The following is a 56,915-nucleotide window of genomic DNA, read 5'->3' on the forward strand; positions in this document are numbered from 1 at the left end:
CGATCTACTTGAGCGGCGCCGCGCCGGCACCCTGGACATCCTCTTCGCCGGAGAGCTGCACCTCGGCCTGCCGTTCATGGACGGCCCCGCCGCCCTGCCGGCGTCGGAGCCCGACATCCTCCTCGACCCGGCGGAGCCGTTTGAGCTTTTCTCCGCGGTCAACCAGCCGGTGAGCGACGCCGCGCATGCCATCGGCCTGCACGTCGCCCGGACGGTTCCCGACGGCGGCACGCTGCAAATCGGGATCGGAGAGATCGGCGACGCCGTCGCCAACGCGCTCCTCCTGCGGGATCGCGGCGAGATCGCGCCCGCCCTGGCTGCGTCCCCGTTCCCGGCGGACGGCTTCGACGAGACCGGGCGATTCGAGACCGGCCTATACGCGGTGACGGAGATGCTGGTGGATGGGCTCCTGCAGCTTTTCGAGGCCGGCATCCTGCGGCGCGAGGTGGACGGCGCCGCGATCCATGCCGGGTTCTTCGTGGAGAGCCGCGACTTCTACGCCCGCCTGAACGACATGCCGCCCGAGCGGCGCGCCAAGATCGCAATGGTGCCGGTGAGCTACACCAACACGCTCCTCGGCGACGAGACCGGCAAGCGAAACGCGCGGCAGGGCGCGCGCTTCGTCAATTCCGCGATGAAGGTCACCGCGCTCGGCGCGGTCGTGTCGGACACGCTCGAGGACGGGCGCGTGGTCAGCGGCGTCGGCGGGCAGCACGACTTCGTCACCCAGGCGCATGCGCTGGAAGGCGGGCGGTCGATCATCACTTTGCCCGCCGTGCGCACGTCGAAGGGCAAGACCGAAAGCAACATCGTCTGGTCGCAGGCCAATGCAACGGTGCCGCGCCATCTGCGCGACATCGTGGTCACGGAATACGGCATCGCCGACCTCTGGGGCCGCTCCGACGCGGAGGTGATCGCGGCGCTCATCGGCATCGCCGACAGCCGGTTCCAGGACGACCTGGTGCGGCAGGCGAAGGACGCGGGCAAGCTGCCGGCCGATTTCGAGGTTCCGCCGGAGCGCCGCGACAACCGGCCAGAGACGGTCAGACGCTGGCTCGCGCCATTCGGGGACGCGCTGCCCGACTTTCCCTTCGGCACGGATTTCGACGAGGTCGAGCGGCAGCTCCTGCCCGCGCTCGACCGGATGCGCGCCGCCGGTGCGTCGCGGCGGGCGCTGCTCTGGCTCGCATGGCGGGGATTGCGCACCCGTGGCGATTATTCCGCCGCCCTGCATCGCATGAACCTCGCCGCGCCGCGGACCTGGCGCGACCGCCTTCAGGCGTTTGCGCTGAAAGGCGCGCTGGACGGGGGCGCGCGGGACTAGACCGGCGCGGGGCCACCGGACCCCTGTCCCGCTTGGCCGGGGCGACGGCCTGACCTCCGCTCAACCGGCCGTGTCGCGGCGCACGAGATCGGCGTAAAGCGCCCGGATGCGCTTCGTGACCGGGCGCGATCCGTCTCCGATGGCCTTGCCGTCGATCGACGCGACCGGCGTCTGCGCACCGAAGGTGCCGGTCAGGAACGCCTCGTCGGCGCCATAGGCCTCGTAGAGCGAATAGTTCTTCTCGAAGACCGGGATGCCGTTTTCGCGGCAGAGATCGATCACCTTTGCCCGCGTCACGCCGTTCATGCAGTAATCGCCGGTCGAGGTCCAAACCTCGCCACGCCGGACGATGAAGAAGTTGCAGGCGTTGGTGGTGTTCACGAAGCCATGCGGGTCGAGCATCAGCCCCTCGTCGGCGCCCGCGGCCTCTGCCTGCAGGCAGGCGATGATGCAGTTGAGCTTCGAATGCGAGTTGAACTTGGCGTCCTGGCTGTGCGGCAGGCCGCGCACCTGCGGCACGGTGGCCAAGCGGATGCCCGCCGCCAGTGCTTCGGCCGGTTTCGAATGCTCCATGATGATGACGAGCGTCGGACCGGTGGTCGACAGCTTGGGATGCTGGAACGGCTTGTCCTTGATCCCGCGCGTCAGCATCAGCCGGCAATGCACGTCCGTCGTCATGCCATTCGCCTCGGCCGTGCGGGTCAGCGCGTCGAGGATGCCGGCGCGGTCCATGCCGACGTCGAGCCCGACCGCGTGGCAACTGTCGAAAAACCGGTCCATGTGGTCGTCGAAGAAGGCCCAGCGCCCGTTATAGAGGCGCATCCCCTCCCACATGCCGTCGCCCAGCATGAAGCCGGCATCGTAGACCGACACCTTGGCCTCATCGCGGTGGACGATGTCGCCGTTGACGTAGATCCGGATGTCGCGGTTGCGCGCATCCTCTTCGGCGTCGTGGGTGCTGGGGCGGTCCTCGGTCATTCCGGTTCAGCCCTCCGAGGCACCCGACAGCGCCTCCAGCCCCTCGCCCGCGCCGGCAAAGGAGAAGCGGAAGAAGAACGGCTCGGCCTGCACCGAGGGGCGGAACGCGGCGGTGACGCCACCCTCGGCCTCCTCGAGCGCAGCGACCTCCTCGGCACTGAGGGAAATCAGCGCCTCGCACATGTCCTGACCGCAGACCTGCCAGGTGAAGTCGTGCTGCGCCTCGCCCTCCGCGCCGCGCATCACGAACCCCGACGGCAGATGCGCGCCGGTCGGCACGCGCGCGATGATGGCCGCGCCGCCGTCTTCCGAACCTTGCGGCAGCGCGAGGATGTCGGCGACGAAGGCATTGTCGGCACTGCGGCGGATGCGCTGGCTGAGCGTGCAGGCGGTGCGGTTCACCGTCAGCGCCTGACAGGCCACCCTCCAGGCGCCGAAGCTCTGACCGTTGGCGACATCGTCCGGCGGCTCGGGCAGGACGTCCGGGGACATCGCACCGTCCGCCTCCGTCGTGGCGTCGGGCGCCGGTTCCGCCGGGCTGTCCTGGGCGGTCCCGCGCACCGGCCCGACAACCACGAGCGCGGCCACGAGGAGCAGAATTGCGGTCGACAGCGCGGTCGGCTTGAACATGGCGTCTCGTCCCCTGGGGCGTCGCCGGGCGGTCCCGCCGGCCCGCGCAGAAACCCACCGAAACCGGTTGCTGTCAAGGAGAGCGCCGGGCAGAATGTCACACGTCACAGATGTACGGTGCGGGCTCCGCGCCGGGGCGGACGGCAGGGGGGAGCAGACGAAAATGACCGATGGCGGCGGCAACCTCCCGGCGTCCGTGCTTCCGGAGCCGCCCGACCGGACAGATGCCGCCGAACTGCCCGAGGCCGACAGGACCCGCCCGCCGCGGCGGACATTGCGCCACGACGGCCCGGCCGAGCTCTTCGAAAGCCTGCCCGAGATCGCCCGGCTGACCCAGCACCGCCCGCGGCCCGGAGACACGACGCGGAGCTATCTCACCCGCCTGCGTCAAAGCGCGACGCCGGAGGAGGCGATCACCTTCGCCGCTTTCGCCGCCGAACCCCGCACGGCGATCTGGTGGGGCCACGCCTGCCTGTCGCCGGGTGCCGGTCAGGCGGTGCCCGACGCGGATCGCGCGATGATGGGCCTGGTTCGGGACTGGCTGCTCCACCCGGACGAGTCCCACCGCTGGGCGACGATGCAGGCCGCCCTGTTCGCGACCCGGCGATCGCCGGCGGTGCTGCTCGGACTCGCCGTGGGCTGGTCTGGCGGCCCGCCCGCACCCAACGATCCCGCGCCGGCGCCGCGCTGGCGCCAGCCGCAGGCGCTCAACGCCGCGGTGCTGTCGCAACTGGCCGAGACGCCGAGCGATGTACGGCGCGGCCGCCTGCAGGACTATGTCGACGCGGCCGCGGCTCTTTTCGGTGTGCGCTGACGAGGCGCGGAGATGACGCTGACCCTGCGGATAGAAGGCCACGACGAGTTGGACAACGGCAGCCCGGCCAGTGTGGTGGTGAGCCGTTCCGGGCTCAGCGCCGGGCGGCGGCGCACGATGGACTGGGTCCTGCCGGATCCCGAACGGCACATCTCCGGGCATCATTTCGACATCGGCTTCGCCGAGGGGGCGTACTGGCTGACCGATCTGTCGACCAACGGCACATTCCTGGCCGGGCAGGCGCAGCGCATAGACGGCGCGCACCGGCTTTGCGACGGCGACCGGCTGATCGTCGGACGCTACGCGATCGCGGTGTCGGTGGTCGGCGCCGCCCGCGAGAAGGCCGCGCTGCGCCCCTCCGATATCGGTCCGACGCCCTGGCCCGGAGAGGAGGAGGCCGACTGGGCCAGCCGCGCCGCGGCCCGCCCGGCCCGGCCCGACCCCACGCCCCCCGAACCGGCGCCGTCCATGGCGGCAAGACCCGACCCCCTCGACCTGGATGCGGGCCAACCGACCCAGGAGACGACAAGCGAGCCGCAGACCGACCGGCCCGCCGGCGACGATGCGGTGATGCGGGCATTCTGCGAAGGCGCCGGGCTCTGCCACGGCGGCATCGACGCGGTCGATGCCGAGACGCTGGCGCGGCTGCTCGGCCGCACGGTGCGCATCATGACGGAAGCGACAATGCGCCAGTTGAGCGACCGCGCGGAGGAGCCGCTCTTTGTCCGCGGCGGCGAGCGGGCGCAGCCCCACGCGCGCGCCAACAACCCGCTGCGGGTGCTGCCCGACGCGGACCAGGCGATCGCGGCGATGTTCGTCGCACCGCGCGACGGTTTCCTGCTGGGCCCGGAGAGTTTCGACGCCGCGACGGCCGATCTTGCCGCACATCAGCGCGCGGCGGCGGCGGCACTGCGACCGGCCCTCGCCGAAACCCTGTCGGGGCTTGCACCCGATATGATCGAGGAGGAGGTGCGGACCGGGCTGCCCTTCTCGCCCGCGCGGAGGTCGCGGGCCTGGGATGCCTATGTCGCCGCCTGGTACGCGCGCGCCAAACCGGGGGAGGCGGGCATGATCGAGGCGGTGCTCGAGGCTTATGCCACCGCCTATGGCGCGCTAGCCGCAGACGCGCCCCCCTCTCAGTCCACACCAAGGGAGGATTGACGCGAGGTCAGCGGAATACGCCGATGCCGAGCGCGCTCGGATCAATCCGTGGCGACGCAGCCGGAGCGGGCGCGGACCGGCGCGCCGGTGCGGCCTGGCGGGCCGGCGCCGCGCCGTGCACCCGGTCACCGCCCCGGGCCGCCGCCGCTTTGCGCGATGGGGCCGCCGGGGCCGCGACAACCGGCGGGCAGGTCACGCCGGGATTGAGCAACACGGCGCGGTACAGCGCCGCCGTCGGCTGGCTGTCGCCGGGCACCCCGGCCGCGCCGCGGAACGCCGCAGCCCCGCGTCGCGATTGCGGCCCCCAGGCGCCGTCGATGGCGCCGCCATAGCAGCCGAGACGCCGCAGCGCCCGCTGCAATGTCACCACGAGCGTGTCCGGCGACGGATCCAGAACACCGCGCGCGGCCAGCGCCCCGAAGCGTGCCGGATCCGCGAGCCGCAGCGCGTCGACCTCCGCCGCGACGGCCCCAGCGTCCGGGCTCGGCGCCGGTTCGCGCTGCGCGGCGGCCTCGGGCAACAGACCGACAATCAACGCGGGTTCCGGCAGCCCCTCCGGCACCGGCAGCGCCGCGCGGCCCGCCTCTGGCGTGAAAAGCAGGATGTCGGGCTCGGCCGCCACCGCGGCGGCAACGGGGGCTGGATCGACATGTGGCAGGATGATCAGATCATCCTCCACGACCGCCACCGGCGCGGCCGGATCGACCTGCGGAAAGACGCGGGCCGAGACGAACGCACCCTTGCCGGAACCGCCCTCGGCGAGGGCGGTTCCGGCCCCCAACAGGCCGGCGAGAAAGAGTGGCAGCGCGCGGAACAGCATATCCGGCATATTCGACCGGTTCGCCGTGTCGGGCAAGCGGAAGCCGCACGTCACCCGGAGCCGACGCAGGCGATGGCAAACCGTCCGTCGGACCGGCCTGCACATCCGCGAAACAACCGATTTCGAGGGTTGGCGAGGTTACGGCAAAGGCCCGTGGTTGACTTGATCGAAGGTTTCCGCACCAATCGTGCAGGATCGCAACGAAACGTGCCGATAGGGGAATGCCATGGCTCGCACGTCCTTGCTCGGGGGCGCGTTCTTTGCCTGCCTGGCCACCGTCGCCACAGCGCAGGAGACCGAAGACCCAAATGCCTCCGGCCCGTTCGAGCTTGAACTGAACGCGGCCGAGCAGGTGGAGGCCGGGGGGTGCCGGATGACCTACCTCGTGCGCAACCCCAGCGCCACCGACCTCGCGGAGGTCGCTTACGAGATGGTGATGTTCGACGGCGGCGGGGTCGTCTCACAGATCCTGACGGTGGATTTCGGCGCGCTGGAGGCCGGCCGGACGCGGGTGCGCCGCTTCGTGCTGCCAGATACGCGGTGCGAGGCGATTTCGCGCGTGCTGGTGAATTCGGCATGGACCTGCCGCCGCGCCGCGGACGGCGAGGACTCTGCCCTCTGCATCGACGATCTGAAGACCCGCAGCCGCGCGCCGATCCCCTTCGGCCTCTGACCCGCGCGCCCTGCCCTGACCGACGGAGCCCCGGCCATGTTCTCGGCCATCGCGTTCGACATGCTCGACCCTGTCACGCTGATCGTGTTCGCGGCGCTCGGCGGGCTGTCCTTCATCGCCGTCACCGTCGCGGTGTTCAAGGCGGTCCAGTTCGCCCGCCTCGGTGTCGGCCAGCGCAAGGCGGCCGAGGCGGTGCTCGACGCCTGGCTCTCGGACCGGCAGGATGAGGCGCTGCGCCTTGTCGCGCCGCGCCGGTCGGTGCTGGCACGGACCCTGCAGGCGGTGTTCTCGGCTCTGCACGCCCGACCGGACCAGCCCGCCTTCGCGGAGGAACTCGGCCGCCAGACCGCTTTGGTGGAGCTCGCCGCGATGGAAGAGCGGATGCGCCTTCTGGAAATGGTCGTGCAGGCGGCTCCGATGCTGGGCCTTCTCGGCACCGTGGTCGGCATGATCGAGGCGTTCTCGGTCCTATCGGCCGCCGGCGGCGCGGTAGACTCCGCCGCCCTCGCGGGAGGCATCTGGGTGGCTCTGACCACCACAGCGGCGGGGCTGACTATCGCGCTGGTCACCTATTTTGCGGCAAGCTGGTTCGAGGCACGGATCGACACCGAACGCACGCTGATCGAGGCGGCGATCTCGGCCGCGATCCACGGCCGGGTCGACGCATCGGCGCGGTTGGGTTGATCGCGTGGCCGTGCGGCTCGATCCTCCGGTTCGGGTGCGGCGCTACCGCTTTGCGCTGACGCCGCTGGCCGACGCGATGTTCCAACTGCTGATCTTCTTCCTGCTGACCGCCAACCTGTCGCCCTTCTCGGCCCTGACCTTGCAGAGCCTTTCGCAGGCGCCGGAGCGCGCCGGCAGCGGCGGGGACGTCGGGGCGACGCCGCTGGCCACAGCCGGCACGCTTCTCTGGACGCTCGAGGCCGGGGCGATCGTGGTGCGCGGGCAGCGCTTCGAGCTTTCGGCGCTGACCCGGCTGATCGGCGCGCTCGGCCCGGACCGCGGCGCGGCCCGGATCGTCGTGATCGTGCGCGACGGCGCCAGCGTGCAGGACCTGGCCACGCTGCTCGCGCGGTTGCGGGCGGCGGGCGTGGGGACGGTCGAGGTCGCGGACGGGGGGCGCTGAGATGCCGTTGCGGCTTCCCCGGCGGGCGCCGATCCGCCCAGACGTGTCGCTGGCCATCGTCAATATCGTGCTGCTGCTGATCCTGTTCTTCCTGGCGACCGGAACGCTCGGGACGACGCAGCGACCGGGGGTCGCGCCGCCCGTCACCGCCGAACTGCCGGTCGAGACGGCGCTCCGGCCGATCCTGGTGGTGCCGGGTGACGGCCCGCCCCGACTGGACGGAGAGCCGGTGACCCCCGGTATACTCGGGCCGCGCCTGGCCGGGGCCGAGGTGCTGCACGTGCTGGTCCCGGGCGAGGCGCCGGCCTCGGACCTGCTGGCGCTGCTGGGTGAACCGGGGCTCGGACATCTGGAGATCCGGCTGTTGACGGTCCGGGGGAGCGACGGTCCATGAGCCTGCTATCTGCCACGCAGGCGGGCGCCGGCACCTGGCTTCTCGCCGGTGCGGTCTCGCTCGCACTGCATGCGGGCGCTCTTGCCGCTCTCGTCCTGCCGCGAACCGGTGATGGCACCCAGGCGCCCGGCCGCCCGATTGTGCAGAGCATCGTGACGCTGGAGCGCCTCGACAGCAACGTCATCGCCCGTAGCAGTTCCGGTGTGGCCGCCGAAGGAGACGCGCCGGACCCGGCCCCGCCGCAGGACCGCGACCCTGCTCCGCCCGCCGCGCCGGACACAGCCGCCGTGCTTCCGGCGCCTCCGGCAAGGCTGTCCCCCAATAATACGCCGGCGGCCGCGACGACGCGGCCGCTCCCGCCCCTGTCCGGGCCGGGGCCGATCGCCCGGCGCTCGGGGGCGACGGCGCCCGATCCCGCGTCCCGGGCCTTGCCGCAGCGCGCGGAGGATGCACCGCCATCCACCCGCGATGACGGCACGGACCGGGCCGCGGAAATGCAGGCGTCTCCGACTCCGCAGCGCGACGCCCCGGACCGCCTTGCCCTGGTCCCGACGCCGGCGCCCCGGGCACCGCCCGACAGGCCGGAGCCCCCCGCGGAGGGGCGGCGCAGCATCGCTGCCGGCGGAGCGCCTTCCCCGCAGGATCTAGCGCTCGGCGACCTTCTCAAGCGGATCCGGGCCACCCCCGCCGATCCCTGCCTCGTGGCGCTGCCGCGCCGCGACGGGGCGGAACGGACAGCACTGGCGCTGATCGCCGCGGGCCAGCGGGCGATGGCGGACTTCTCCGCACGCCTCCTGACCCCGGCCGACGCGGATATGAAGCAGAACCGCACCCTGGTCGATCGGCGTCAATGCGCCGCGCTGGAATACCTCCGCAGCGCGTTGGACTATCCCGCACTGCGCCTCGGCCTTGCGCTCGACCGCGCCATCGTGCCGAGCGGCGGGCGCCTCACCGGGCGCATCCGGGGGCTCGGAGATCGGGCACTCACACTCCTGCTGGTGGACACCAACGGCGTGGTGCACGACCTGGCCCGCTTTACCGCGCGGCGCGGCGACATTGCGGAATTCGACGTGCCGCTGACCCGGACGGGGCCACGCCGGGACACCGAGCACCTGTTGCTCGCCCTGGCCACCGAGGCGCCGCCCGAGGCGCTTCTGGACCGGGCAGGGCAGCGGGCGGAAGAGGTTTTCGCCGGCTCCGGCTCGCGCGGCGCACGACTCGCCTCCGCGACATTCTCGGTGCGCTAGGTGCCTGGGGTCAGCAACACGTGGCCCAGCGTAGCTGACGCGGCCTCGTCGCCGATCTCCGCTCGGATGCGGGGCAGCAACTCCGCGGCCCGTGCCCCGTCGGGCGCGGCGGCGGCGGTGGCCAGCGGCGCCTCGGTCGCCACCGCCAGCAGCAATTGCGGCGCCGGCCCGGCTCCGTCCCCGAGCGTCAGCCCGATCGAGAAAGCCTGCCCCTCCGCCGCCGGCTCCAACCGGTCGGTGAGTGTGTAGACCCCACCCCCGGCGCTCACCAGCGCAAGCCAGAGCGCGCGCTCCCCGAGCTCTTCGATCTGTCCGCTGAGGGTGCCGCCGGTCTCCAGACGCTCCGAACCAAGGGCCATTCGCAGCGGCTGCGCCCCTCGCCCACGCAGCGCCCCGACGAACTCGAGCGCGGCGCATTGCGGCGCCGTGACGGTTCGCGACAGGATACCGGGCCGCGCGCCGAAGGCTTCCTCGTAGGCCGCGGGCAGTCCGGGAAAACGTGCGCCGGTCTCGGAATAGCCGGCGATCATGCCCGCCCTCGGCCCGCTCGCGACGCGCGCCACGAGCGTGCAGGGGCCGCCGTCGAAGGCGGCCAGGAACCCGTCGCGGGTGGAGACGTCAGGCCCCGCCGCTTCCGGCGCTGGCGCGGGAGGCGCCGGCGCCTGCGGGCGCTGCGCCCAGAACCCGATGCCGAGCCCGATAAGCGCCAAAAGCGCCGCCGATAGCAGCAGCCCGCGCCCGCCGCGCCCCACGAACTCGTCCCTCGAAGCGTCAGCCCCGGCCGGTGCGGGCGGCACGATCCTGGACGGTGCCGAAGGCCGCGGCGTGGCGACGGGGTCTTCGGCCGGTTCGCTCAAGAGGCGGCGCACCGCCTGCATGCCGGACGGCCGGTCCCCCGGATCGGGCGCCAGCAACTTTGCCAAGACCGGCCGCATCGCTTCGGGCAGATGCGACAGATCGGGTACGGTGCGCCGCGCGGCCACCGCTTCCACCACGGTGCCGCCCATCTCGAGCGGCCGGCCTGCGAGGGCCGCGGCGATCAGCAGGCCGAGCCCGTAGATATCCGTCCACGGCCCGATCGCGCCGTCGAAATGCCCCAGCTGCTCGGGCGCGACGAAACGGAACTTGCCGGCGAACTGTCCATGCATCGTGCCCTCGGTCATGGCCGATTTGGCGATGCCGAAATCGATCAGTACGGCGTCGGCGACACGGCCGCCGGGCAGCATCACGTTGTCCGGCGACAGGTCCCGGTGGACGATGCCGCGGGCATGCGCCTCTGCCAGCCCGCGGGCCAGCCGGCGCAGCAATTGCCGCGCGTCCGGCTCGGCGATCGCGCCATGACTCAGGAGGTGATCCGACAGCGTGGTGCCGTCGATGTATTCCATCACCAGGAAGAACCGGTCGAGCGCGGTGTCGTGGACGTAGTTGTAATACCGCACGATGGCCGCGTCCTGCAGCTGGCGCAGTGTCCGGGCCTCGCGCTTGAAGAGAAGCTCCGCGGCCTCGTCCTCGGCCAGCGCGGGCAGGATGGCCTTGATCGCCACCGCCTCGCCGGTGCCGATCTCGATGCCGCGATAGACCTCGCCCATGCCGCCGGCCTTGAGCACGGCGGTCACCTCGTAATTATTGTTGATGAGAGTTCCGAGCGGCACCGCCCCGGCGCTCTCCTGCCCGGTGCGGCCGGTGCCCTTCGGCACCGCACGGTCGGAAAGCGGAACGACGCGCGTCGCCTCGTCGTCCTCGTTCATCCGCGTCGGCTCGTCCTCGCGGTCGCGGCGTCGGGGGGTCACGGAAAGAGGTCCTTCGTCATCGGAGGATGTGGCGTGCCCGGCATCCGGCCGACGCAGCGCGTGACCACCACCGTCACGTTATCGCGCGCTCCACGCTCAAGCGTGTCGGCGATCAGCGCCTCGCAAATCGCCTGCACCGCTATGGGCCGGGCCAGGTGCCAGGCGATTTCGCTGTCGTCGAGATGTTCGGTAAGCCCGTCCGAGCACAGCAGGAACACGTCGCCGACCGCGATCTCGCCCTCCATCCGGTCGCAATCGGGCGTCTCGGTCACGCCGATGGCGCGGGTGATTATGTTACGGCCGGGCCAGGCGCGGGCCTCCTCCTCAGTGATCGTGCCGGTGTCGATGAGTTCGCGCGCCTCGGTGTGATCGCGCGTCAGCGGCCTGAGCGCGGAGCCGCGCAGCCGGTAGGCCCGGCTGTCGCCGGCCCACAGGCAGGTGAATTCCGGGCCGTGGACCAGGAGCGCGACGATGGTCGAGCCGATGACGCCGCAGCTCAGCCTGTCGGACTGGTCCAGGATACGCGTATTCGCGCGGGCCAGCCTCTCCAGCACACGGGCCCGCAGATCGGCCATGCCAGCCGGGCGGCCGATGGAGGCCAGCTCCCGCACGATGGCCTGGCTGGCGAAATCGCCTGCGGCGTGCCCGCCCATGCCGTCCGCGACCGCCCAGAACCCGCTTTCCGGGCTCGACAGGAAACCGTCCTCGTTCACCGACCGGCAGCGGCCCACATCCGAAGCCTGCCCGGTCTCGAACCGGAACATTGGGGTCAGCATGTCCGTGCCTTTGCCGATCGTCGGGCCCGCCTTGGGCGGAGAGTGCGGGCCGGGGGTAGCGCAGTCAAGCGCCGTGCTGTCCCTAGAATTGCAGACGCATCTGCGCCGTCACGCCCCAGCTATCGAGAGACTCGCTGAACCGGGTATCCAGCCGGACCGACCCGTTGAACTGGCTGGCCGGCAGCGCGGAGCCGTCGGACAGCAGCCGGGTGTAGTTCAGCCCCAGGCTCACCTCGCCGTAATCGCCGAGGCTCCCGGATGTCGAGGAAAGCGGATCGCCCACCTTGTCGCCGTCCTTGTCGACGCGGAAGTAGTTCGCCTCCACCCCGTCAGAGAAGTCGCGGTAATAGGTGCCGGTGGCGAAGAGGTTGAGCGCGCTCTGGCCGTCCGGCAGCACGCGGGTATGCGACACGGTGGCGCCGAGGAAGCCGACCTTCGTCGTGAAATCCTCGAATTCCAGCACCGCGTCGTCGGTCCCCAGATCGCCGAGCACATCGGCGTCTTCGAGGTTCGAGAAGGCCAGCGAGTCGGTGCTCACCCGCGAGATCGAGAACCCCGCCGTCGGCACGAGGCTGAGCCCGCCCACCCCCTTCATCGGCACCGCGTAGCTGACCGAGCCGGAGAGTGTATTGGCGCGGCTCTCGTAGTCCTGATCGTCGACGCCGAGTCCGGTCCCGGGCGCGGTCGGGTCGTTCTCCAGGCTGAAGCGGGTCAGCTCGTGGCGGTATTGCAGGTCCCCGGCCAGGCCTTCTCGCGTCGCAGCGAGGTAGACACCGCCATAGGTCTGGGTGAAATCGGTCTCGTTGACGCTGGTCACCCGGCCGGTATCGAGCCGCCCGGTCAGCGGATCGAAGGCGAAGACCGGCTGTTCGGTGCGCCCCTGATTGACGCCGAGAAGCCCGCCGAAGGTCAGGTTCCAGCCGTTGAAGCGCCCATCGAAGCAGCTGAAGTCGCCGCCCACCTGCAGTCCGCCATAGCTGGCCTCGATCTCGCTGTCGAACGCGCCGAGCTCGGTGCTGCTGGTGCCCTCGGCCTCCGCCCGTCCACCGGTCGCCCGCGCCCAGGACCCGTGGCCGCACGGATCCGCAGCGTCGCCGGCCAATCCCGCGACGAAGGGGCTGGACGGTCGGTTGATCACCGAGCCGATCAACGACTGGGTCAGCGCGATGCCGCTGGCCAAGCCGCCGACTGCGGGGTTGGCACCGGCCTCGAGTTCCACCGCCTGCGAGTCCGGATCGTTCCGAACGCTGTAGAGGACAGCCGTGCTCGTGGGCAGGCCGCGGGTTTCGAAGCTGAGCGAGTAATCGGCGACCCCGGCATAGTCGATCAGCGCGACCGGCTCACCGAAGAGGCTCACGTCGGGGCTCACCGGCGCGAATTCCAGCACCACCTCGCCCGCAAGCGACGCGCCCCGGACCTCGATCCGGTCGGCCACGGCGTTGGCATCCGACGGGCCCGACAGGTCGACATCGTAGACAATGGTGCCGTTCAGCTCCGCGTTGCCGTCGATCCGCAGCACGTCGGCGGTGAAGGGCGCACCGATGTCCAGCGCGCTGCCCGGTGTCGCGCCGAGCCGCAGGACCGATCCCGAGGTGCTGGTAAGGCCGCCCGTCGAGACCTCGCCGAAACTCAGCACCGTGCCCGAGTTGCGCAGCAGATCGCCCGCGCGCGCCCCGTCACGCAGGATCGCGCGGCCGACATTGCGGATCTCGCCCGTCGCCGTCGCCCCGTCCTGCAGGCGCAACTCTCCACGGTTGAGCAAGGTGCCGCCGCCGAGCGTGCTGCCTGTGCGGACAACCACCGTCCCGTCGTTCTCGGCCGCGACGAAGTCGAGCCGTCCCTCGGTGACGATCTGCCCGGCATTGGCCAGCGTGCCGCCGACCGAGGCACCGGGCCCCGGCCGCACTGTCAGTACCGCGCCCTCGGCGTTGACCAGATCACCGCCCACCTCGCCGGTCAGGCTCAGCAGGTCGAGATTGGCGAAGTCGCCCGAGACAAGGCCGCCAAGCGTCGCCGCACTGCGGTTCTCCACCCTCCCCTCGACGGAGCCGTCGATCCGCGCGGTGCCCTCGTTCAGAAGATCCATGCCCAGCGTGCCGTCCGGCGCGATGCGCAGCACTCCGCCCGCGCGATTGGCCAGCGCCGCATCCTCGGCCGCGAGCGTCGCGCCGGCCTCGACGGTGGCATCGCCGGCGTTCAGCACCGGCGCGCCGGCATCGAGTGTTACGTCCCCGGCGACCCGGAGCGTGCCGCCGGCCGCCTGGGTGAGCGCGTCGAGTCCCGTCGTCATGTCCGTGAAGGTCAGCAGCGCCGCGCCGCCGGTCTCGACCGTGCCGTCGACGACACCCGACAGCACTGCCTCGGCAACGCCGGCCTCGGCGCTGCCGACATTGCTGAGATTCCCGCCGATAGTGCCGGTGGAGGTCAGCCTCCCCCCGCCGGCATTGCCGACGCCGCCCCGTATCGTGCCGGTATTCGCGAAGCTGCCGGAATTGCCGAGCGCCGCCAACGTGCCGGCGCTCGCCCCGGTGCCGGAATTGATCACCGCCCCGGCGGTGCCATCCACGGCGATGGTCAGCCTTCCGATATTGGTCACCTCCGCCAGCGTGCCGGAGGAGACCAGCGTGCCATCCTCACCCACCGTGGTTGCGCCGCTCACCCTGCCGCCATTGGTCACGGTTCCACCGGCCACATCCAGCGTCCCGGTCACGATGCCGGTCGTCTCGAAACGGCCCGCACTCTGCGTCAGGGCGGCAAGGGTCCCCGTGTTTCGTCCCGTGCCGGTGTTCGCGACCGTGCCGGTGATCGTGCCCGCGTTGTCGAGTGCGCCCTCGTTGTCGAGCCCCGATGCGATGGTGCCGGTCGACGTCACCGTCCCGTCGGTCCGGTTGACGAGCGTGGCCGACCGCACGTCGATGGTGCCGGCATTGACGACCGTGCCGAAGGCGCCGTTTTCGAATTCCGCCACGCGGAGAGTTCCGCCCGCGCCGACCTCGACCAGGCCCTCGTCGTCCGCCGTGCCGCCATTGGTCAGCATGATTGCCGGTCCCGCGACGGTGTCCGTCTCGCCGACGCTGAGCGTGCCCGAGACGTTGCGGACAAGATCCGGCGCCGCCCCGTCGCCTAGCGCGACCAGGTCGGCGCCGCCATCGGTCGTCTCGATCACGCCGGCATTGAGAAGCACGTCGCCGTCATTGTCGGTATCCGCCGCAAGCGTGCCTCCCGCGCCGAAGGTGATGCGGCCGGCGGCGGTGTTGTCGATGCCGCCCGCATCGGTGAGCGAGCCGCCGTCGGCGAGCGCAATGGCGGCATCGTTCCTGGTGGTGTTGCCCGTGCCGACAACCGTCGCGTCCCTGCCGAGGAAGATCGTGCCCGAGAGGTTCGAGATGGTATCAGCCACCAGCGTTGCGCCGTCGCCGATCCGCGTGATGCCGTCGTTGACGAAGGCGCCGCTGACCGCGACGTCGCCGTAGTTGCCGATATCCAGGCCCTCGGCGGAGGAGCTGTTGGTCAGCGCGCCGATGTTGCCCAGGCGCGTGCCCTCCGCGGGCGTGCCGTCCGGAATCCGCAGCGTGGCGCCCGCGGCGATGGAAATGTCGAATCCGTTCGCGTCGATATCCGCCCCGATGGTGACGTCGGCACCGGGTGCGACGTTGAGATCGCCGCCGAAGTCGTTAGTCAGGGTCAGCGGGCCACCGACCGAGATGGTCCCGAGAAGGGTCACGTCGCCTTGCACGACAGAGGTGCCGGTCAGCACGATGTCGGCCGCGGTGATGCTCAATGCACCGTCCGAGCCGTCGAGAAGGCCGGCATTGGAGAATACCTGCGACAGACCGCCGGTCAGGGTGATAGCGGCCGCGTCCGCGCCGGCCGAGATCGTGCCTGCGTTCACAACGTCGCCGGCCACGTTCGTCGTGCCGGTCGCCACGACCTCGGCGCTGTCGACGATCCGCAGCGCCCCGCCCAGGCTGCCGCCAGCGGCGTTGAAGCGCGCGTCGCCCGAAAGGCGAACGCTTCCCGTGATCGCCCCTTCGGCATGGGTGAAGACCCCTCCGCTCTGGTCGAGCGTGCCGTCGATCCCGGCACCTGAGGCGTTCCCGAAGGTACCGCCGGACATCGTAACCTCACCCGAGATTTCGCCGGTATTGTCGAGCCTGCCACCCGACTGGGTGACGGCGCCGGTGACGATGCCGGCATTGGCGATGGCGCCGGACGAGAGGGTCACCGCCTCGATCCGGCCGCGATTGCCGAACGTACCGCCGTCGAGAGAGACCGCGCCGGTCACGGTGCCGTCATTGGCAATCGTACCGCCTGATTGGGCAATGCCGCCCCTTACGGCCGCCGCGTTCGTGAACGTCCCTTCAGACAAGATGAGACCGCCGTTCACGCGGCCCACCAGGTTGTCGAACGTCCCGCCCGTCTGCACCACGCCGCCACCGACCCCGAAAGCGGACCCGTTGGTGAAGGTGCCACCCGCCAAGGTGACACTGCCGAGGATTCCCTCGTCAGAGGCGTTGTCGAAGGCCCCGGCAGACAGAGTCACACTTCCCGCCACTGCGCCGGAGACGTTGTCGAAGGTGCCGCCGCTCTGGCTGACGTCACCGGCAACGCCACTTTCCGACTCATTCAGAAACGTCCCGCCCGACAGCGTCACGGCGCCGCGGACACCGCCGGCGGAACGGTTCTCGAACCGTGCCGCGTCGGCGAGCGACACGTCGCCCGCGACGCCGGCATCCGACAGGTTCCGCACGACCGCCTCGCCCGAGGCATCCACGTTGCCCAGCGCCCCGTCCGCGTTCTGAAGGAATGTCCCGCCGGTCACCGTAACCGGGCCGGTCACGACGCCGCCGCCGACTATGTCGACGCGCCCGCCGGTACTGAGGATTTGGCCGGTGCGCGCGCTGCTGGTCAGATCGCCGCTGTTGACTAGAGCGCTCGCGCTGCCGCCTCTCAAAGTTGCGGTGCCGCTGTTGGCCAAGTGGCCGAGGACCGCGTCGGTGGCTGTCAGCGTACCCGAGGTCTCGACCGCGCCGGCGCTGCCGCCCGAGAGAGTGACCTCGCCCGCGCTCTCGATGCCTGCAAAGGTGCCGGTCTCGCCGGTCACGGCGCCCGCTTGGCCGACGACGGTGATGCCACCGATAGTGCCGCTCTGGCGCAGCTCACCCGCAAGCACCGCCGCGGTGCCAAGGATCGTGCCGCTGTTGGTCGAGGTGCCGCCGATGGTCGACAGGCTGGCGATCGTGCCAGCGGAGCTGAAGGTCGCGCCTTCGTTCCGCACCGCGCCGCCCGTGGCGCCCGCCGACAACAAGGCGACACGAGCGCCGTCCGCGACCGCGATGTCGCCGACTCGGGCGTTGTCGACGGTGGCGGTGGCACCTGCCCCGGTCACGCCGAGTGCGCCGTGCGCACCGCCGGTGATCGTCAGGAGGCCGGTGCTATCCATCCGGCCGATGCTCCCGCCGCTGACGACGGCAGTGCCCGCGTTCGACAACGACGCGGCGATGCCGGAGGCGACGGTGAGCGTGCCGGCATTGTCGATGGCGCCGGTGGCACCGCCCTCAACGGTCAGCCTGCCGGTCGCGGCAACGTCGACCGAGCCGGCCCTCCCGTCCGCGATCAACGCCGTACCGGCCACCGACAGGTCACCGGCAGAGCCGTCCGTGATCGCCAGGTCCGCGCCGTCCAGCACCGTCACACCGGCGAGCGTGCCGGCGGAGACGAGGCTGCCCCGCTCCACCCGCGTGGCGCCGCCGACAGATCCGCTCGCGGTCACGGCGATGCGCTCCGCCCCGCGCTGGGTGAGCACGCCAAGCACCGTCCCGCCGACGCCGAAGTCGCCGCCGATCACCGTCAGGCTGTCGGCGGTGCCGTTGAGGAAGTTGCCCGCCAGATCCGCCGGCGCCGCCGAGGTCACCTCGCCCAGCCGTGCGCCCGCCGCGACCGTGAGCGTGCCGCCGTCATTGTCCACGTCACCGACGATGCCGCCGGAAATCGACAGGGCGCCGCTGCTGGAAATGTCGCCCGCCGAGCCCCCGGCGATCCGCAGCCTCGCGCCAGCATCGACTTCGACGCCCGCCAGCGTTCCCCGCGACACCAGCCGGCCGTCGTTGACCTCGGTCAGCCCGTTCACCTCCCCGCCGACCGTCACCGTGCCGCCCCCGTTCTGCACCAGCGCGCCGAGGATCGTGCCGTCCACCTCGAAGAAGCCGGACTCGACGGTGAGGCTGTCGGCTGTGCCGAAGATGGCGTTCGCCCCGGCGGACGCGCTGCTGGAAGACGTGACGGCCCCGACAATGCCATCGGCCCCGACGTTCAGCGTGCCGGCGTCGGTAATGTCGATGGACTGCGTCTGCCCGGCGGACACGGTGACGGCGCCGGCGCTGCCGATTGCTCCGGCGCTGCCGCCGGTGATCCGCAGCGTGCCGCGATCCGCGACCGAAACGCCTTGGAGCGAACCGGAGGAGTGCAACGTGCCGCCGCTCACCGTGCTGGCCCCGCCGACGATGCCGGTGCTGGAGACCGTGCCGCCGGTTACAGAGACGTCTCCGGTGATCGCGCCGCTGTTTCGGAAGATCGCAGCGTCGCCCGTGTTGGTCAGTGACGCGATTGTCCCGGCGCTCCGGCTGGTCCCGGCATTCATGACGTCGAAAGCGGTACCGGAGACCAGGTCGAACGAGCCGCCGGCAGCGACCGACACGCCGGCAAGGGTCCCCGTGCTCTCCAGCGTGCCGCCGGTGACCGAGGCGGTGCCGCCGACCGTCCCGCCGGTGTTCTGCAGCAGCCCGCCGGACACGGTGACCGCCCCGCCGACGATACCGGAATTGACGAAGCTGCCGTCCGTCACGGCAAGGGTGGAGACGACACCGGCGCTGCTGCCGGCGCCCGAGGTCGTGACCGCGCCGGCAAGCGCCTCCGCCCCGAGCGTGAGGCGGCCGGCCGAAGTCGTGGACCCGGCGATCACTCCGCCCGTCACCGCGAGCTGCCCGTCCGCGCCGACAGTGGCGTCGCCCGCTATGGTGCCCCCGGCCTCTACTGTCACGGTACCGCCATCGACGGCGACGTCGCCCGAAACGACGCCAGAGAGCACCGCCCTGCCATCCCGGTTGTCGAGCTCCCCGAGGGTTCCGGCGGACATGGCCGTGCCGCTGTTCACGAGCGTGCCCGAGACCGTCCCGTAATTGTAGAGCGTCCCCGCGTTGGCGACGCCGCCGCTCAGCGTGCCGCCGCCGCTCACGGACACGGCGCCGCCCTCGGCATTCTCCAGCGGCCCGTCGGCCACCCGGACGGTTCCCTCGACCTCGAGACTGCCGAAGGCCCGGTTCTCGAACGCCGCGACGTCGAGCAGCGCGCCGCTGCCGACGACGACCGTCGCCGCACCGTCGGCGCTGCCGGCATTGGTCAGCGTCACGCCGGTGCCGACGACGCTGTCCCCGGCGCCGACGCGCAGAATGCCGCCGGTCAGGTTGCGGAAGAAATCGCCCGCTCCGTCGCCCACGGTGAGGGTGTCGCCGCCGCCGTCCAGCGTCTCGATCAGGCCGGCATTCTCGACCGCATCGCCGTCATTGTCGGTGTCGGCGTGCAGCTCGCCGCTGCCCGAATACGTGTAGCGACCGCCGGCGAGGTTCACGATCGCCCCGGCATCACGCACCGCGGCACCGTCAGCGAGCGTCACCACCGCGCCGTTCGTCGTGGTGTTTCCGCTGCCCACCAGCGCTGCGTTCTCGCGCAGAACGATGGTGCCAGACAGGTTGCGGATCGTCCCCGCCGTCAGGGTCGCACCGGCGCCGATCTCCGTCTCGCCGTCGTTGACGAACGCGCCCGAAGCGGTGACGGTCGTGAATGCGCCGAGCTCCAGACCCGGCCCGCCCGCGTCGTTGGTGATGCTGCCGACGCCGGTCACGTCCGTCGTATCACCGGCAGTGCCCGTGGCGATGCTCAGCGCACCTCCCGAGCGGACACTCAGGTCGAAGCCCATCGCGTCGATGTCGTCGTTGATCTCCACGACGCCGCCCGACAGGACGGTCAGATCGCCGGCAAGGTCCTGCGAGAAACCGGTCGTGCTGCCCACGGACAGATCGCCCAGCAGCGCCACCTCGCCAATGATCTGCGAGCCTTCCGCCAATACGATGTCGCCGGCGGTGATCGACAGCGCCGCCACCTGGCCGTCGATGGTCCCGCGGTTGGTGAAGGTGCCGCCCGCCGCGCCCGACAGGGTCAGGCCGACCGGCCCGCCCGCCTGCGCCGCGATGGTCGCGTCGTTGGTCAGCGTCCCGCCCAGCGCACTGTCCGCCGCGACCTCGAGTCGCGCAGCGCCGCTCAGGACGGTGGCCCCGCCGATGCTGCCGCCATTGGCGGTGAAGGTGCCGCCGGACAGGATCGCGTTGCCCGCTATGGTCCCGCCGGCGTCGTTCGCCACGCTGCCCGCCGTCTGGGTCGGCCCCGAAAGCGTGCCCGCATTGGTCACCGTGCCGCCTTCGACCAGCGTGGCACCGGCCGCGCCCCCGGTCTCGACCGTAAGCATGGCCCCGACACGGTTCGTCACGCCGGCGGCCAGGCCGCCCGACAGCCTCGCCCCGCCCAGGTTGTCGAGACCGGCCAGCGTGCCGCCCGCCAGCGACAGCGTGCCGTCGTTGGTGACCGCACCGGCGCTGCCGCCGGTCATTTCCAGCGCGCCCGCCGCGCCGATTCCGGTCGCCCCGAGCGTGCCGGCGTTCCTGAGCGTGCCGCCCGCCACGGAAGTCGCGCCATCGACCTTCCCGCCGGGCGCGTTGGTCACGTCGCTCCCGGCGCCGGTCAGGTCGAGTGCGCCTTCGATCCGCCCCGAGTTGACGAAAGAGCCCGCGGCCACGTCGAGCGAGGCGATGCGCCCGGCGTTGGAATTGGCGCCGGCCCCCGACACCGTCACCGCGCCCGCCCTCCCGCCGGCCGACACGCTCATCCCGGCACCGCCGGACTGTTCGATGTCGCCCGCCACGCCGCCGGTCACCTCGACTCGCCCCCCGGAGGTCAGCGCGCCCGTCGTCCCACCGGTCACGCGCAGCATGCCGCCGGCGGCGATGTCCACCGCGCCGAGCGTACCCGCGCTATCCAGCTCCGCTCCGGTGCCGACCGCTGCCGCCCCGCTCACGACGCCGCCGGCCAGGTTGCTCATCGTGCCGCCGGTCAGATCCAGGGACGTGGTGATCGTACCTGAGTTCAGGGCGGTGCCGGCACTCTCGACCGATTGCAGCGTGCCGGCATTGTCCAGCGTGCCGGCAGAGGTGACCCCGCCGCCGCTGCCGCCGGTTACCTCCAGGACGCCACCCGCCGCGACATCCGCGTCGGCGAAGATCCCGCCCGACGTGGCGGTCCCGCCATCGGCGACGACAAGCGCGCCACCGATCGTGCCGGTGCGGTTGGCCAGCGTGCCGCCTGTCACCGTGACCCCGTTCACGAGGCCGGTATTGGTCGCGCTGCCGCCCGAGACGGCCAGGTTCTGCACCGTTCCCGCGTTGGTCACGGTGCCGGCGCTGTCAACCGCCGAGACCAGCCCGCCGCCCGCCACGCTCAACACGGACTCCGCATCCAGCGTCATCCTGCCGGCAACGATGGCCGGCGCCCCGGCGACGGTCGCCGTTCCGCCGGTCAGCACGGCATCACCGGCGATCGTGCCTTGCACCACGAGACTGCCCGCCACCTCGATCGGCGCCGCACTCATCACGACGGAGCCGCCCGCCGCGTTCACGAGGTGCGCACCATCCGCCACCGACAGCGCGGTCGGGGTGAGGTTCGACGCCACGGACAACGTCCCCTCGGCCACACTCACCGCCTGCGTGGCGTTGCTCGCACCGGTGAGGTTCAGCAGCCCGCTACCGGTCTTGGTCAGATCGCCCGACCCGGTATAGCGGCCGAGCGTCAGCGTCAGGTCGCTCCCCACCTTCACCTCGAGCGCACTCCCCGCCGCCGCGAGAAGCGGCGCCGAGACCTCGGCCTCGGTCACGTCCCCGGCGCCGCGCCCGGTGAACCGCAACCGGGGCGCCGCGCCGCTCGCAACCAGCCTGTCCGCGTCATCGGAGGAGGTGATGTCGTAACGGCCCGCGCCGGCCTCGATCTCGATCGCCCCGAAGGCGCGGCTTTCGGCAATGGCCAGCGCGCCGTTGATGTCGATCGCGCCCGCGGCGGCGCCAGGCAGAACGGCGGTGTCCGACGCGTCGTCCGGAATTCCGGTCGCAGGGATCCAGTTCGCGGCGGCGCCCCAGAGGCCGTTCGCCGCGCCGGTCCAGGTGAAGCTTTCGGCCCTGAGCTCGGGCGCGGTTGCGGTCAGCACGGCGAAGATGGCGGTGGAGGTCAGCAGACCGCGACGGGCTGCGCGCTGCGCGTCCGATCCCCGCGACCGGTCGATAATCGTCTGAAAATACATCGCCGCGGGGGCCTTCCGAAAAGTAACGTCCGGATCGTGGCCCGAACCCGCCACCATTGCAACGATGTGGAGATAACCGCCCGCGCCGCCCGGGACGCTGTTGCCGGCTTGCACTGTCTCGTCGTCCGGGCGTTGCCTTCCCGCGCGGCGACGGGCAAGGTCTTCCGCGCCGCGGCATGGCTGGCCCCGGATCGCAACGAAGAGGCGCCACATGCCCTACCATGCCCGCCCCCTCCCGCGCGTGGTGCGGAAATGACCCTGATCCGTGACGAGACCGGCACCCAGCGCACGCTCGGCTACGTGATCGACGTGGCCGATCCCGAGAGCGCGCGCTGCCATCTCGACGTGACCGACGCACATACCAACCGGCACGACGTGCTGCATGGCGGCATCGTCACGCTCCTGCTGGACAGCGCGATGGGCGCCACAGGCTCACTCAGCATCGACCCGGAGGGGCGCGCGCCCTTCCTGACGGTCTCGATCACCACCCAGTTCCTCGCGGCCGCCTGCGCCGGTGAGCGCGTGACCGCCAGCGGCCGCATCACCGGCGGCGGCCGGTCTTTGCTGTTCATCTCCGGAGAGCTCGCGTCGGACAGCGGCGCGCTCATCGCCACCGCCACCGGCGTCTTCAAGCGCGTACCGCCGAAGACCGCCTGATCTTCTTCTCGTGGAAATACTCCCCAGAGTGCGAGAGTGGAACTCTCGCACGCGCCAGAGGCGCATCCCGCGCTCAGGTGCCGACGATCCGGCGCAGCCCTTCGATCTTCGCCGCGGCCTTTTCCTTCGCCCCGCGCGAGGCCTTGGCCATCATCGCCTCGAGCTCGCCGGGATCGGCCATGTATTCGGCAAAGCGGGCGGCCGGCACTTCGAACATCTCATCGAGTTTGTCGGCGAGGATGCGCTTGGCCTCTCCGTAGCCCATGCCGCCCTGCTCGAAGCGATAGCGCAGGTGCTCGACCTCCGCCGGTTCCGCGAGCGCGGCGTAGAGTTGGAACACCGTGTTGCCGTCCGGGTCCTTGGGCTCGTGCGGCTCCTTGCTGTCGGTGACGATCTTGTTGATCATCTTGCGCCGCTTCTTGGGCTCGAGGAACAGCGGGATCGTGTTGCCGTAGCTCTTGGACATCTTGCGCCCGTCGAGCCCGACGATCGCCTCGAGATTCTCCTGCACCGAATGCTCGGGCAGGGTGAAGAATTCGGTGTCGTAGCGGCGGTTGAAGTAGCCGGCGATGTCGCGGGCGAACTCCACGTGCTGGATCTGGTCGCGGCCGACGGGCACGATCCCGCCGTCGAACAGCAGGATGTCCGCCGACATCAGGATCGGGTAGGTATAGAGCCCCATGTTGATCCCGTCGTCGGGATTGGCGCTCTGCCGTTCGGCATTGGCGTCGACCGCGGCCTTGTAGGCGTGCGCGCGGTTCATCAACCCCTTGGGCGTGACCGAAGACAGGACCTGCGTGAGCTCGAACACCTCCGGCACGTCGGATTGCCGGTAGAAGTTGGTGTGCTCCAAATCGAGCCCGAGGGCGAGGAAACAGGCGGCGATCTCGTGCGTGAACTGGCGCACCTCGCCTGCGTTCCCGATGGAGTTGAGCGCGTGATAATTGGCGATGAACAGGAAGTTCTCGCCGTCCGGGTTGGAACCCATGAGGTCGAGGGTCGGACGGATCATCCCGGCGTAATTGCCGACATGCACCTGGCCCGTGGGCTTGATGCCGGTCAGGATCGACTTCTGGCTCATGTGGCTCACCCCTCTGCGGTCGGGCCGCAGATGTGGTCCGAACCTCGCGCGGTTGCAAGCCCTAAGGCGGATGCGGGCACCTTGCTACCGACACGGAGCGCAAACCGCGCAGCGTCGGGCCGCGGATCGGCGATCCTGACCTTTGAGCGGCAGCGCTTTATCCCAGCCACGTCCGGTCGACCTCGGAGCGGCGTGCCAAGCGTCGACAAATCGCCGGTCCGGGGGGCGGCCCGGCGATGCGCGGCGGCCTTCGGCCTTGTTTCCGCGCGTGCGGGGTCAGGCGACGCTCACTCCTCGATCGGGTGATAACAGGCGTAACGGTGCCGCTCGCCTTCGTACGGTGGAAACGCCTCCCTGCATTCCTCAGTCGCCTTCCAGCAGCGCGGGTTGAACGGGCAGCCCTCCGGCACGTTCATCGGGGAAGGCAGCTCGCCCTCCAGCTTGATCCGGTTTCTCGTGTGACGCGGATCGGCCACCGGCGTCGCCGACAGAAGCGCCCGCGTATAGGGATGCCGGGGATGGGCGAAGACGTCGTCCTTCGGCCCCGTCTCGACCGGGCGGCCGAGATACATCACCATCACCTCGTCGGCGAGGTGCCGCACCACGCTCAGGTCGTGGCTGATGAACAGGTAAGCAAGCTGGAACTTCTCCTGCAGGTCGATCAACAGGTTCAGCACCTGGCTCTGGATCGACAGATCGAGCGCGGAGACAGGCTCGTCCAGCACCAGGATCTTCGGCTCCAGCATCAGCGCCCGGCCCACCGCGATGCGCTGGCGCTGCCCGCCCGAGAACATGTGCGGATAGCGGTCGAAATGCTCCGCCCGGAGGCCGACCATCTCCAGCATGTCGGCGGCGCGCTTGCGCCGCTCCTCCGCCGACACTTCGGGGCGGTTGAGCTTCAGCGGCTCCATCAGCGTCTGGCCGATGGTCTGGCGCGGGTTGAGCGAGCCGTAGGGGTCCTGGAACACGATCTGCACCATGGCGCGCAGGTCGCGGTCCTTCGACGCGCCGTCCGGGCCGACCTCCTTGCCGCGGATGGCGAGCGTCCCGCCCGAGGGCGGCTCGATCATCGTCACCACGCGGGCGAGCGTGGACTTGCCGCAGCCCGACTCGCCCACGACAGCCAGCGTCTTGCCGGGCTCGAGCGCGAAGGACGCGCCGTCGAGCGCACGCACCGTCGCGGGCTTGGAGAACGGGCCGCCGCCAACCTCGTAATGCCGCTTCAGCGTATCGGCGGTGAGGATCGCCTCGCTCATGACGCCTTCTCCCGGTTCGTGGGCTCTCCGTGCGAGAGCGGGTAGTGACAGAGCGCGAGGCCCATCTCGGGCGCGGCCTGCACCGGCTCCACCGCCTTGCAATGCGCGTTGGCAAAACGGCAGCGCGGCGAGAAGAGGCACCCTTCGGGCCGGTCGAACTGCCCCGGCACCACGCCCGGAATCGTCGGCAGGCGCCGCTCCGTCGCGCGTTCCGGCAGCGCCGCCAGAAGCGCGGCGGTATAGGGATGGTGCGGGTCGTCGAAGAGCGCGCCGACCTCCTGCTCCTCGACCTTCTGGCCGGCATACTGGACCTGCACGCGCTTCACCGTCTCGGCCACCACGCCCATGTCGTGCGTGATGAGGATGAGCGCCATGCCCGTCTCTTCCTGAAGGCCGGTCAGAAGCTCCAGGATCTGCGCCTGGATCGTCACGTCGAGCGCCGTCGTCGGCTCGTCCGCGATCAGCAGCTTCGGCTCGCAGGCCAGCGCCATGGCGATCATCGCCCGCTGGCTCATGCCGCCCGAGAGCTGGTGCGGGAAGGCGTTGAGGCGCTTTTCCGGCGCGGGGATGCCGACGAGGTTCATCAGTTCGATCGCGCGGTCCTGACGGCCCTTGCGGTCGAGATCGGTGTGCTTCTTGAGGCTTTCCTTGATCTGGAAGCCGACCGTGAAGCACGGGTTGAGGGAACTCATCGGCTCTTGGAAGATCATCGACATGTCGCGACCGATGATCCGGCGCCGCTGCTTCGGCGACATGCCGCGCAGGTCGTGGCCGTTGAAGGCCATGCGGTCGGCGGTGATCGTCGCGGTCCACGGCAAGAGGCCCATGACGGCGAGCATGGAGACGGACTTGCCCGACCCGCTCTCGCCCACGATGGCCATGAGGTCGCCGGGCTCCACGTTGATGTCGACGCCGTCGACCGCGCGGAAGGCGCCCGAGGTGGTGGCGAACTCCACGCTGAGGTTGCGGATTTCGAGAAGAGGCATCGTCTCAGCTCCGCTTCAGTTTGGGGTCGAGCGCGTCGCGCAGCCCGTCGCCCATCAGGTTGATCGCCAGCACCGTCACCAGGATGCACAGGCCGGGGAAGGTCACCACCCACCAGGCACGGAGGATGAATTCGCGCGCCTCGGCCAGCATGGTGCCCCATTCCGGCGTCGGCGGCTGCGCCCCCATGCCGAGGAACCCCAGCGCCGCGGCGTCGAGGATCGCGGTGGAGAACGACAGCGCCGCCTGCACGATGATCGGCGCGAGGCAGTTCGGCAGAACGGTGCGGAACATGATCCTGAGGCGCCCCGCCCCCGCGACGCGCGCGGCGGTGACATAGTCGCGCGTGCGTTCGGAGATCACGGCGGCGCGGGTGAGGCGCACGAAATGCGGCTGCAGGACGATGGCGATTGCCACCATCGCGTTCAAGAGCGACGGCCCGAGGATCGCCACCAGAACCAGCGCCATCAGAAGCGACGGGAAGGACAGCACGATGTCCATGATCCGCATGATGATCGTGTCGAGCCAGCGCGGCGCGAATCCGGCGATCACCCCGATCACCACGCCGAAGAAGGTTGCGACCGTCACCACGACGAGGCCGATGAAGAACGAGAACCGCGCCCCGTGGATCAGGCGCGAGACCATGTCGCGCCCCAGCGGATCGGTGCCGAGCGGGAACTGCCATTTTCCACCGTCCTCCCATACCGGCGGGACGAGCAGCGAGTCGCGGAACTGCGCGTCGGGCGGATAGGGTGACAGGATCGGCGCGAAAATCGCGATCAAGAGGAACAGCGCGAAGACGACCATGCCCATGACCGCGCCGCGGTTTTCCTTGAACGCGTTCCAGAAGTCGCGGATCGGGCTGGGCGGGGCCTGGGCGATGGTGCGGGCCGTGGCTGAGCTTGCGTCGGACATGTCAGCGGTTCCGGATCTTGGGGTTGATGGCGCCGTAAAGGATGTCGACCGTCAGGTTCACGATCATCACGATCACCGCGATGATCAGAAGCCCGCCCTGCACCGCCTGGTAGTCGCGGCGGAAGATGCTGTCGACCATCCACTTGCCGATGCCGGGCCAGGAAAAGATCGTCTCGGTCAGGATCGCGCCCGCGAGCAGCGTGCCGACCGACAGGCCGATCACCGTCACCACGGGGATGAGCGCGTTGCGCAGCGCATGGAACCCGTTGACCCTCAGCGGCGCGAGACCCTTGGCGCGGGCGGTGCGCACGTAATCCTCGCCCAGCACCTCCAGCATGGCCGACCGCGTCTGCCGCGCGATGATGGCCAGCGGAATGGTCGCCAGCACGATTGTCGGCAGGATCAGGTGCGAGACGGCGGATTTGAACGCCCCCTCCTGCCCCGACAGCAGCGCGTCGATGGTCATGAAGCCGGTTGGCCCCTCGATGAAGAACATCAGCGACATGCGGCCCGACACCGGCGTCCAGCCGAGGCCCGACGAGAACACGATGATCAAGAGCAGCGCCCACCAGAAGATCGGCATCGAGTAGCCGATGAGCGCCGTGGTCATCAGCGCCTGGTCGAAGAACTTGCCGCGGTTGACCGCCGCGATGACGCCGGCCGGGATGCCGATCAGCACCGCCAGCGTGATCGCGCAGATCGACAGCTCCAGCGTCGCAGGAAAGAGCGCCATGAACTCGTCGAGGACCGGCCGCTTGGTCACGAAGGAAACCCCCAGATCGCCCTGGAAGATCCCGGCGAGGTAGTCGAAATACTGCATCCAGAGCGGCTGGTCGAAGCCGAGCTGCGCGGCCAGTTCGTCATAACGTTCCTGGCTGATACCGCGTTCGCCGGCCAGCAGCGTGATCGGATCGCCGGGCAGCAGCCGGATGAAGGCGAACGACACCAGCGTCACCCCGAAGAAGGTCGGCACGAAGGTCAGAAGGCGGGAGAGGACGAAGCGCAGCATCAGCCGAGGATCCTCAATTCACGTGGAAAGGTGGTGAGCGAGCGGTTGCCGTCATCGGTCACGAGGATGTCGTCCTCGATCCTGACACCGAAGCGGCCCACGGCATAGAGCCCCGGCTCGTTCGTAAACACCGCGCCGGCGGGCACCGCTTCGTGGTTGCCGCGCATGATGTAAGGTGCCTCGTGCACCTCGCGGCCAAGCCCGTGGCCCGTCTTGGTGCGGATGCGGTCGGCGAAGGGCGAGGCCTCCAGAACGCCGATCACGGCGTCGTCGATCTCGTGCGCCGTGATGCCGGCGCGGGCGATCTCATGGCCGCGGGCGTTGGCGGCCTTCACGGTCTCGTAGACCTCGTGCGCCTCGTCCGACGCGCTGCCGACGAAGAAGGTGCGCGTGATGTCGGCGGCGAACCCGCCCCAGCGTGCCCCGAAATCGATCAGAAGCGCGTCGCCGTCCCCGATGGCGACGTCGCGCGCGTCGGCATGGGCGTTGGCGGAATGCGCGCCGGAGCCGATCAGCGGGCCGAAGGCGTTGCCCTCGGCCCCGTGGGCGAAGAGCGCGGCGGTCAGGCGGCGCTCCACCTCCTTTTCGGTGGTGCCGATGCGAACGGTCTCGATCACCTCGGCGAGCGCGGTTTCGGAGATGCGGATCGCCTCTTCCAGCGCGGCGACCTCATCGGCGCTTTTCGTCAGGCGCAGGCCCGAGATGGCGCCTTCGGCGTCGCGGATGTCGAGCGGCCCGTAGGCGCCGGCGAGCGCGTGGTGCACGAAGACGCGCATCACCTGCCCCTCGACGGCCAGCGACCGGATCGGCAGGTGCTTCGCAAGTGCGTCGAAGGCGGCGGCGTAGCCGTCCTGGTCGCGCCAGTCGAAGACCTCGCCCTCGAAGCCCAGCGCGCCCCAGGAGCTCAGCTCCAGGTTCGGCACGATCGCGGCGGGCGGCCCCTTGGCCGGGATGACGACCAGCGTCGGCCGCTCGGAGGTGGAGAAATGCGCGTGGTAGAGCCGTTCGAAGTTCGGCCCCGGCACCAGTGCGACGGCATCGACGCCAAGCGCGCCGGCGAGGTCGCGGAATTCGCGGTAGCGATCGGTCATGCGTCGGGCCTCGCGCCGGGAATGTCGGTCAGCGCCTGCCGGTTCGGACAGATGGCCGATACGGGATAGCTGGGTGAACGGTGGATCAAGGGACCACGCGCCTCGCTTGCTTTCGGGGATAAAGTGCCCTTCCGGGGCAGGGCCGGGCGGGACGCCCCGATACCGCACGAAGATGCGGACGGCAACGTCCTGCGGACATGACGAAGCGGCCGGGTCGGGCCCGGCCGCTTCCAATGGTCATCCGATCACTCGGACAGGCCCACACCGTAGAAGATATGGCCGCCGAACGGGTCGATCTTGTAGTTCTCGACCTCCGGACGGACCGGCTCGAACACGACCGAGTGCGCGATGGTCGCCCACGGCGCCTGCTCCTTGAAGACGACCTGCGCCTCTTTGTAGAGTTCGGCGCGCTCCTCCTGGTCGGCGACGGTCTTGGCCTCCTGGATCAGTTCGTCGAAGGGCTCGTGGCACCATTGCGCCCGGTTGGACCCGCCCACGGAATCGCAGCCCAGAAGCACGGCGAGGAAGTTGTCCGGGTCGCCGTTGTCGCCGGTCCAGCCGAGCAGCACCGCCCCTTCGCGGTCCTCCGCCTTGGAACGTTCGAGGTATTCACCCCACTCGTAGGACACGATCTCCACGTCCACGCCGACCTGGGCGAAGTCTTCCTGCAGAAGCTCGGCCATGCGGCGGGCGTTGGGGTTGTAGGGGCGCTGCACCGGCATCGCCCAGATCTCCATCGACAGATCCGTCACGCCGGCCTCTTCCAGCATCTGCTGCGCGGCCTCGGGATCGTAGGGGTCGTCCTCGATATCGTCGTTGTAGGACCAGATCGTCGGCGGGATCGGGTTCTTGGCCGCCGTGCCGGCACCCTGGAACACCACATCGATGATCGCCTGCTTGTCGATCGCCATGTTGAGCGCCTTGCGCACCTCGACCTGGTCGAACGGCTCAACCTGCGTGTTGTAGGCAAGGTAGCCGACGTTCAGGCCTTCCTTGCTCATCAGGTTGACGTTCTCGTCCTGCTCCATCGCGTCGAGATCGGCGGGGTTCGGATAGGGCATGACGTGGCATTCGCCCGCCTGCAGCTTCTGATAGCGCACCGACGCGTCGGGCGTGATCGCGAAGACGAGGTTGTCGATCTCGGGCGCGCCGCGGAAGAAATCCTCGTTCGCGGCGTAACGGATCACCGCGTCCTTCTGGTAGCCGACGAAGGAGAACGGACCGGTGCCGATCGGCGCCTGGTTCAGCATCTCGGGGGTGCCGGCCTCCTGCATCTGGTCGGCGTATTCCTTGGACAGGATCGACGCGAAATCCATTGCCATGTTGGCGATGAACGGCGCCTCGGGCCGGGTCAGGTTGAAGCGGACGGTGTAGTCGTCGACCTTCTCGATGCTCTCGATCAGGTCGGGCATCGACATGGCGTTGAAGTATTCCCACGTGCCGCCGGAATAGCCGTTATACGGGTTCTCCTCGTTGCCCTGCCGGTCGAACGAGAAGATCACGTCGTCGGCGTTGAAATCGCGGCTCGGCGTGAATTGGTCGTTGGAATGAAACTGCACGCCTTCGCGCAGCTTGAAGGTATACTGCGTGCCGTCCTCGGACACCTCCCAGCTTTCGGCGAGGCCGGGGATGGTCTCGGTGGTGCCGCGCTCGAACTCGACGAGCCTGTTGTAGACCTGGCGCGACGAGGCGTCGAAGGTCGTGCCGGCGGTGTAGAGCGCCGGGTCGAACCCTTCGGGCGAGCCTTCGGAGCAATAGATCAGCGTCTGCGCGGAGGCGCCGGCGCTCAGCGCGAGAAGGGCCGCGCCCGCCGCCAGCGTTGTGCGGAGTGGTGTCATCGAATGAGCTCCCTGAACGTTGTTGTCCGGCACTCTTGTACGGCGCCGACATGATCAAAAACTGACGGGCCAGGCGGCCGGATGCAAACGAGTAAGCCTCTGCATCCATGCAATGGCGGTTTTGCGTAGTCCGATCGCGGAGAGTGACACACAATTGACCTTACGTCACCCAGCAAAAAGTGTGACAGACAGGTAACCGCACATTAACTTTTTATGAAGTGCCCGATATTCAGACACAGATGAACAAACGAGAGTTCGCTCACAGCATGGCCAGTGCCATGGCCAACATCTCGGGGCTCGACGCCCTCTTCCTTGCCGGGTCGCTCGGGCGTGGCACCGAGGATGCTTTCAGCGATATCGACGTCGTCGCGCTGGCCGAGCCGGACCGGCACGAGGCGCTTGCGGCGCGCTGGATCTCTGCACTCGAGGATCGCGACCACGTGGTCTACCGGCGCCAGGCGAAATCCGGACAGGGCCTCCTGGTGAACGCGATCACGGGAAACTGGGTCCGCGTGGACCTGCATGTCCTGCCGCGCGCGTTGTTCGCGCGCCGCGCCAAGGATACCGTCACGCCGCTCATCGACCCCGAGGACATCCACGGCGCGCTGCCCGACTCGCTGCCGCCCGCGCGCCCCGATCCGGAGCGCGTGAAGGGCATCGTGACGGAGTTCATCCGCATGATGGGCCTCATGCCGGTCGCGCTCGGCCGCGACGAGCGGGTGACGCTGGTGACGAGTGTGGAACTGCTGCGCGGCCTCCTGCGCGATCTCTACATCGAGCAATCCGCGGCACCGGACAAAGGCGGCATGCTGCACCTGAGCAAGCTGATCACGCCGGCGCAGATGGCCGTCCTGGAATCGATGCCGCATCCGGGCCCCGACCGAACGGCGTTGATCGACGCGCATCTGCGTATCGCCGACGCCTTCCTGCCGGAGGCCCGCAGGCTTGCCGCCCGGCTGGAGATCGACTGGCCGGACGAGTTCGAGGCCGCGACGGCGGCCCATATTCACCGCGAAACGGGCGTGGAGATCCTGGCGCACGCCGCGGCCTGACCGGGCGCCCGGCCGGCGCTCAATCCACGGGCGAGAGCGGGAAGGCCGCCGCGTCCGCGTTCCAGCCGTCGACCGAACAGCGCGCACGGACATACACATTTTCGGTCCCGTCGGGCAGCATCACGGAGGTGAGCGCCCGGGTGAACGGCTGCTCGGACACGTGCGGATGCAGAAGCTCGCGAGTGCCGAGGACGGTACCCTCCGCATCCTCGACCCGCCAGGCGTCTGCGTAGTGATCCCAGCCCGTGTCGGGGTGTTCCAGCGTCACCGAGATGCGCCAGGACATGCCGGTCTTCTCGGCCTCCATGCCGCGCACCTGCGGCGGATCGGCGGCAGCCGCGCTGCCGATCAGGCCAGCACAGACCGCCACTGCACATGTCTTCATGGTTGTTCCCCCCGGTTGTCGATGCTCTTGCACACCCGTCTTACATCGCCACCCGCGTCGCGGGTTCTGACGGTCTCTCACCTTTGCGTGTCGGGCGGGGGCGGGGCCTGCAGCAGAACCGCCCGCGAGGCCGACGCGAACTCGCGCCGCAGGATCACCGCCACGGTCATCGCGGTCGCGACCAGCAGCGGCACTGCCCCCAGCAGCCAGGCCGACGCCGCGATGCCGAAATAGACGGACCTGAGCCCGCGATTGTAGGCGCGCGCGGCGGTCACGTTGATTTCGGCCGCCTGCCGGGCGCGCGGGTAGGCGGCCGGATCGGACGGATCGTTGGGCACCGCGGCCATCAGCACCGAGCAATAGCCGAAGAGCCGGTGCGACCAGACGAATTTCAGGAACGCGTTGACCCCGAAGATCAGCATCACCACCAGCTTGATCTCCCACACCGCGGTTGGCGCGTCCTCGGCGGTGAAGTCCGAGACCACGCCGGACAGCGATTCGGCATTGCCGATCAGCGCGAAGCCCCCGCCGATCGCGATCATCGAGGCCGAGGCGAAGAATGCCGTGCTCTGGCGCAGGTTCCCCACGATCTGCGAATCGAAGATCCGCGGGTCCCGGGTGACGAACACCCGCATCCATTCGCGCCGGTAATCGGCCATCACACGCGACACCGACGGGCGCCAGGCGGGCGAATGCTCGACCAGCACGATCAGCACGAGCCAGCAGGCGAAATGCGCAGCCACCGCGACAACATCCAGGGTGGAGAACAGGGCGGCGCGATCGGCGAAGCTCATGGCACGCTCAGAACGGCTTCGCCACGACGACCCAGAGGACCGCGATGACGACGAGAACGCTCGCCTCGTTGAAGATCCGCAGGGTACGGTCGCTTTCGCGGAACTCGCCGCGGCGCGCGCGCAGCACCATCAACCCGGTCCAGACGTAATGCGCGACCAGCGTCAGCACCAGCGCCAGCTTCAGCCACACCCAGCCCGGCATCGCCAGCAGCCCGCCGAGCCAGAGCCCCGTGATGAGCGCGATCACCCCCAGCCCGGCGGAAAAGCGGTAGAGCCGGATGGTCAGATCGCCGAGCGGGCCGAACTCTCCCAGTCGCGCATGTTCGCGCTTCCAGTAGATCAGCGCCCGCGGCACTGCGAAGATGGAGGTCATCCATCCCATCACGCACAGAAGATGGACGATCTTGATCCATGTCATGGTCGCAAGAGGTGCGCCAAAGCAAACCCGTGCGCAAGAGGTTCGGGTGCGCCTCTTGGACGGGCGGGGATCGACTGTGTATTTTGGGTCGGGTTCTCGCCCGTTTTCCGTCGACCGGTCCGGCGCTGGCAAATCCCGCGAGCGGGCACTAGACTCGCGATGCAAGGTTGCAGGAGGCCGCCGATGCAGATGCCAGACCCCGACGCCGCGATCCTGTCGCGCAAGGACGCCATCGTCGAACGGCTGCAGGAGATCCTGCCGCCGCAGGCGGTGATCTCGGATCCGGCCGAGACGCGTGCCTACGAATGCGACGCGCTGACAGCCTACAAATGCGCGCCCCTCGCCGCGGTGCTTCCCGCCACGACCGAAGAGGTCGCGGCGGTGCTGAAGCTTTGCCATGCCGAAGGCGTGCCTGTGGTGCCGCGCGGCGCGGGCACGTCGCTCGCCGGGGGATCGCTGCCGACGGCGGACAGCATTATCCTGGGCGTCTCGCGCATGACCGAAGTGCTGGAGACCGACTACGACAACCGGCTGATCCGGCTGCAGACGGGCCGCACCAACCTCTCGGTCACCGGCGCGGTGGAGGAGGACGGCTTCTTCTACGCGCCCGATCCGTCCTCGCAGCTGGCCTGCGCGATATCGGGCAATATCGCGATGAACTCGGGCGGGGCGCATTGCCTCAAATACGGGGTGACGACGAACAACCTCCTGGGCGTGACGATGGTGCTGATGGACGGCACGGTGGTGGAGCTCGGCGGCGCGCATCTCGATGCCGGGGGGCTCGACCTGCTGGGGCTGGTCTGCGGCTCCGAGGGGCAGCTCGGCGTGGTGACCGAAGCGACGCTGCGCATCCTGCCCAAGCCCGAGGGCGCGCGCCCGGTGCTCATGGGCTTCGCCTCGAGCGAGGTGGCCGGCGCCTGCGTGTCGGACATCATCAAGGCCGGCGTCCTGCCGGTTGCGATCGAGTTCATGGATCGCCCCTGCATTCGCGCCTGCGAGTCCTTCGCCAAGGCCGGCTATCCCGATTGCGAGGCGCTCCTGATCGTGGAGGTCGAGGGCTCGGACGCCGAGATCGACCACCAGCTCGGCCTGATCAAGGACATCGCCCGCAGTCACGACCCGGTGGAGCTGCGCGAGGCGCAGGACGCCGACGAGGCGGGCCGGATCTGGCTGGGCCGCAAGTCGGCCTTCGGGGCGATGGGGCAGATCAACGATTACATGTGCCTCGACGGCACGATCCCGGTGTCGGAGTTGCCTTACGTGCTGCGGCGCACCGCCGAACTGGCGCAGCAATACGGGCTCGAGGTCGCCAACGTCTTTCACGCCGGTGACGGCAACATGCACCCGCTGATCCTCTTCGACGCCAACAAGGAGGGCGACCTGGAGAAATGCGAGGCGCTGGGGGCGGATATCCTGCGGCTCTGCGTCGAGGTCGGCGGCTGCCTGACCGGAGAGCACGGCGTCGGCATCGAGAAGCGCGACCTGATGGGCGACCAGTACGCGGCCGCCGACCTCGAATGCCAGATGGCGGTGAAGGACGTGTTCGACCCGGCCTGGCTGCTCAACCCCGCGAAGGTGTTCCCGCTCGCGGTGTCCGAGGCACGGCGCGGCCAGCGGCTGGCGGCGGAGTGAGATGGGAGGGGCGCTGCCCCTCTTGGCCTGACGGCCAATTCACCCCGGAGTATTTTTGACGAGAAGAAGGTGCAGGGTCGCGATGAGACCGCAGAGCGAAGAAGAACTGAGCGGCATCGTCGCGGAGGCGTCCGGCCCCTTGCACGTGCGCGGCGGCGGCACGCGCGGCATAGGGCGGCCGGTGACCGGCGACGTGGTGGAAACCGGAGGGCTGAGCGGCATCACGCTATACGAGCCGGGTGCGCTGACGCTGGTGGCCGGGGCAGGCACGCCGCTGGCGGAGATCGAGGCGACGCTGGCGGCGGAGGGCCAGCGGCTGGCCTTCGAGCCGATGGACCATCGCGGGCTTCTGGGCACTACGGGCGAGCCGACGCTGGGCGGCATGGCGGCGGCGAACGTGTCGGGGCCGCGGCGGGTCGTCGCCGGGGCGTGTCGGGATTTCATGCTGGGCGTGCGCTTCGTCGACGGCACCGGCGCGGTCGTGAAGAACGGCGGGCGGGTGATGAAGAACGTCACCGGCTACGACCTGGTGAAGCTGATGGCCGGCAGCTGGGGCACGCTGGGCGTTCTGACCGAGCTGTCGCTGAAGGTTCTGCCGGTGCCCGAGACGCAGGGCACGCTGATCCTGAAGGGGCTGACGGACGAGGCCGCGGTGGCGGCGATGGCGCGCGCGCTCGGCTCTCCTTTCGAGGTAACGGGGGCGGCGCATCTGCCGGCGGCGGGCGAGACCTGCCTCAGGCTCGAGGGCTTCGCGGATTCGGTGACCTACCGGCTGGAGCGCCTCGCCGCGCTCTTTCCCGGCACCGACATGCACCGCGAGACGGAGGCGGAGCCTGTGGCCGCCTGCTGGCGCGCGATCCGCGACGTCGCCGCCTTTCACGACGCGCCCGGCGATGTCTGGCAGCTGTCGGTGAAGCCTTCGGACGCGCCGGGCCTCGTGGCGCGCATGGGGGCGGAAGACGTCGTCTACGACTGGGGCGGCGGTCTGATCCGGGCGCGGCTGGCGCCGGGCACCGACCTGCGCGCGCGGCTCGGCGCCTTCGGCGGCCACGCGACGCTGGTGCGCGGGGACGCGGCGACGCGTGCCGCGCTGCCGGTGTTCCAGCCCGAGACCGCGCCCGTCGCGGCGCTGTCGCGCGGGCTGCGGGCACGGTTCGACCCCAAGGGAATCCTCAATCCCGGGCTCATGGCGTGATGCGCTATACCAAGATCCTCGCCTACCTTCTGATCTTCGTCGCCGGCCCGGCCCAGGCCCTGCGCGCCCGGATCCCGGGCCCGCGCGCGCGCCCCGCGCTGACCGTCGCCGCCCTTCTTGCAACTTCCGTGCCCTGGTTCGGCCCGGCCACCGCAGAGATGATGACCTCCTGACATGCAGACCACCTTTACCGACGTCCAGCTTCGCGATCCCGACACCGCCCGGTCGAACGAGATCCTGCGCGCCTGCGTGCATTGCGGGTTCTGCACCGCGACCTGCCCGACCTACCAGGTGCTGGGCGACGAGCTCGATTCCCCGCGCGGGCGCATCTACCTGATCAAGGACATGCTCGAGAACGAGCGCGTGCCGGACGACAAGACGGTCACGCATATCGACCGGTGCCTGTCGTGCCTCGCCTGCATGACGACCTGCCCCTCGGGGGTGCATTACATGCACCTGGTCGACCACGCCCGCACCTATATCGAGGAGAATTACCAACGCCCCTGGCAGGATCGTGCGCTGCGCTGGGTGCTGGCGCGGATCCTGCCCTATCCGGGGCGGTTCCGAATGGCGCTGCTAGGGGCGAAGATCGGGCGACCGTTCAAGGGGCTGATGCCGGACAAGCGGCTGCGCGCGATGCTCGACATGGCGCCGAAGACGATTCCCCCGGTCAGCCGCAACGACGATCCGCAGACGTTCCCGGCCGAGGGCGAGCGTCGCAAGCGCGTCGCGCTGATGACAGGCTGTGCGCAGCGCGCGCTCAACACCGACATCAACGATGCGACGATCCGGCTTCTCACCCGGCTCGGCTGCGAAGTGGTGGTGGCCGAGGGCGCCGGCTGCTGCGGCGCGCTCACCCACCACATGGGCAAGAGCGAGGAGGCACACGGCACCGCCGCGAAGAACATCCGCGCCTGGACCCGCGAGATGGACGAAGGCGGGCTCGACGCGGTGGTGATCAACACCAGCGGTTGCGGCACCACGGTCAAGGATTACGGCCACATGTTCCGCACCGGCCCGATGGCCGAGGAGGCCGCGCGCGTCTCGGCCATCGCCATGGATGTCAGCGAGCTGCTGGCGACGCTCGTGAAAGAGGCCGAAACGCGCTCGGGCGCGGAAGCCACGGCGGGGATCGCCGGAACCGACGCGGCGCCGGGGCGGGGCGTCTTCGCGCCGCCGAAGGCAGAGGGCGCCGGCCTGCGCGTGGCCTACCACGCCGCCTGCTCGCTCCAGCACGGGCAGAAGATCAAGACCCACCCGAAGGACCTGTTGAAGCGCGCCGGGTTCGAGGTGGTCGAACCGGCGGACGCGCATCTGTGCTGCGGCTCGGCCGGCACCTACAACCTGATGCAGCCCGAGATCTCCGCGCAGCTCAAGGACCGAAAGGTGCGCACGCTCGAGGCGAAGGCGCCGCAGGTGATCGCCGCCGGCAACATCGGCTGCATGATGCAGATCGGCGGCGGCACGGAGGTGCCTGTCGTGCACACTGTGGAGCTTCTGGACTGGGCCTGGGGCGGGCCGGTGCCGCCTGCTCTGCGGGGCCGGGTCGACGGGATCTGAACAAGCCGGCTCCGCATCCGCGCCGCATTCCCGCCGCAAAGCGCGACTAATCGGGGCGAACAGCCGACAGGAGCCTATTTTGCGTGCAGGATTCGCCGCCCTTTTCATCCTTCTGTGTCTCTGCGCACCGGCGCGCGCGGGCGGGCTTCTCTCGCTTGGCTCGTCGCAGGACGGGCGCGATTGGGACGCGGTCGGCCGGATCGAGATCGAGGGCCGCGCCTTCTGCACCGGCGCGCTGATCGCGCCCGACCTGGTGCTGACCGCGGCGCATTGCCTGTATGACGCGGAGACCGGCGCGCAGGTGCCGGCCGAGCACATGCAGTTCCGCGCCGGCTGGCGCAGCGGCCGGGCCGCCGCGTACCGCTACGTGCGCCGGGCCTTGCACCTGCCGGATTTCGTCTACACCGCCCCGTCGGATGCGCACCGCGTGCGGCACGACGTGGCGCTGCTGGAGTTGCAGCACCCGATCCGCAACACGCGGATCGTGCCCTTCGCCACCGACCGGCGGCCGGACGCGGGCGACCGGATCGGCGTGGTGTCCTACGCCCACGACCGCCCCGAGGCGCCGAGCCTGCAGGAGATGTGCGAAGTGATCGCCCGGCAGGAGGGTGTCGTGGTGATGTCCTGCACGGTCGATTTCGGCTCGTCGGGCTCCCCGGTGTTTTCCTTCGCGTCGGGCGATCCGCGCATCGTGTCGGTGGTGTCGGCCAAGGCCGAGGCCGGCGGTGCCCCGGTATCGCTGGGAATCGGCCTCGACGGGCCGGTGGAGCAATTGCGCGCGGAGCTCGACAGGGTGCGCGCCGAAACGGCGCTGCCCGGCACCCGCTCCGTCGCCGCCGGAACGCGGGTCGAGACCGGGGCGAAGTTCATCCGCCCGTGACCGGCGCGGGGCCGGCGCCCGATCATAGCGCCGGCTCGCCATGCCGGAGGGGCTGTTCGCCGGCGCGCTGAACGCTGCCGCTGGCCGCGCATCGCCAGGGGGGCAGGCGCCGGCAACGGTTTCGGAGCCGCACGGACGCCCGTTTCCCCCCATTCGGCGGAGGGTCTTGACAGGCGCCAGACCGCTTCCCACTTAAACCTTGCCGAGACGCCCGCCGCGGGTCTCGGATCCCTGCAAGCGCCTGTTTCCGAACGGAAAAGGCGTACGTGAATGATATCGCTCAACGGAGGATATTCCATGCGTAGCTTCGACTTCGCACCGCTCTACCGGGCCACGGTCGGCTTCGACCAGATCGCCGACATGATGGACCGCGTGCTGGCCAACGACGTCAGCCAACCGACCTACCCGCCCTACAACATCGAAAAGACCGCGGATGATGCCTACCGCATCTCCATTGCCGTGGCCGGCTTCTCCGAGGATGACCTCTCGGTCGAGGTGAAAGACCACGCGCTTGTCGTCTCCGCCCGCAAGGCCGAGGATGACGGGGCCCGCAACTACCTGCACCGAGGCATCGCCACCCGCGCCTTCGAGCGCCGGTTCCAGCTGGCCGATCACGTGCGCGTCGAGGGCGCAAGCCATGCGGACGGCATGCTGCATATCGACCTCGTGCGCGAGATCCCCGAGGCGCTGAAACCGCGACGCATCGCGATCGAGAAGGCGGACGGCGCCGAGACCCGCAAAGACGTTGTCGACGCCAAATCCGTCAACTGATCGGCGCACACCGCGAAGATCCCGCGCCCCGGCCCTTCGCCGGGGCGTTTCCGATTCGGGGTCGGATCACGCACCCGGCGAGGGTCAGAGCTTCCAGATGTCGCCCTCGATCGTCTCCGCCTTCGGCAGCCGCGCCTTCCCGGGCGAATCGTAGAGAACCAGGACCGCGCCGGTCACTTCCGGCCACAGCACCAGTCCCTCCGGATGATCGACGGCACCGCGATAGGGCAATTCCATCACGTGCTGCACACTCTCCGGCGCCACTACGCCCGATGTCCGGACACCCGCGAAGCCCCGCCAGCGCAGGATGTCCGACCGCCCGTCGCCGCCGGTCACCGGCCCGGTCAGCACCAGAAGATCGTTGCCGTCGACCTCCAGATCGCGGATGCCCTCGCCCGCCGCCGGCACGAGGTGCTTGCGGTAGCGCCGGTCGCCGTCGATCTTGCGCGGCTTGAGAAACCCGGCCTTCGTAACCTTCATCTCGAATTCGAGGATCACCGCGTGGTCGCGCAGCACCGGGCCGCGCAGGCCCAGCCAGACGCGATTGCCGCGCCCGACCATGCCCTCGATGTCGAAGCCGTTCTCCTTCGACGGCAGCGGCAGGTAGGGGCCGAGATGCGCATCCCCCTCGAGCCAGCCGAGCAGCTTGGAGCGCTTCCTCTTCATCTCGACCCAGGCCGCGCGCCGCTCCCCGTCGGCGCCGGTCGGCACCATGCCGGCCTTGGTCTTCGCCAGCGGCACGCGGGCGAGGAAGTAGCGGTTGGGATCGCGCTTGATCTTCGCCATGGCGTCCAGCCCGCCTTGAAGGTCGTGCTTCCCGGGCTTGAACTTGCCGCGCTTGAGCGAGTGCGAACCGGTGATCCACAGCCAGTCCCCGTCGCAGTCGAGCCCCTCGATGTCCATCTCCCCGTCCGGCCCGTCCGGCAGGTCGACAAAGTCGCCGAGGTTGAAATGCTCGTGGTTGCCCCAGTGGCCATCCTCGGTGAGGGTCAGCCGGTCGACGCCCGCGGTCTCGTCGCAGCAGACGAACAGGCTGTCGCCGCAGCGCGCCGCGGAGGAAATGTCCTCGTGAATCCTGTTCGACACCATCTCGAAATCGGACGCGGGCCGGAACACCATGCTGACGGTGCAATGCGGGGTGAACTCTGGCATGACGCCTCCTTGATGCGGAGCGGGCAACGGCCGGGCAACTCGGTATCCGCCGGTCTGCGGGACGGCGGGCGGGGCGACGCTCGCTGCGCGAGCGAGCGTCGTTCGTCGTCACACCGACAGGCAGACGTATTTCATCTCCAGGAACTCGTCGATGCCGTGGTGCGAGCCCTCGCGGCCGAGGCCCGATTGCTTCACGCCGCCGAACGGCGCCACCTCGGTCGAGATGAGGCCGGTGTTCACGCCGACGATGCCGTATTCCAGCTCTTCCGCGACCTTCCAGACCCGGCTGAGGTCCTTGGCGTAAAAGTACGACGCCAGCCCGAAGATCGTGTCGTTGGCCATCGCGATCACGTCGTCCGCGTCCTCGAACCGGAACAGCGGGGCGAGCGGGCCGAACGTTTCCTCCTGCGCGAAGGCCATGTCCTGCGTCGCGCCGGTGATGATCGCCGGCTTGAAGAAGTTGCCATCCGCGTCGTGCTGGTCCGACCCGAGGATGACCTTGCCGCCCTTCGACTTGGCGTCGCGGATATGCTCCTGCACCTTGTCGATGGCCTCCGCGGTGATCATCGGGCCGAGATCCACGTCGTCCTCGGCCAGCCCGTCGCCGATCTTGAGCTGCGACACCCGGTCCTTCAGCTTCTCGGCGAACTCGTCGTAGACGCCCGCCTGCACATAGATCCGGTTGGCGCAGACGCAGGTCTGCCCGTTGTTGCGGAACTTGGACGCGATGGCCCCTTCGACCGCCGCGTCGACGTCGGCGTCGTCGAAGACGATGAACGGCGCGTTGCCGCCCAGCTCCATGGAACATTTCTTCACCTGGTCGGCAGCCTGCTTGAGCAGGATCCGCCCCACCTCGGTGGAGCCGGTGAAGGTCAGCTTGCGCACCTTGGCGTTCTCGCAGAACTCCTTGCCCACCTCGGACGAGGACGAGGACGTCACCACGTTGAACACGCCCGAGGGCATGCCCGCCCGCTCGGCCAGCACGGCGAGCGCGGTGGCCGACAGCGGCGTCTCCTTGGCGGGCCGCGCCACGAAGCTGCATCCGGCGGCCAGCGCGGGGGCGGCCTTGCGGGTGATCATCGCGATGGGGAAGTTCCACGGCGTGATCGACGCGGCGACGCCGACCGGCTGTTTCATTACCAGGATGCGCTTGTCGCGCTGGTGGCCAGGGATCTGTTCGCCATAGACGCGCTTGGCCTCTTCGGCGAAGAACTCGATGAAGGACGCGCCATAGGCGACCTCGCCGGTCGACTCGGTCATCGGCTTGCCCTGCTCGGCGGTCATGATCTTGCCGAGGTCGCGCTGGTTGGCCATGATCAGGTCGAACCACTGGCGCAGGACCGCCGCGCGCTCCTTGCCGGTCCATCGGGCCCAGTCCTTCTGCGCCGCGTGCGCCTGGTCGATGGCGTCGGCCACCTGGGCGCGCGACAGGTCCGACACCTCGGCGATCACGTCGCCCCGGGCCGGGTTGGTCACCTCGAAGGTGCCGTCGTCGCCGGCGATCCATTGCCCGCCGACGAAGGCGTGCGGCTCCAGCAGGCTCGGATCGTCCAGCATCGCGGCCAGGTCGGTCGTCTTGTCGAGCATGTCACAAACCTTTCAAATTGGGGGGTGTCGCCGCGCCCGGTTCTGGTAAGTCTTGGCCGATCCTATAGTCCCGGTACGACCAAGAGGAAAACGATGGACCTCGACGACGCCTACGACAACCAAAGTCACGTTCCCGACGCGGCCGATTACCCGCCCCGCTGGGCCGCGGAAGCGGAGGCGTACCGCAAGCGGCTCGGGGCAGCCAACCGGGCGCGGCTGGGATTGATGTACGGTCACGGAACGCGCCAGGTGATGGATTTGTTCACGCCGGTCGGTCGTCGCGATGGGCTCGCGATCTTCGTGCACGGCGGTTACTGGCGGCGCTTCGGCCGCGGCGACTTCTCGCATTTCGCCGACGGGCTGGTGCTGCAGCACTGGGCGGTGGCGATGCCGTCCTACGATCTTTGCCCGCGCGCGCGCATCTCGGACATCATGCGGCAAGTGGCCAGCGCCGTCGCGGCGGTCGCGCGCGAGCTGCCGGACCTGCCGATCCGGCTCGTCGGCCATTCCGCCGGCGGTCAGCTCGTCGCGCGCATGCTGGCCCCCGGCGTCCTTCCGGAGGAGGTCGGCGCCCGGATCGAGCGGGTGATGCCGATCTCGCCGGTCTCCGACCTGCGGCCGCTCCTGCGCACCTCGATCAACGACGATCTGCAGCTCGAGGCCGAGGAGGCCGCCGCCGAGAGCCCGGTCCTGATGGACCCGCCGCGCACGCCGGTCTCGGTCTGGGTGGGCGGCGACGAGCTGCCGGCTTTCCTGGACCAGGCCCGCTGGCTCGCCGAGGCCTGGGGCGCGGAGCACGTCGTCGAGGACGGCAAGCACCATTTCAATGTGATCGACGGGCTTCTCGACCCCGAGAGCCGCATGATCCGGACGCTGTTGGCCTAGACGCGCAGGTTTGTCCCGGCACGAAGGCGCCGGGCCAGCGCCGGCTCGTGGGTTGGCGCCCATAACCTTCGAGGTCTGCGCTTTATGGCTGCCACGTACATCGTCGATCCGAGCGTCTTGCACGGGTGACAGAGCGCCGACCCGCCGGGACGGTCCGGCGCTGGCCCGACGCCTTCGGCTTGATTCCGGGCCGGTCAAAGCGGCACTAGGCCGTTGCCAGAAAGATCGAAGCTTCCCGTTCAGAGGCGCTTTCGACCCGAGCCACCGGACCCAAACGCGCCGGGCCAGCGTGCGCCCATGTGTTGGCACCGTTGGCTAGCCTTGGGCCGGTCGGCGCTTGGCTCGGCCTCTACCCCCTTGCCACACGCGACCATCCACGTCAGAACCTTGCCCAGGGCCGGGCGATGGCGTCGCCCGCATTCCGCCCCCGACCGTCCTGAACGCCGGGACCTATCTTTGCCGCCGTATGCGCGGGGAAGGCAGGCTCCGCCCCCTCCCCCGCGCATTAGGCGCTATCCGGAGGGACCCCCATGGACCGACCCGCATCCTACCGCTTCCACAACGGCGACAAGGCCGCCCTGCCCTTCGCGCCCGAGGAATACGAGGCGCGCCTCGCCGGGCTGCGCCGTATCCTCGCCGCCCACGGGCTCGACGCCTGCCTACTGACGTCCATGCATAACGTCGCCTACTATTCGGGCTTTCTCTACTGCGCCTTCGGCCGGCCCTACGGGCTCGTGGTCACGCCCGAGACCTCGGTGACCATCGCCGCCGGGATCGACGCCGGCCAACCCTGGCGGCGCTGCCACGGCGATGCCGTCACCTATACCGACTGGCAGCGCGACAATTTCTGGCGCGTCGCCGCCGGTATCGCCGGGCGCGGCAGGCGCCTCGGGATCGAGGGCGACCTCCTGACGCTGGAGGCCCGCGAGAAGCTGGAAGCCGCCTTCGCCCCCGAGTCGGTCGTCCCGATCCACGCGGACACGATGCGCCAGCGCATGATGAAATCGCCCGCCGAGATCGCGCTCATCCGGCAGGGCGCGGCCGTGGCCGATATCGGCGGCGCAGCGGTGGTCGAGGCGATCGCCGAAGGCGTGCGAGAGATCGACGTCGCCATGGCCGGCCGCGACGCAATGGAGCGCGAGATCGCCGCACGCTTCGCGGAGGCGGAGTACCGCGACACATGGGTCTGGTTCCAGTCGGGGCTCAACACCGACGGGGCGCACAATCCGGTCACCGCGCGGCGCCTGGAGCGCGGCGATATCCTCAGCCTGAACGCCTTCCCGATGATCTCGGGCTATTACACCGCGCTCGAACGCACGCTGTTTCTGGGTGAGGTCGACCCCGCCTCGCGGCGCTACTGGGAGGCGAATGTCGCGACGCACGAATACGGCATGTCGCTGCTGAAACCCGGCGCCCGCTGCTCGGACGTCACGCATGCGCTCAACACCTTCCTGGCAGAGCGCGACCTGCTGCAGTACCGCACGTTCGGGTACGGGCATTCGTTCGGGATCCTGTCGCATTATTACGGCCGCGAAGCCGGGCTGGAGCTGCGCGAGGACGTCGAGACGGTGCTCGAACCCGGCATGGTCGTGTCGATGGAGCCGATGCTGACCATCCCCGACGGTCGACCCGGCGCCGGCGGCTACCGCGAGCACGACATCCTCGTCATCAGCGAGGACGGCGCAGAGAATATCACCGGCTTCCCCTACGGACCGGAGGCGAATATCGTGCCCTGATACCCGATAGAAAAACTCGGATTGACTTGTCCGACTGGTTTGGTCAGGTTTAGCGTCAGCCACCCCGCTCGACCGACCCGGGGAAGCCCGCGACCCAAACCTTTCGGAGGACCGGCACATGCCCCGCGCTCCATCGCACGATTCGCGTATTCCCCGTGTCGAACGGCCCGGTTTCGTCACCGATGCCGAGCCGTTCGGCATCCTCGGCCTCGAAGCGCTGCTCGACCGCCTTGTCTGGCGCGCAACCCGGGGGGATTGCGCATGCTGACCCGGCGGATCGAGACCCAGACTGCCAGCGAAGTGCCGCAGCACGACGCGGAAATCCTCACCGGCGGCGGGCAACTCGCCCAGATCCGCCTGGGTGAGCAGATCTACACGCTGCGCATCACCCGTCAGGGAAAGCTCATCCTGACGAAATGAGTCGGGCCGGGGTAGCGAAAATTATAGCCAAGGAACGGGACAACAGATGATTCGTACGTTAACCGCTACCGCCGCGCTGATTGCCGCGACGCCTGCGCTGGCCGACAAGGCCGGCGTGGTCGAGACCTATGCCGACATCGCCCATGCCGGATACGAAGACAGCCTCACTACCGCCCAGGCGCTGCAGGAGGCCGTGACCGCGCTGATCGAAGAGCCCTCGGCCGAAGCGCTGGCGACGGCCAAGCAAGCCTGGCTCGAGGCCCGCGTGCCCTACCAGCAGACCGAGGCGTTCCGCTTCGGCAACCCGATCGTCGACGACTGGGAAGGCAAGGTGAACGCCTGGCCGCTCGACGAGGGGCTGATCGACTATGTCGAGGGCGGCGCGGTCGAAGCGGGCGAGAACCGCTATGCCGGGCTCAACGTCATCGCCAACGAAAGCTTCACGCTCTCGGGCGAAGAGGTCGACGCCTCGGAGATCACGCCGGATCTGCTGCAGGACACCCTGCACGAGGCCGACGGCGTGGAGGCGAACGTCGCCACCGGCTACCATGCGATCGAGTTCCTGCTCTGGGGTCAGGATCTGAACGGCACCGATGACGGCGCCGGCAGCCGCCCGTGGACGGATTACGCTGCGGGCGAGGACTGCACCAACGGCAATTGCGATCGCCGCGGCGAATACCTGCAAGCCGCGACCGACCTGCTGGTCTCCGACCTCGAATGGATCACGCAGCAGTGGGCCGAAGGCGGCGATGCGCGCACGGCGGTCACCGAAGATCCCGATGCCGGGATCAAGGCGATGCTGACCGGCATGGGCTCGCTCTCCTACGGGGAGCAGGCAGGCGAGCGCATGAAGCTCGGCCTGATGCTGAACGATCCCGAGGAAGAGCATGATTGCTTCTCGGACAACACGCACAATTCGCATTTCTACGACGGGCTCGGCATCCACAACGTCTATAACGGCCGTTACCTGCGCGTGGACGGCTCCGTTGTCGAAGGCGACAGCCTCGCGGACCTCGTCGCCGAGGCGGACGCGGAGGTCGGCGACGCGCTCTCGCGCGATCTAGACAATTCCGTGCTGCAGCTGGCCAAGCTGAAGGCCGCGGCCGAAGCCGGCTTCGCCTATGACGAGATGCTCGCGCGCGGCAATGCCGAAGGCGAGGCGATCATCATGGCGGCGGTCGACGCGCTCGTCGCGCAGACCCGGTCGATCGAACGCGCGGTCAGCGCGCTCGGCCTCGACCAGATCGGGTTCGAAGGCTCCGACAGCCTCGACAACCCGGACGCAGTTTTCCAATAAGAGGATCGAGCAGTTCCCTCTGGCGGGCGGTCTCTGGACCGCCCGTCTTCCGTTCCAGCCACGGGATTCACATGGCCAAGAAACTCCCCAGCCCCTGTATCGACGTCTGCAAGTTCCGCCGCGAAGGGCACTGCATCGGCTGCTCGATGACGAAGACGCAGAAGAAGATCTTCAAGAAAATGAAAAACCCCGCGGAACGCGAGGCTTTCGTGACGATGCTGGTGCATCAGCAGAACGACCTTGGGAAGTATTCCCACTGGCGCGCCGCCTATTTGAAGAAATGCACGAAAAAGGGGGCCAAGCCCCCTTTCGCCGCCTGAGGCGCCGGGCCTTCGGCCCGGCATCTCCGGACGACGTGCGCTCAGCCCTGAAGGTGAGAGCGCAGCATCCAGGCGAATTTCTCGTGGACGCGGCCCCGCTCGATCGCGAGGTCTTCGGTCAGCGTATCGCCGTTGTCGCCGGACACGGCCTCGAGGCCCGACAGCGTGGCGGCGATCTGCTCTTCCGCCTTCATCAGGGTCTCGATCATCTCCTTGTCGGTCGCGTGGCCGTCATGCTCGGACACCTTGGAGCGTTCGAGCATCTTGGCCAGTTGGCCTTCCGCGTGCATATCGAGCGCGCGGACACGTTCGGCCAGGTCGTCCTGACCCTCGAAGTGATCCTCGTAGATCTTCTGGAACAGGTCGTGCAGCGGGCCGAAAGCCATGCCCTTCACGTTCCAGTGGAAATTCTGGGCCAGCATCGTGGTCACGACCGTTTCGGCCACGGCCTGGTTGAGCGCGTCGGCGATCGCTTCGCGCGCGGACGGGCTCAGGTTCATTGCAGTCTCGGGCATCGCGTTCTCCTTCTAACGCCGGTTACGTCCCTACTTTAGAATTATTCTAAGCTGGTTCAAGTCCCATCGACAATCCGCGCGCGAGAAATCCGATGGATCGGCGCGAAGCATGGGTCAAACGGCGCGAGACGAGGAAGGTTGCACTGGCGTCGTCGTCCCGGCGGAAGGCGGCGATGAGCGCAAGCAGCCAGCGTTCGTCGAAGCTCAGCTCCGTGCTGCCGCGCTTGTAGATCCGGACCGGCCGACCGAGGCCCTGGTCGAGCGTGCGCAGGAGCGCCTCGGCGAAACGCGGCGCCGCGACGCTGCGTTCGGCACCGAGCAGCGCACAGGCGCGAAAGAGATCCGCCCGCGGCGTCGCCCGGCAGCGCGCGGCGGTGCGCCGCAACATGTCCAGCAGGGCCGCTTCGTCGTCGGGTAGCCGGGCCGCATCGTCGATTTCACGGGTCGGGCTGGGAAGCTGGGCAAGGGGGACGGGCTGTGCGGTCATCTTCGGTCCTCGGGACGTCGTCCTGGAGTTGTCTGGAAGGCGGAGGCGAACCCCTGCACTCCCCTTTTCCTACAATATTGGTCAGGCTCTGAGAACCCTCAAGATGTCGCATGTACGGAGGATCCGACAAGTTTCCGATTGAAACGCTCAAGATTCCTTGCAAGTGAGGCTGCATACGCTGCCGGAGCCTCGTTCCTCATGTTGTTTCGCGCCCTTCTTGCCGGTCTCCTCCTAGCCGCGCCGGCCGCCGCCGACCCGATCCTCGAAGAACCGCACCTGTCCATCGTCCCGCGCACCGCGGAAGAGCAGACGCGAATCGATGCCGTCACCGCCACGCCCGGCAGCTTCGACGCCGCCGAGCAGTTCGAGGAAAACCCCGCCGGCGCCGCAACGGTGCGGGCGCGCACCACCGCGGACGCCTTTTCGCAGGCCTCGGGCAACATCCCGTTCGAGCGGGAACTGGACTTCAAGGTCGGGAACGGGCTGTTCAAGAAGCTCTGGGTGTCGGCGCCGGCCTCGACCAAGGCCTCTGACGGGCTCGGCCCGCTCTATAATGCGCGGTCCTGCCAGCGCTGCCATCTCAAGGACGGGCGCGGGCGCCTGCCCGAAAGCGGCGGCGACGGCTTCTTCCTGCGCGTGTCGGTGCCCCATGAAGGCCCGGCCGAGACGGCGATCCAGCGCTATCTGGACAAGATCGGCGACGACACCCCGCGCACCGCGCCGCACCCGGTCTACGGATCTCAACTCCAGGACAAGGCGGTCGCCGGCTTCCCGGCAGAGGCGCAGTTCGTCATCTCCTACGAAGAGCGCGAAGTGGGACTGTCGGACGGAGAGACGGCGACGCTCCGCGTCCCGACATACGCCATCGAGGCGCCCGGATACGGCGAGCCCGAAGAGATCCAGACCAGCCCGCGCCTCGCGCCGCAGATGATCGGGCTGGGCCTGCTGGAGGCGATCCCGGCGGCCGACATCCTCGCCTGGGCCGACCCGGACGATGCCGACGGCGACGGTATCTCGGGGCGGGCGCAGATCGTCTGGTCGGTGGAATACGACCGGCCGATGCTGGGCCGCTTCGGCTGGAAGGGGGGAAACCCCACGGTGCGCGAACAGACGGCCTCCGCCTTCGCGGGCGACATCGGCATCTCCTCTCCGCTCTTCAAGGATGGGTTCGGGGAGTGCATGGCGACCCAGGACGCCTGCATCAACGCGCCCCATGGCGGCGAGGGCGAAGCGCCGGAGATCGGCGCCGAGGGGCTGGACCTCGTGACCTTCTACGCCCGCAACCTTGCCGTCCCGGCCCGGCGCGACGTGGACAACCCGGAGGTCCTGCGCGGCAAGCAGGTGTTCCACGACACCGGCTGCGCGAACTGCCACCGGGCGAAATACGTCACCCACCGGCTGAAGGATCAGCCCGAGCAGAGCTTCCAGCTGATCTGGCCGATGACCGACCTGCTGCTGCATGACATGGGCGAGGGGCTGGCCGACCACCGGCCCGAGGCGCGGGCAACGGGCCGCGAATGGCGCACGCCGCCGCTCTGGGGGATCGGGATGACCTCGCGCGTGAGCGGCGAGGAACGCTACCTGCACGACGGGCGCGCCCGCTCGCTTCTGGAGGCCGTCCTGTGGCACGGTGGCGAGGCGGAGGCGGCACGCAGCCGCGTGGAGACGATGCCGAAAGCCGACCGAGACGCCCTGATCCGCTACCTGGAGAGCCTGTGATGCGCCACGCCGTCCTTGCCCTGTCGCTTCTCGCGACGCCCGCCGTGGCCGGCGTCGAAGAGGCGATCACCGATCACGCCCTGTCCGCCACCGACCGCTTTGCAGAGGCGGCAGGCGCGCTGGCCGAGACGGCCGGGAACGATTGCACCGCCGAGGCGCTGCGCCCGGCCTGGAACGACGCCTTCGACGCCTGGCTCGGGCTCGCGCATCTGCGCTTCGGCCCGCTGGAGACGGGGAGCCGGGCGCTCTCCATCGCCTTCTGGCCCGATCCGCGCGGGATGATCCCGCGCACGGTGTCGGGCATCGTGGCAGACGCCGATCCCATCGTCGAGACGCCCGAGGGCTTTGCGGAAGTGTCCATCGCGGCCCGCGGCCTCTTCGCGATGGAGCGGCTGCTTTATGCCGAGGATCTATCGGCCTACGCCGCGGGCGATTATGCCTGCACGCTTGCCTGGGCGCAGGCGCAGGACCTGGCGCGCATGGGGAACGCAATCGCCGAGGACTGGGAGGCCTTCGCGGAGACGATCCGCACCGCCGGCGAAGCCGGGAACGATACCTTCCTGTCGGAGCGCGAGCCGCGGCAAGCGTTCTATACCGCGCTGACCACGGGGATGTCCTTCGTCATCGACCAGCGGCTCGGCCGGCCGCTGGGCAGCTTCGACGACCCGCGCCCGGACCGGGCGGAGGCGCGGCTGTCGGGCCGAGCGCTGCGCAACGTCACGCTTTCGGTGGAGGCATTGCGCGACCTCGCCCGCGCGCTCGCGCCCGGAGAGATCCCGCAGACCGACGCCGCCTTCGCCCGCGCGCTGACCACGGCGGGGCGGATCGACGCAGGGGATTTCTCGGGCGTGTCGGACCCGAGGCAGCGCATCGTCGTGGAGGCGTTGCAGCAGCAGCTTGTCGAGGCGCGTGAGAACGCCGCGAACGAGATCGGCGTGCCGCTCGGCGTGTCGGCCGGCTTCAACGCGTCGGACGGGGACTGACCCGCCGCCCCGAAAGGAGAGCACCATGCCCACGCGCCGCGGTTTCCTGACCAGCCTTCTGGCCGCCTCCACCCTGCCCGCGCTGAGTTGGGCCGACGCCGGCAGCCCCGCCTATCTCGGCGCGGCGAAGGGGGCGTCGGGGCGTTTTTCGCTCATCGGGCTCGGCGCGGATGCCTCGCGGCGCTTCGCCGTGCCGCTGCCGGGCCGCGGCCACGCCGCCGCCGCGCATCCCTCCGCGCCCGAGGCGGTCGCCTTCGCCCGCCGCCCCGGCACCTTCGCGCTGGTGATCGACTGCGCCGCAGGACACGTCGCGCACCGGCTGGAGGCGCCGGAGGGGCGACATTTCTACGGCCACGGCGCCTTCGTCGCAGGCGGCACGATCCTCTGCACGACGGAGAACGACATGGGCAGCGGCGCGGGCCGCATCGGCCTCTGGTCGCGCCCCGACGGCTACCGCCGGATCGGGGAGGTCGCGACCCACGGCATCGGCCCCCACGACCTCCTGCGGCTTTCGGGCGACGTGCTGGCGGTGGCGAATGGTGGCATCCGTACCCACCCGGACACGGGTCGCGAGAAGCTGAACCTCGACACGATGGCGCCCTCGCTGAGCTACCTGACACCCGAGGGCGAGCTTCTCGACCAGGTGACGCTCGATCCCGAGCTGCACAAGAACTCCATCCGCCACCTCGCCGCGGCGGCGGACGGCACCGTCGCCTTCGCGATGCAGTGGCAGGGCGAGGCGATGGCACCGGTGCCGCTGCTGGGCCTGCACCGGCGCGGATCGGCGCCGCGATTGCTGGCGGCCGATGACGGCGAGCAGATCGCCATGCAGGGCTATGCCGGGTCGGTCGCGATCTCCTGGGACGGCGCGCGCGTCGGCATCACCTCGCCGCGCGGCGGTCGGCTGCATGTCTTTGGCCGCGCGGACGGCGCCTGCACGATCCTGCGGCGGCCCGACATCTGCGGGCTCGCCCCTTCGGCGGACGGGTTCACCGCCACCGACGGCATGGGCGGGGTGCTGCGCGTGACCGATCGGCTGGCCCCGCTTGCCGCAGACCCGGGCACGGCGTGGGACAATCACCTCATCGCCATCGGCTGAGGCTGTTCCCCCTCGCGCCTCCGCGCCCCGGCGACTAACGTCGGCCCCAATATGCGACTCAGCACGATCACCTACGGCACGGCCCTCGCAATCATGCTCGGCTGGCTCTTCTGGATGGGCAAGCCACTGCTATTGCCCGTGCTCACAGCCATCGTGTCGCTATACGTCCTGTCGGCGGCGGCCACGGCGCTCTCGCGGCTGCCGCTGATCGGGCTGCTCCCGCTCTGGGCATTGCGCACGCTGGTCCTGATCGCCTTCGCCACCGGGCTCTTCGTGCTTTTCTTCATGCTGATGGCGAATTTCGGCCGCGTCGCCGCTGCGGTGCCCGGCTACGAGGAGAACCTCGACCGGCTCGTTGCCCGCGGCGCCACGATGTTCGGCATCGAGGACGAACCCAACTGGGCCATCGTGCGGGACAACACACTGGGGCGGATCGACGTCGCCAGCTACATCGCCCCGCTCGCCAACCAGATTCGGGGCTTCGGCACGACGCTGTTCCTCATCGTACTCTACGCGGCGTTCTTCTTCGCCGAACGCGCGCTCTTTGCCGACAAGGTGACCATCGCACTCGGCGGGATGCAGCGCGGCAAGAAGGCGGTGGACCTCGTCGACCGGATCAACGGCCGGATCAGCGACTACCTTCTGGTGAAGACCCTCGTGAACGTGGTGCTGGGCCTGATCTCCTTCGGCATCATGTGGGTGATCGGGATCGAGTTCGCGGTGTTCTGGGCCGTGCTGATCGGTTTTCTCAACTACGTGCCCTATTTCGGATCGCTCATCGGGGTGCTGTTTCCGGTGCTGCTGAGCCTCGTGCAGTCCGGCTCCTTCGGCTTCGCAGGGCTGGCGCTTGTCACCCTGACGGTCGCGCAGGTCTATGTCGGCGCCGTGCTGGAGCCGCGACTGATGGGCCGCACCTTCAACCTGTCGCCGGCTGTGGTGCTGCTGGCGCTGGCGTTCTGGGGCGCGCTCTGGGGGATCGCGGGGGCGATCCTCGCGGTGCCGCTGACCGCGAGCCTCGTCATCGTGCTCGCCGAGATCGAGGCAACGCGGCCCGTGGCCGTGATGCTGTCGGCACGGGGCCGCATTTGACGCTGGAGATCTTTCTCGCCACCGCCCCGGGGCTGGAGCCGCTTCTGGCAGAAGAGGCGCGCGCGGCAGACTTTGCCGAAGTGGCCGAAACGGCGGGCGGCGTCACCGTCACCGGCGGCTGGCCCGAAGTGTGGCGCGCCAATCTCGTGCTGCGCGGCGCCGCGCGGGTACTGGTGCGGATCGGCGGCTTTCACGCCGCGCATCTGGCACAGCTCGACAAGCGGGCGACGAAGTTTCCCTGGGCCGAGACGCTGAGGCCGGATCGCCCGGTGCGCGTGGAGGTCACGACGCGCCGCTCGAAGATCTATCATGCCGGCGCCGCGCAACAGCGGATCGAGGGCGGGCTCTCGGCCGGCGGCATCCGGGTGGACCCCGAGGCCGGGATCGTCCTGAAGACACGGATCGAGAACGACTTCGTGCGTTTCAGCCTCGAGTCCAGCGGCGCGCCCCTGCACCGCCGCGGTTTCAAACAGGCGGTCGGAAAGGCACCGATGCGCGAGACGCTCGCCGCGCTGTTCCTACGCGCCTGCGGCTATGACGGAGAGGAGCCGGTGCTCGACCCGATGTGCGGCTCGGGCACCTTCGTGCTGGAGGCCGCCGAGATCGCCGCCGGCCTTCCCCCCGGCCGCGCGCGCCGCTTCGCCTTCGAGGACTTCGCCAGCTTCGACCCCGCAGCATGGGACGAGATGCGCCGCAGCGCCCCGGCCCCGGCCGGTCCGCCCCGCTTTTACGGCTCGGACCGCGACCAGGGCGCGGTGCAGGGCGCTGCCGCGAACGCCGAGCGCGCGGGCGTTGCGCCGCTCTGTTCCTTCACCTGCCGGCCGGTAAGCGAGCTGGCGCGGCCGGACGGAGCGCCGGGCCTTGTCATCGTCAACCCGCCCTACGGCACGCGGGTCGGCAACAAGAAGCTGCTCTACGCGATCCACGGCGCGCTCGGCGAGGTGCTGAAGACCCGCTTTTCCGGCTGGCGCGTCGGGCTTGTGACCTCCGACAAGGCGCTCGCCAGGGCCACCGCCCTGCCCTTCCGCCCGCCCGGGCCGCCAGTGCCGCATGGCGGGCTGAAGGTGCAGCTCTGGCAGACGGGCCCCCTGCGATGACGGCCGCCCGCCCTTGCCGCATCGTCGGCCCATGTTACTTCCCCCGTTCGGCAGAAAGGGTTTCCCATGGCTGAAAAGCCCCGCACCTTCGGCGTGATCGGGCTCGGCAATTTCGGGTCCACCGTCGCGAAGGAACTGACGCGCTTCGGCAACCAGGTCATCGGCATCGACATCAACAAGGACCGCGTCGCCGCTCATGCGGACGAGATCGCAGAGGCGATGATCGTCGATGCCCGCGACGACCGCGCGGTGAAGGAGGCCGGCCTCGGCGATTGCCACGTCGCCCTCGTGGCGATGGGCGCGGATCTCGAGGCGTCGATCCTCGCGGCGATGAACCTCAAGCTCGCGGGGGTGGAGAAGGTCTGGGCCAAGGCCCGTACCAAGACCCATCACCGCATCCTGTCGCGCATCGGCGTCGACCGCATCATCCACCCGGAGGTGGAGGTCGGCCAGCACGTCGCGCAGGTGCTCCACAACCCGCTGATCCGCGACTACATCAGCCTCGGCAACGGCTTCTACGTGGTCAATTTCCGCATCCCCGAAAGCCTCGAGGGCAAGACGCTGGACGAACTGTCGCACAAGGATCACGACCTGCGCTGCGTCGGCGTGATGCGCGGGACCGAGTTCCTCGGCATGGACGGCGAAGGCTGCCAGTTCCAGAGCGATGATCTGCTGCTGCTTCTCGGCAAGCGCGGCGATCTGCGCGCCTTCGCCGCCAGCCTCTGACACGATGGCGTTCGTCGGCATCCGGTCCGGGCTGCGCTGGCGCGTCCTCAAGCTGTCGCCGCCGGCGCTCCTGGCGAGCTTCTATCTCGTTCTGGTCGTCCTCGGCGGGGTCTTTCTGCACCTGCCCTTCGCCAATACCGGCGGGCTGACGGTCATGGACACGCTATTCACCTCGATGTCAGCGGTGACAGTGACCGGACTGACCGTGGTCGATACCGGCGGGGACTACACGCTGGCGGGCCAGGCGGGGATCCTGGTTCTGATGCAGTTGGGCGGGCTCGGGCTCGTGACCTTCGCGGTCTTCGTTCTGGCCTCGCTCGGGGTACAGCTCGGCCTCGGCCAGCGCCTGATCCTGCGCGAGGACCTCAACCAGAGCTCCTTCGGCGATCTCATGCAGCTCGTGAAGACCGTCTTCGTCGTTGCGCTGGGCTGCGAGGCGGTCGGGGCGATACTGCTCGCCATCGTCTTCGTGCCCGATCACGGCTGGGGGCCGGGCCTGTGGGCGGCGGTGTTCCACGCGGTCTCGGCCTTCAACAACGCGGGCTTCTCGCTCTGGTCCGAGAGCCTGGTCGACTATGCCACCGATCCGGTGGTGAACATCGTCGTACCAATGCTGTTCATCATCGGCGGGCTCGGCTTCGTGGTGCTGAACGATATCCGGCGCAAGCGCAGCTGGCGCAGATTCACGCTGCACTCCAAGATCATGCTGGTGATGAGCCTCGTGCTGATCTTCTACGGCTGGGCAACCTTCGCGATCCTCGAATGGACCAATCCGGGCACGCTCGGCGCGTATGACGACGCAGTTTCGCGACTCGTCGTCAGCTGGTTCCAGGCGGTCACGCCACGCACCGCCGGTTTCAACACGATCGACACCGGGGAGATACGCGATTCCACCGCGCTGATGACCATGACACTGATGCTCGTCGGGGCCGGCTCCACCTCCACCGCAGGCGGGATCAAGGTCACGACCTTCGCGGTGCTGATCCTCGCCACGCTCGCCTTCTTCCGGCGCGAGAGCGAGCTGCACCTCTTCCGCCGCTCCCTCGGCGTCGACGAGGTGATGAAGGTGCTGGCGCTGACGGTGGTGTCCATGCTGATCGTGCTGAGCGCGATCTTCTTCGTCTCGATCACCCATGACGGATCGTTCCTGTCGCTGGCCTTCGAAATCTGCTCGGCCTTCGGGACGGTGGGACTGACGATGGGCGCGACGCCCGAACTCGACACCTTCGGCCGCCTCGTGGTGATGACGGTGATGTTCCTCGGACGGGTCGGGCCGCTGACGCTCGGATTCTTCATCGCCACGCACAGCGCGGCGCGCGTGCGCTACCCACCGGGCCGGATCTTCCTCGGCTGAGGCGCACCGGGCTGGCGGCACACCCCTGCTTCTTTGGGCCGGAAATACTCCGGGGGTGTGGGGGCAGCGCCCCCACGACCTCGTCACATGTGGATCGGCCCGTCGCCGCAGGCGAGCGCGGCCTCGCGCACCGCCTCGGAATAGGTCGGGTGCGCGTGGCACGTCATCGCCACGTCCTCGGCCGCGGCGCCGAACTCCATCGCCACGCAGATCTCGTGGATCAGATCCCCCGCCATCGGCCCGATGATATGGGCCCCGAGGATACGGTCGGTCTCCTTGTCGGCGAGGATCTTCACGAAACCGTCGGCGGCGAAGTTGGCCTTGGCCCGGCCGTTGCCCATGAAGGAGAACTTTCCGGTCTTGTAGGCGCGGCCCTCATCCTTGAGGTCCTGCTCGGTCTTGCCGACCGCCGCGACCTCGGGATGGGTGTAGATCACGCTCGGGATCACGCCGTAATTGACGTGGCCCGCCTTGCCGGCGATGACCTCGGCCGCCGCCATGCCCTCGTCCTCGGCCTTGTGGGCGAGCATCGGCCCCTCGGTCGCGTCGCCGATGGCGTAGATCCCGTCCACGGCGGTCTTCCAGTGGCCGTCGGTCTTCACGAAGCCGCGGTCGGTGATCTCGACCCCCAGCTCCTTGAGGCCCAGCCCCTCGGTCACCGGCTTGCGGCCGGTGGCGACGAGCACGGTGTCGGCCTCCAGCGTCTCCTCGCTGTCGTCCTTCTTGAGCGTGTAGGTCACCTTGGCCTTGCCGTTCTTGACCTCCGCGCCCTGGACGGCGGCGCCGAGCACGAACTTCA

General features: G+C 69.3%; 50 protein-coding genes (2 of these 50 cut by a window edge). 29 read left to right on the plus strand and 21 right to left on the minus strand.

The window, feature by feature from the left end; genetic code table 11:
• A protein-coding gene (locus tag F3H57_RS13325) for an acetyl-CoA hydrolase/transferase C-terminal domain-containing protein (RefSeq protein ID WP_149756410.1) crosses the window boundary here: on the plus strand, window positions 1-1,324 show its 3' portion. The gene continues 509 nt to the left of window position 1, outside the view; only the last 1,324 of its 1,833 coding nucleotides appear in the window; its start codon lies beyond the left edge, outside the window; it ends in the stop codon at window positions 1,322-1,324.
• Window positions 1,325-1,384: 60 nt separating this feature from the next.
• Here the strand turns inward: F3H57_RS13325 and F3H57_RS13330 are convergent, their stop codons facing one another.
• Window positions 1,385-2,302, minus strand: coding sequence for an aminotransferase class IV (locus tag F3H57_RS13330; RefSeq protein ID WP_149756411.1), 918 nt, complete (start codon window positions 2,300-2,302; stop codon window positions 1,385-1,387).
• A gap of 6 nt (window positions 2,303-2,308) precedes the next feature.
• Window positions 2,309-2,932: an invasion associated locus B family protein gene (locus F3H57_RS13335; protein WP_149756412.1), complete on the minus strand. Its 624-nt coding sequence runs from the start codon at window positions 2,930-2,932 to the stop codon at window positions 2,309-2,311.
• A 163-nt stretch (window positions 2,933-3,095) separates the two neighbouring features.
• Here F3H57_RS13335 and F3H57_RS13340 point away from each other — a divergent pair, with 163 nt between their 5' ends.
• Entirely contained in the window at window positions 3,096-3,746 is a 651-nt protein-coding gene (locus F3H57_RS13340) for a DUF6931 family protein (protein WP_149756413.1), read from the plus strand.
• 12 nt (window positions 3,747-3,758) lie between these two features.
• A complete protein-coding gene (locus F3H57_RS13345) occupies window positions 3,759-4,907 on the plus strand; it encodes a type VI secretion system-associated FHA domain protein (RefSeq protein ID WP_149756414.1) in 1,149 nt (382 codons plus the stop codon).
• Window positions 4,908-4,914: 7 nt separating this feature from the next.
• Here the strand turns inward: F3H57_RS13345 and F3H57_RS13350 are convergent, their stop codons facing one another.
• Window positions 4,915-5,736 carry a peptidoglycan-binding domain-containing protein gene (locus F3H57_RS13350; protein WP_149756415.1) on the minus strand — a complete coding sequence of 274 codons (822 nt, stop codon included), beginning with the start codon at window positions 5,734-5,736 and terminating at the stop codon, window positions 4,915-4,917.
• Window positions 5,737-5,953: 217 nt separating this feature from the next.
• Between F3H57_RS13350 and F3H57_RS13355 the strand changes: the two genes are divergently transcribed.
• Genes F3H57_RS13355 through F3H57_RS13375 form a run of 5 tightly spaced genes read left to right on the plus strand, consistent with a single transcriptional unit; the run spans window position 5,954 to window position 9,167 of the window.
• Window positions 5,954-6,400, plus strand: a complete 447-nt coding sequence (locus F3H57_RS13355) for a hypothetical protein (RefSeq protein ID WP_149756416.1) — start codon at window positions 5,954-5,956, stop codon at window positions 6,398-6,400.
• Window positions 6,401-6,436: 36 nt separating this feature from the next.
• Window positions 6,437-7,084, plus strand: a complete 648-nt coding sequence (locus F3H57_RS13360) for a MotA/TolQ/ExbB proton channel family protein (protein WP_223163076.1) — start codon at window positions 6,437-6,439, stop codon at window positions 7,082-7,084.
• Between the two features lie 4 nt (window positions 7,085-7,088).
• Entirely contained in the window at window positions 7,089-7,526 is a 438-nt protein-coding gene (locus tag F3H57_RS13365) for an ExbD/TolR family protein (protein ID WP_149756417.1), read from the plus strand.
• A gap of 1 nt (window position 7,527) precedes the next feature.
• The gene (locus F3H57_RS13370) at window positions 7,528-7,920 is read left to right on the plus strand and encodes a biopolymer transporter ExbD (RefSeq protein WP_149756418.1); all 393 of its coding nucleotides are present in this window, start codon (window positions 7,528-7,530) and stop codon (window positions 7,918-7,920) included.
• Window positions 7,917-9,167, plus strand: a complete 1,251-nt coding sequence (locus F3H57_RS13375) for a hypothetical protein (protein WP_149756419.1) — start codon at window positions 7,917-7,919, stop codon at window positions 9,165-9,167. Before F3H57_RS13370 ends, F3H57_RS13375 begins: the two co-directional genes overlap by 4 nt.
• Here the strand turns inward: F3H57_RS13375 and F3H57_RS13380 are convergent.
• The 3 genes from F3H57_RS13380 to F3H57_RS13390 form a co-directional block, all read right to left on the minus strand.
• Entirely contained in the window at window positions 9,164-10,957 is a 1,794-nt protein-coding gene (locus tag F3H57_RS13380) for a serine/threonine-protein kinase (protein WP_149756420.1), read from the minus strand. The two genes, F3H57_RS13375 and F3H57_RS13380, sit on opposite strands and share 4 nt — an antisense overlap.
• Window positions 10,954-11,733: a PP2C family protein-serine/threonine phosphatase gene (locus F3H57_RS13385; protein ID WP_149756421.1), complete on the minus strand. Its 780-nt coding sequence runs from the start codon at window positions 11,731-11,733 to the stop codon at window positions 10,954-10,956. The genes F3H57_RS13380 and F3H57_RS13385 overlap by 4 nt, the downstream gene beginning before the upstream one ends.
• Window positions 11,734-11,815: 82 nt before the next feature.
• Window positions 11,816-22,132, minus strand: coding sequence for a beta strand repeat-containing protein (locus F3H57_RS13390; protein WP_149756422.1), 10,317 nt, complete (start codon window positions 22,130-22,132; stop codon window positions 11,816-11,818).
• A 252-nt stretch (window positions 22,133-22,384) separates the two neighbouring features.
• Between F3H57_RS13390 and F3H57_RS13395 the strand changes: the two genes are divergently transcribed.
• Entirely contained in the window at window positions 22,385-22,789 is a 405-nt protein-coding gene (locus F3H57_RS13395; protein WP_149756423.1) for a PaaI family thioesterase, read from the plus strand.
• 73 nt (window positions 22,790-22,862) lie between these two features.
• Here the strand turns inward: F3H57_RS13395 and trpS are convergent, their stop codons facing one another.
• The 7 genes from trpS to F3H57_RS13430 all read right to left on the minus strand — a co-directional run bounded on the left by trpS (window position 22,863) and on the right by F3H57_RS13430 (window position 30,963).
• The gene (gene trpS / locus F3H57_RS13400; protein WP_149756424.1) at window positions 22,863-23,870 is read right to left on the minus strand and encodes a tryptophan--tRNA ligase; all 1,008 of its coding nucleotides are present in this window, start codon (window positions 23,868-23,870) and stop codon (window positions 22,863-22,865) included.
• A gap of 287 nt (window positions 23,871-24,157) precedes the next feature.
• The gene (locus tag F3H57_RS13405; RefSeq protein ID WP_149756425.1) at window positions 24,158-25,126 is read right to left on the minus strand and encodes an ABC transporter ATP-binding protein; all 969 of its coding nucleotides are present in this window, start codon (window positions 25,124-25,126) and stop codon (window positions 24,158-24,160) included.
• Window positions 25,123-26,112 (minus strand): ABC transporter ATP-binding protein, encoded by a 990-nt coding sequence (locus tag F3H57_RS13410; protein ID WP_149756426.1) that lies wholly within the window; start codon window positions 26,110-26,112, stop codon window positions 25,123-25,125. The genes F3H57_RS13405 and F3H57_RS13410 overlap by 4 nt, the downstream gene beginning before the upstream one ends.
• 4 nt (window positions 26,113-26,116) lie before the next feature.
• Window positions 26,117-27,025 carry an ABC transporter permease subunit gene (locus tag F3H57_RS13415; RefSeq protein WP_149756427.1) on the minus strand — a complete coding sequence of 303 codons (909 nt, stop codon included), beginning with the start codon at window positions 27,023-27,025 and terminating at the stop codon, window positions 26,117-26,119.
• Between the two features lies 1 nt (window position 27,026).
• Entirely contained in the window at window positions 27,027-28,034 is a 1,008-nt protein-coding gene (locus F3H57_RS13420; protein WP_149756428.1) for an ABC transporter permease subunit, read from the minus strand.
• Window positions 28,034-29,125, minus strand: coding sequence for a M24 family metallopeptidase (locus F3H57_RS13425; RefSeq protein ID WP_149756429.1), 1,092 nt, complete (start codon window positions 29,123-29,125; stop codon window positions 28,034-28,036). The genes F3H57_RS13420 and F3H57_RS13425 overlap by 1 nt, the downstream gene beginning before the upstream one ends.
• A 245-nt stretch (window positions 29,126-29,370) precedes the next feature.
• Window positions 29,371-30,963 (minus strand): ABC transporter substrate-binding protein, encoded by a 1,593-nt coding sequence (locus tag F3H57_RS13430; protein WP_149756430.1) that lies wholly within the window; start codon window positions 30,961-30,963, stop codon window positions 29,371-29,373.
• A gap of 266 nt (window positions 30,964-31,229) precedes the next feature.
• On the opposite strand from F3H57_RS13430, the gene F3H57_RS13435 reads away from it, so the two are divergent.
• The gene (locus F3H57_RS13435) at window positions 31,230-32,015 is read left to right on the plus strand and encodes a nucleotidyltransferase domain-containing protein (RefSeq protein WP_149756431.1); all 786 of its coding nucleotides are present in this window, start codon (window positions 31,230-31,232) and stop codon (window positions 32,013-32,015) included.
• 19 nt (window positions 32,016-32,034) lie between these two features.
• Here the strand turns inward: F3H57_RS13435 and F3H57_RS13440 are convergent, their stop codons facing one another.
• From F3H57_RS13440 to F3H57_RS13450, 3 genes are all read right to left on the minus strand, one after another.
• Window positions 32,035-32,400 carry a hypothetical protein gene (locus F3H57_RS13440; protein WP_149756432.1) on the minus strand — a complete coding sequence of 122 codons (366 nt, stop codon included), beginning with the start codon at window positions 32,398-32,400 and terminating at the stop codon, window positions 32,035-32,037.
• 77 nt (window positions 32,401-32,477) lie between these two features.
• The gene (locus tag F3H57_RS13445) at window positions 32,478-33,194 is read right to left on the minus strand and encodes a DUF599 domain-containing protein (protein WP_149756433.1); all 717 of its coding nucleotides are present in this window, start codon (window positions 33,192-33,194) and stop codon (window positions 32,478-32,480) included.
• Between the two features lie 7 nt (window positions 33,195-33,201).
• A complete protein-coding gene (locus tag F3H57_RS13450) occupies window positions 33,202-33,612 on the minus strand; it encodes a CopD family protein (RefSeq protein ID WP_149756434.1) in 411 nt (136 codons plus the stop codon).
• 183 nt (window positions 33,613-33,795) lie between these two features.
• Here F3H57_RS13450 and F3H57_RS13455 point away from each other — a divergent pair, with 183 nt between their 5' ends.
• From F3H57_RS13455 to F3H57_RS13475, 6 genes are all read left to right on the plus strand, one after another.
• Window positions 33,796-35,244, plus strand: a complete 1,449-nt coding sequence (locus F3H57_RS13455) for an FAD-linked oxidase C-terminal domain-containing protein (RefSeq protein WP_149756435.1) — start codon at window positions 33,796-33,798, stop codon at window positions 35,242-35,244.
• Window positions 35,245-35,326: 82 nt separating this feature from the next.
• Entirely contained in the window at window positions 35,327-36,439 is a 1,113-nt protein-coding gene (locus F3H57_RS13460) for an FAD-binding protein (RefSeq protein ID WP_149756436.1), read from the plus strand.
• Complete coding sequence (locus F3H57_RS22255; RefSeq protein ID WP_188129685.1) at window positions 36,439-36,612, plus strand: hypothetical protein; 174 nt, start codon at window positions 36,439-36,441, stop codon at window positions 36,610-36,612. Before F3H57_RS13460 ends, F3H57_RS22255 begins: the two co-directional genes overlap by 1 nt.
• A 1-nt stretch (window position 36,613) precedes the next feature.
• Entirely contained in the window at window positions 36,614-37,999 is a 1,386-nt protein-coding gene (gene glcF / locus F3H57_RS13465) for a glycolate oxidase subunit GlcF (RefSeq protein ID WP_149756437.1), read from the plus strand.
• Between the two features lie 79 nt (window positions 38,000-38,078).
• Complete coding sequence (locus tag F3H57_RS13470; protein ID WP_188129686.1) at window positions 38,079-38,879, plus strand: trypsin-like serine peptidase; 801 nt, start codon at window positions 38,079-38,081, stop codon at window positions 38,877-38,879.
• 297 nt (window positions 38,880-39,176) lie between these two features.
• Window positions 39,177-39,650: an Hsp20 family protein gene (locus F3H57_RS13475; RefSeq protein ID WP_149756439.1), complete on the plus strand. Its 474-nt coding sequence runs from the start codon at window positions 39,177-39,179 to the stop codon at window positions 39,648-39,650.
• A gap of 84 nt (window positions 39,651-39,734) precedes the next feature.
• Here F3H57_RS13475 and F3H57_RS13480 read toward each other — a convergent pair whose 3' ends face one another.
• Window positions 39,735-40,802 (minus strand): DUF3616 domain-containing protein, encoded by a 1,068-nt coding sequence (locus F3H57_RS13480; RefSeq protein ID WP_149756440.1) that lies wholly within the window; start codon window positions 40,800-40,802, stop codon window positions 39,735-39,737.
• 108 nt (window positions 40,803-40,910) lie between these two features.
• Window positions 40,911-42,389, minus strand: a complete 1,479-nt coding sequence (locus F3H57_RS13485; protein WP_149756441.1) for an NAD-dependent succinate-semialdehyde dehydrogenase — start codon at window positions 42,387-42,389, stop codon at window positions 40,911-40,913.
• Between the two features lie 93 nt (window positions 42,390-42,482).
• Here F3H57_RS13485 and F3H57_RS13490 point away from each other — a divergent pair, with 93 nt between their 5' ends.
• The 6 genes from F3H57_RS13490 to F3H57_RS13510 all read left to right on the plus strand — a co-directional run bounded on the left by F3H57_RS13490 (window position 42,483) and on the right by F3H57_RS13510 (window position 47,047).
• Window positions 42,483-43,274 (plus strand): alpha/beta hydrolase, encoded by a 792-nt coding sequence (locus F3H57_RS13490; protein ID WP_149756442.1) that lies wholly within the window; start codon window positions 42,483-42,485, stop codon window positions 43,272-43,274.
• A gap of 530 nt (window positions 43,275-43,804) precedes the next feature.
• Complete coding sequence (locus F3H57_RS13495) at window positions 43,805-45,010, plus strand: aminopeptidase P family protein (RefSeq protein WP_149756443.1); 1,206 nt, start codon at window positions 43,805-43,807, stop codon at window positions 45,008-45,010.
• A gap of 118 nt (window positions 45,011-45,128) precedes the next feature.
• The gene (locus F3H57_RS22260; RefSeq protein WP_188129687.1) at window positions 45,129-45,278 is read left to right on the plus strand and encodes a hypothetical protein; all 150 of its coding nucleotides are present in this window, start codon (window positions 45,129-45,131) and stop codon (window positions 45,276-45,278) included.
• Complete coding sequence (hemP, locus tag F3H57_RS13500) at window positions 45,272-45,430, plus strand: hemin uptake protein HemP (RefSeq protein WP_149756444.1); 159 nt, start codon at window positions 45,272-45,274, stop codon at window positions 45,428-45,430. Before F3H57_RS22260 ends, hemP begins: the two co-directional genes overlap by 7 nt.
• Window positions 45,431-45,476: 46 nt before the next feature.
• Entirely contained in the window at window positions 45,477-46,727 is a 1,251-nt protein-coding gene (locus F3H57_RS13505; protein ID WP_149756445.1) for an imelysin family protein, read from the plus strand.
• 71 nt (window positions 46,728-46,798) lie between these two features.
• A complete protein-coding gene (locus F3H57_RS13510) occupies window positions 46,799-47,047 on the plus strand; it encodes a DUF1289 domain-containing protein (RefSeq protein ID WP_149756446.1) in 249 nt (82 codons plus the stop codon).
• Window positions 47,048-47,088: 41 nt separating this feature from the next.
• On the opposite strand, the gene F3H57_RS13515 is transcribed toward F3H57_RS13510, so the two are convergent.
• Both F3H57_RS13515 and F3H57_RS13520 read right to left on the minus strand, forming a co-directional pair.
• Entirely contained in the window at window positions 47,089-47,562 is a 474-nt protein-coding gene (locus tag F3H57_RS13515; protein ID WP_149756447.1) for a Dps family protein, read from the minus strand.
• Between the two features lie 46 nt (window positions 47,563-47,608).
• Window positions 47,609-48,049: a hypothetical protein gene (locus F3H57_RS13520; protein ID WP_149756448.1), complete on the minus strand. Its 441-nt coding sequence runs from the start codon at window positions 48,047-48,049 to the stop codon at window positions 47,609-47,611.
• Between the two features lie 198 nt (window positions 48,050-48,247).
• Between F3H57_RS13520 and F3H57_RS13525 the strand changes: the two genes are divergently transcribed.
• The 7 genes from F3H57_RS13525 (at window position 48,248) to F3H57_RS13555 (ending at window position 56,116) form a co-directional block, all read left to right on the plus strand.
• Entirely contained in the window at window positions 48,248-49,768 is a 1,521-nt protein-coding gene (locus F3H57_RS13525; RefSeq protein WP_149756449.1) for a di-heme oxidoreductase family protein, read from the plus strand.
• The gene (locus tag F3H57_RS13530) at window positions 49,768-50,751 is read left to right on the plus strand and encodes an imelysin family protein (protein ID WP_149756450.1); all 984 of its coding nucleotides are present in this window, start codon (window positions 49,768-49,770) and stop codon (window positions 50,749-50,751) included. The genes F3H57_RS13525 and F3H57_RS13530 overlap by 1 nt, the downstream gene beginning before the upstream one ends.
• 25 nt (window positions 50,752-50,776) lie before the next feature.
• A complete protein-coding gene (locus tag F3H57_RS13535; protein WP_149756451.1) occupies window positions 50,777-51,850 on the plus strand; it encodes a DUF1513 domain-containing protein in 1,074 nt (357 codons plus the stop codon).
• A gap of 51 nt (window positions 51,851-51,901) precedes the next feature.
• Window positions 51,902-52,939, plus strand: a complete 1,038-nt coding sequence (locus F3H57_RS13540; RefSeq protein ID WP_149756452.1) for an AI-2E family transporter — start codon at window positions 51,902-51,904, stop codon at window positions 52,937-52,939.
• Window positions 52,936-54,036: a THUMP domain-containing class I SAM-dependent RNA methyltransferase gene (locus tag F3H57_RS13545; protein WP_149756453.1), complete on the plus strand. Its 1,101-nt coding sequence runs from the start codon at window positions 52,936-52,938 to the stop codon at window positions 54,034-54,036. Before F3H57_RS13540 ends, F3H57_RS13545 begins: the two co-directional genes overlap by 4 nt.
• 66 nt (window positions 54,037-54,102) lie before the next feature.
• A complete protein-coding gene (locus F3H57_RS13550; RefSeq protein ID WP_149756454.1) occupies window positions 54,103-54,762 on the plus strand; it encodes a potassium channel family protein in 660 nt (219 codons plus the stop codon).
• A 4-nt stretch (window positions 54,763-54,766) separates the two neighbouring features.
• Entirely contained in the window at window positions 54,767-56,116 is a 1,350-nt protein-coding gene (locus F3H57_RS13555) for a TrkH family potassium uptake protein (protein WP_149756455.1), read from the plus strand.
• Between the two features lie 83 nt (window positions 56,117-56,199).
• On the opposite strand, the gene lpdA is transcribed toward F3H57_RS13555, so the two are convergent.
• On the minus strand, window positions 56,200-56,915 hold the 3' portion of the coding sequence (gene lpdA / locus F3H57_RS13560) for a dihydrolipoyl dehydrogenase (protein ID WP_149756456.1). 673 nt of this gene lie beyond the right edge of the window; only the last 716 of its 1,389 coding nucleotides appear in the window; its start codon lies beyond the right edge, outside the window; the stop codon is at window positions 56,200-56,202.

The sequence above is a fragment of the Roseivivax sediminis genome (genome assembly GCF_900112685.1).
GTDB lineage: Bacteria > Pseudomonadota > Alphaproteobacteria > Rhodobacterales > Rhodobacteraceae > Roseivivax > Roseivivax sediminis.

Bases quoted from the DNA above. Each gene is read 5' to 3' on its own strand.
- F3H57_RS13330 (WP_149756411.1), bottom strand. From the start codon at position 2,302: ATGACCGAGGACCGCCCCAGCACCCACGACGCCGAAGAGGATGCGCGC.
- F3H57_RS13335 (WP_149756412.1), bottom strand. From the start codon at position 2,932: ATGTTCAAGCCGACCGCGCTGTCGACCGCAATTCTGCTCCTCGTGGCC.
- F3H57_RS13340 (WP_149756413.1), top strand. From the start codon at position 3,096: ATGACCGATGGCGGCGGCAACCTCCCGGCGTCCGTGCTTCCGGAGCCG.
- F3H57_RS13345 (WP_149756414.1), top strand. From the start codon at position 3,759: ATGACGCTGACCCTGCGGATAGAAGGCCACGACGAGTTGGACAACGGC.
- F3H57_RS13350 (WP_149756415.1), bottom strand. From the start codon at position 5,736: ATGCCGGATATGCTGTTCCGCGCGCTGCCACTCTTTCTCGCCGGCCTG.
- F3H57_RS13355 (WP_149756416.1), top strand. From the start codon at position 5,954: ATGGCTCGCACGTCCTTGCTCGGGGGCGCGTTCTTTGCCTGCCTGGCC.
- F3H57_RS13360 (WP_223163076.1), top strand. From the start codon at position 6,437: ATGTTCTCGGCCATCGCGTTCGACATGCTCGACCCTGTCACGCTGATC.
- F3H57_RS13370 (WP_149756418.1), top strand. From the start codon at position 7,528: ATGCCGTTGCGGCTTCCCCGGCGGGCGCCGATCCGCCCAGACGTGTCG.
- F3H57_RS13375 (WP_149756419.1), top strand. From the start codon at position 7,917: ATGAGCCTGCTATCTGCCACGCAGGCGGGCGCCGGCACCTGGCTTCTC.
- F3H57_RS13385 (WP_149756421.1), bottom strand. From the start codon at position 11,733: ATGCTGACCCCAATGTTCCGGTTCGAGACCGGGCAGGCTTCGGATGTG.
- F3H57_RS13390 (WP_149756422.1), bottom strand. From the start codon at position 22,132: ATGTATTTTCAGACGATTATCGACCGGTCGCGGGGATCGGACGCGCAG.
- F3H57_RS13395 (WP_149756423.1), top strand. From the start codon at position 22,385: ATGACCCTGATCCGTGACGAGACCGGCACCCAGCGCACGCTCGGCTAC.
- trpS (WP_149756424.1), bottom strand. From the start codon at position 23,870: ATGAGCCAGAAGTCGATCCTGACCGGCATCAAGCCCACGGGCCAGGTG.
- F3H57_RS13405 (WP_149756425.1), bottom strand. From the start codon at position 25,126: ATGAGCGAGGCGATCCTCACCGCCGATACGCTGAAGCGGCATTACGAG.
- F3H57_RS13410 (WP_149756426.1), bottom strand. From the start codon at position 26,112: ATGCCTCTTCTCGAAATCCGCAACCTCAGCGTGGAGTTCGCCACCACC.
- F3H57_RS13415 (WP_149756427.1), bottom strand. From the start codon at position 27,025: ATGTCCGACGCAAGCTCAGCCACGGCCCGCACCATCGCCCAGGCCCCG.
- F3H57_RS13420 (WP_149756428.1), bottom strand. From the start codon at position 28,034: ATGCTGCGCTTCGTCCTCTCCCGCCTTCTGACCTTCGTGCCGACCTTC.
- F3H57_RS13425 (WP_149756429.1), bottom strand. From the start codon at position 29,125: ATGACCGATCGCTACCGCGAATTCCGCGACCTCGCCGGCGCGCTTGGC.
- F3H57_RS13430 (WP_149756430.1), bottom strand. From the start codon at position 30,963: ATGACACCACTCCGCACAACGCTGGCGGCGGGCGCGGCCCTTCTCGCG.
- F3H57_RS13435 (WP_149756431.1), top strand. From the start codon at position 31,230: ATGGCCAGTGCCATGGCCAACATCTCGGGGCTCGACGCCCTCTTCCTT.
- F3H57_RS13440 (WP_149756432.1), bottom strand. From the start codon at position 32,400: ATGAAGACATGTGCAGTGGCGGTCTGTGCTGGCCTGATCGGCAGCGCG.
- F3H57_RS13445 (WP_149756433.1), bottom strand. From the start codon at position 33,194: ATGAGCTTCGCCGATCGCGCCGCCCTGTTCTCCACCCTGGATGTTGTC.
- F3H57_RS13450 (WP_149756434.1), bottom strand. From the start codon at position 33,612: ATGACATGGATCAAGATCGTCCATCTTCTGTGCGTGATGGGATGGATG.
- F3H57_RS13455 (WP_149756435.1), top strand. From the start codon at position 33,796: ATGCAGATGCCAGACCCCGACGCCGCGATCCTGTCGCGCAAGGACGCC.
- F3H57_RS13460 (WP_149756436.1), top strand. From the start codon at position 35,327: ATGAGACCGCAGAGCGAAGAAGAACTGAGCGGCATCGTCGCGGAGGCG.
- F3H57_RS22255 (WP_188129685.1), top strand. From the start codon at position 36,439: ATGCGCTATACCAAGATCCTCGCCTACCTTCTGATCTTCGTCGCCGGC.
- glcF (WP_149756437.1), top strand. From the start codon at position 36,614: ATGCAGACCACCTTTACCGACGTCCAGCTTCGCGATCCCGACACCGCC.
- F3H57_RS13475 (WP_149756439.1), top strand. From the start codon at position 39,177: ATGCGTAGCTTCGACTTCGCACCGCTCTACCGGGCCACGGTCGGCTTC.
- F3H57_RS13480 (WP_149756440.1), bottom strand. From the start codon at position 40,802: ATGCCAGAGTTCACCCCGCATTGCACCGTCAGCATGGTGTTCCGGCCC.
- F3H57_RS13485 (WP_149756441.1), bottom strand. From the start codon at position 42,389: ATGCTCGACAAGACGACCGACCTGGCCGCGATGCTGGACGATCCGAGC.
- F3H57_RS13490 (WP_149756442.1), top strand. From the start codon at position 42,483: ATGGACCTCGACGACGCCTACGACAACCAAAGTCACGTTCCCGACGCG.
- F3H57_RS13495 (WP_149756443.1), top strand. From the start codon at position 43,805: ATGGACCGACCCGCATCCTACCGCTTCCACAACGGCGACAAGGCCGCC.
- F3H57_RS22260 (WP_188129687.1), top strand. From the start codon at position 45,129: ATGCCCCGCGCTCCATCGCACGATTCGCGTATTCCCCGTGTCGAACGG.
- hemP (WP_149756444.1), top strand. From the start codon at position 45,272: ATGCTGACCCGGCGGATCGAGACCCAGACTGCCAGCGAAGTGCCGCAG.
- F3H57_RS13505 (WP_149756445.1), top strand. From the start codon at position 45,477: ATGATTCGTACGTTAACCGCTACCGCCGCGCTGATTGCCGCGACGCCT.
- F3H57_RS13510 (WP_149756446.1), top strand. From the start codon at position 46,799: ATGGCCAAGAAACTCCCCAGCCCCTGTATCGACGTCTGCAAGTTCCGC.
- F3H57_RS13515 (WP_149756447.1), bottom strand. From the start codon at position 47,562: ATGCCCGAGACTGCAATGAACCTGAGCCCGTCCGCGCGCGAAGCGATC.
- F3H57_RS13520 (WP_149756448.1), bottom strand. From the start codon at position 48,049: ATGACCGCACAGCCCGTCCCCCTTGCCCAGCTTCCCAGCCCGACCCGT.
- F3H57_RS13525 (WP_149756449.1), top strand. From the start codon at position 48,248: ATGTTGTTTCGCGCCCTTCTTGCCGGTCTCCTCCTAGCCGCGCCGGCC.
- F3H57_RS13530 (WP_149756450.1), top strand. From the start codon at position 49,768: ATGCGCCACGCCGTCCTTGCCCTGTCGCTTCTCGCGACGCCCGCCGTG.
- F3H57_RS13535 (WP_149756451.1), top strand. From the start codon at position 50,777: ATGCCCACGCGCCGCGGTTTCCTGACCAGCCTTCTGGCCGCCTCCACC.
- F3H57_RS13540 (WP_149756452.1), top strand. From the start codon at position 51,902: ATGCGACTCAGCACGATCACCTACGGCACGGCCCTCGCAATCATGCTC.
- F3H57_RS13550 (WP_149756454.1), top strand. From the start codon at position 54,103: ATGGCTGAAAAGCCCCGCACCTTCGGCGTGATCGGGCTCGGCAATTTC.
- F3H57_RS13555 (WP_149756455.1), top strand. From the start codon at position 54,767: ATGGCGTTCGTCGGCATCCGGTCCGGGCTGCGCTGGCGCGTCCTCAAG.